The organism is Duganella sp. 1224 (genome assembly GCF_013408245.1).
Lineage (GTDB): Bacteria > Pseudomonadota > Gammaproteobacteria > Burkholderiales > Burkholderiaceae_D > Rugamonas.
On sequence record NZ_JACBYS010000012.1, the window covers coordinates 1 to 57,671 of the forward strand.

At 65.7% G+C, this 57,671-nt stretch carries 47 protein-coding genes, 2 tRNA genes and 1 pseudogene (1 of these 50 running past the window's edge); 27 read left to right on the plus strand and 23 right to left on the minus strand.

Translation table 11 applies throughout. The features are described 5' to 3' along the window. The 3 genes and pseudogenes from FHW58_RS26600 to FHW58_RS26610 form a co-directional block, all read right to left on the minus strand. A pseudogene (locus tag FHW58_RS26600) lies at positions 1-195 on the minus strand (IS110 family transposase); the annotation flags it as partial. Between the two features lie 684 nt (positions 196-879). Further along, a complete protein-coding gene (locus tag FHW58_RS26605) occupies positions 880-1,863 on the minus strand; it encodes a P63C domain-containing protein (RefSeq protein ID WP_179676211.1) in 984 nt (327 codons plus the stop codon). A 658-nt stretch (positions 1,864-2,521) separates the two neighbouring features. Then, a tRNA-Phe gene (locus FHW58_RS26610) sits at positions 2,522-2,597 on the minus strand. Positions 2,598-2,719: 122 nt separating this feature from the next. On the opposite strand from FHW58_RS26610, the gene FHW58_RS26615 reads away from it, so the two are divergent. Beyond that, positions 2,720-4,120 (plus strand): M20/M25/M40 family metallo-hydrolase, encoded by a 1,401-nt coding sequence (locus tag FHW58_RS26615; protein ID WP_179676212.1) that lies wholly within the window; start codon positions 2,720-2,722, stop codon positions 4,118-4,120. A gap of 7 nt (positions 4,121-4,127) precedes the next feature. On the opposite strand, the gene FHW58_RS26620 is transcribed toward FHW58_RS26615, so the two are convergent. The 4 genes from FHW58_RS26620 to FHW58_RS26635 all read right to left on the minus strand — a co-directional run bounded on the left by FHW58_RS26620 (position 4,128) and on the right by FHW58_RS26635 (position 10,346). Further along, the gene (locus FHW58_RS26620) at positions 4,128-5,420 is read right to left on the minus strand and encodes an alpha-amylase family glycosyl hydrolase (RefSeq protein WP_179676213.1); all 1,293 of its coding nucleotides are present in this window, start codon (positions 5,418-5,420) and stop codon (positions 4,128-4,130) included. 8 nt (positions 5,421-5,428) lie between these two features. Then, positions 5,429-7,780 carry a S9 family peptidase gene (locus FHW58_RS26625; RefSeq protein ID WP_179676214.1) on the minus strand — a complete coding sequence of 784 codons (2,352 nt, stop codon included), beginning with the start codon at positions 7,778-7,780 and terminating at the stop codon, positions 5,429-5,431. Positions 7,781-7,851: 71 nt separating this feature from the next. Continuing rightward, positions 7,852-9,273, minus strand: coding sequence for an MFS transporter (locus tag FHW58_RS26630; protein WP_179676215.1), 1,422 nt, complete (start codon positions 9,271-9,273; stop codon positions 7,852-7,854). Continuing rightward, positions 9,270-10,346 carry a GlxA family transcriptional regulator gene (locus tag FHW58_RS26635; RefSeq protein ID WP_179676216.1) on the minus strand — a complete coding sequence of 359 codons (1,077 nt, stop codon included), beginning with the start codon at positions 10,344-10,346 and terminating at the stop codon, positions 9,270-9,272. The genes FHW58_RS26630 and FHW58_RS26635 overlap by 4 nt, the downstream gene beginning before the upstream one ends. Before the next feature lie 143 nt (positions 10,347-10,489). Here FHW58_RS26635 and FHW58_RS26640 point away from each other — a divergent pair, with 143 nt between their 5' ends. From FHW58_RS26640 to FHW58_RS26650, 3 genes are all read left to right on the plus strand, one after another. Further along, the gene (locus FHW58_RS26640; protein WP_179676217.1) at positions 10,490-11,947 is read left to right on the plus strand and encodes a M20 family peptidase; all 1,458 of its coding nucleotides are present in this window, start codon (positions 10,490-10,492) and stop codon (positions 11,945-11,947) included. After that, positions 11,944-13,140, plus strand: coding sequence for a glutamate carboxypeptidase (locus tag FHW58_RS26645; protein ID WP_179676218.1), 1,197 nt, complete (start codon positions 11,944-11,946; stop codon positions 13,138-13,140). The genes FHW58_RS26640 and FHW58_RS26645 overlap by 4 nt, the downstream gene beginning before the upstream one ends. 92 nt (positions 13,141-13,232) lie before the next feature. Further along, positions 13,233-16,013 carry a TonB-dependent receptor gene (locus FHW58_RS26650; protein WP_179676219.1) on the plus strand — a complete coding sequence of 927 codons (2,781 nt, stop codon included), beginning with the start codon at positions 13,233-13,235 and terminating at the stop codon, positions 16,011-16,013. Here FHW58_RS26650 and FHW58_RS26655 read toward each other — a convergent pair. From FHW58_RS26655 to FHW58_RS26670, 4 genes are all read right to left on the minus strand, one after another. Further along, complete coding sequence (locus FHW58_RS26655; RefSeq protein WP_179676220.1) at positions 16,010-16,573, minus strand: hypothetical protein; 564 nt, start codon at positions 16,571-16,573, stop codon at positions 16,010-16,012. The two genes, FHW58_RS26650 and FHW58_RS26655, sit on opposite strands and share 4 nt — an antisense overlap. A 239-nt stretch (positions 16,574-16,812) precedes the next feature. Next, positions 16,813-16,962, minus strand: coding sequence for a hypothetical protein (locus FHW58_RS26660; protein WP_179676221.1), 150 nt, complete (start codon positions 16,960-16,962; stop codon positions 16,813-16,815). Positions 16,963-17,028: 66 nt separating this feature from the next. Beyond that, positions 17,029-17,736, minus strand: a complete 708-nt coding sequence (locus FHW58_RS26665) for an SDR family oxidoreductase (protein ID WP_179676222.1) — start codon at positions 17,734-17,736, stop codon at positions 17,029-17,031. Positions 17,737-17,806: 70 nt separating this feature from the next. Further along, positions 17,807-18,385 (minus strand): TetR/AcrR family transcriptional regulator, encoded by a 579-nt coding sequence (locus tag FHW58_RS26670; protein WP_179676223.1) that lies wholly within the window; start codon positions 18,383-18,385, stop codon positions 17,807-17,809. Positions 18,386-18,483: 98 nt separating this feature from the next. Here FHW58_RS26670 and FHW58_RS26675 point away from each other — a divergent pair, with 98 nt between their 5' ends. From FHW58_RS26675 to pepN, 3 genes are all read left to right on the plus strand, one after another. After that, positions 18,484-18,735: a hypothetical protein gene (locus FHW58_RS26675; RefSeq protein WP_179676224.1), complete on the plus strand. Its 252-nt coding sequence runs from the start codon at positions 18,484-18,486 to the stop codon at positions 18,733-18,735. 138 nt (positions 18,736-18,873) lie between these two features. Continuing rightward, positions 18,874-20,931, plus strand: a complete 2,058-nt coding sequence (locus FHW58_RS26680) for a S9 family peptidase (protein WP_179676225.1) — start codon at positions 18,874-18,876, stop codon at positions 20,929-20,931. A 51-nt stretch (positions 20,932-20,982) separates the two neighbouring features. After that, positions 20,983-23,601, plus strand: coding sequence for an aminopeptidase N (gene pepN, locus FHW58_RS26685; RefSeq protein WP_179676226.1), 2,619 nt, complete (start codon positions 20,983-20,985; stop codon positions 23,599-23,601). A 53-nt stretch (positions 23,602-23,654) separates the two neighbouring features. Here the strand turns inward: pepN and FHW58_RS26690 are convergent, their stop codons facing one another. The 4 genes from FHW58_RS26690 to FHW58_RS26705 form a co-directional block, all read right to left on the minus strand. After that, positions 23,655-24,284: a hypothetical protein gene (locus FHW58_RS26690; protein WP_179676227.1), complete on the minus strand. Its 630-nt coding sequence runs from the start codon at positions 24,282-24,284 to the stop codon at positions 23,655-23,657. 157 nt (positions 24,285-24,441) lie between these two features. After that, positions 24,442-24,858 (minus strand): hypothetical protein, encoded by a 417-nt coding sequence (locus FHW58_RS26695; RefSeq protein WP_179676228.1) that lies wholly within the window; start codon positions 24,856-24,858, stop codon positions 24,442-24,444. After that, positions 24,855-25,865, minus strand: a complete 1,011-nt coding sequence (locus FHW58_RS26700) for a hypothetical protein (protein ID WP_179676229.1) — start codon at positions 25,863-25,865, stop codon at positions 24,855-24,857. The genes FHW58_RS26695 and FHW58_RS26700 overlap by 4 nt, the downstream gene beginning before the upstream one ends. 56 nt (positions 25,866-25,921) lie before the next feature. Further along, complete coding sequence (locus FHW58_RS26705) at positions 25,922-27,085, minus strand: TIGR04552 family protein (RefSeq protein ID WP_179676230.1); 1,164 nt, start codon at positions 27,083-27,085, stop codon at positions 25,922-25,924. Positions 27,086-27,259: 174 nt separating this feature from the next. Here FHW58_RS26705 and FHW58_RS26710 point away from each other — a divergent pair, with 174 nt between their 5' ends. Further along, entirely contained in the window at positions 27,260-28,771 is a 1,512-nt protein-coding gene (locus FHW58_RS26710; protein WP_179676231.1) for a GntP family permease, read from the plus strand. Here FHW58_RS26710 and FHW58_RS26715 read toward each other — a convergent pair. Then, complete coding sequence (locus FHW58_RS26715) at positions 28,713-29,519, minus strand: DNA-formamidopyrimidine glycosylase family protein (protein WP_179676232.1); 807 nt, start codon at positions 29,517-29,519, stop codon at positions 28,713-28,715. The genes FHW58_RS26710 and FHW58_RS26715 overlap by 59 nt on opposite strands. Before the next feature lie 245 nt (positions 29,520-29,764). Between FHW58_RS26715 and FHW58_RS26720 the strand changes: the two genes are divergently transcribed. The 8 genes from FHW58_RS26720 (at position 29,765) to FHW58_RS26755 (ending at position 40,070) form a co-directional block, all read left to right on the plus strand. After that, positions 29,765-31,414, plus strand: coding sequence for a M28 family metallopeptidase (locus FHW58_RS26720; RefSeq protein WP_179676233.1), 1,650 nt, complete (start codon positions 29,765-29,767; stop codon positions 31,412-31,414). Between the two features lie 116 nt (positions 31,415-31,530). Then, complete coding sequence (locus FHW58_RS26725) at positions 31,531-34,302, plus strand: pitrilysin family protein (RefSeq protein ID WP_179676234.1); 2,772 nt, start codon at positions 31,531-31,533, stop codon at positions 34,300-34,302. Between the two features lie 127 nt (positions 34,303-34,429). After that, positions 34,430-34,879 (plus strand): MarR family winged helix-turn-helix transcriptional regulator, encoded by a 450-nt coding sequence (locus FHW58_RS26730; RefSeq protein ID WP_179676235.1) that lies wholly within the window; start codon positions 34,430-34,432, stop codon positions 34,877-34,879. Positions 34,880-34,897: 18 nt separating this feature from the next. Continuing rightward, a complete protein-coding gene (locus tag FHW58_RS26735) occupies positions 34,898-36,970 on the plus strand; it encodes an FUSC family protein (protein ID WP_179676236.1) in 2,073 nt (690 codons plus the stop codon). Further along, complete coding sequence (locus FHW58_RS26740) at positions 36,967-37,173, plus strand: DUF1656 domain-containing protein (protein WP_179676237.1); 207 nt, start codon at positions 36,967-36,969, stop codon at positions 37,171-37,173. Before FHW58_RS26735 ends, FHW58_RS26740 begins: the two co-directional genes overlap by 4 nt. Positions 37,174-37,175: 2 nt before the next feature. Then, the gene (locus tag FHW58_RS26745) at positions 37,176-38,054 is read left to right on the plus strand and encodes an HlyD family secretion protein (protein WP_179676238.1); all 879 of its coding nucleotides are present in this window, start codon (positions 37,176-37,178) and stop codon (positions 38,052-38,054) included. A 13-nt stretch (positions 38,055-38,067) separates the two neighbouring features. Next, positions 38,068-39,492: an efflux transporter outer membrane subunit gene (locus FHW58_RS26750; RefSeq protein WP_179676239.1), complete on the plus strand. Its 1,425-nt coding sequence runs from the start codon at positions 38,068-38,070 to the stop codon at positions 39,490-39,492. A gap of 41 nt (positions 39,493-39,533) precedes the next feature. Beyond that, positions 39,534-40,070, plus strand: a complete 537-nt coding sequence (locus FHW58_RS26755) for a DUF2058 domain-containing protein (RefSeq protein ID WP_218892899.1) — start codon at positions 39,534-39,536, stop codon at positions 40,068-40,070. Positions 40,071-40,074: 4 nt separating this feature from the next. Here FHW58_RS26755 and FHW58_RS26760 read toward each other — a convergent pair whose 3' ends face one another. From FHW58_RS26760 to FHW58_RS26780, 5 genes are read right to left on the minus strand one after another with little or no spacing between them, the layout of a single operon-like run. Beyond that, the gene (locus tag FHW58_RS26760; protein ID WP_229265508.1) at positions 40,075-40,935 is read right to left on the minus strand and encodes a CAP domain-containing protein; all 861 of its coding nucleotides are present in this window, start codon (positions 40,933-40,935) and stop codon (positions 40,075-40,077) included. A 31-nt stretch (positions 40,936-40,966) separates the two neighbouring features. Beyond that, positions 40,967-41,842, minus strand: coding sequence for a subclass B3 metallo-beta-lactamase (gene bla, locus FHW58_RS26765; RefSeq protein ID WP_179676241.1), 876 nt, complete (start codon positions 41,840-41,842; stop codon positions 40,967-40,969). A 13-nt stretch (positions 41,843-41,855) separates the two neighbouring features. Next, entirely contained in the window at positions 41,856-42,227 is a 372-nt protein-coding gene (locus FHW58_RS26770; RefSeq protein WP_179676242.1) for a hypothetical protein, read from the minus strand. A 60-nt stretch (positions 42,228-42,287) separates the two neighbouring features. Then, complete coding sequence (yegQ, locus tag FHW58_RS26775) at positions 42,288-43,643, minus strand: tRNA 5-hydroxyuridine modification protein YegQ (protein WP_179676243.1); 1,356 nt, start codon at positions 43,641-43,643, stop codon at positions 42,288-42,290. Positions 43,644-43,697: 54 nt separating this feature from the next. Then, positions 43,698-45,893 (minus strand): family 1 glycosylhydrolase, encoded by a 2,196-nt coding sequence (locus FHW58_RS26780; RefSeq protein ID WP_179676244.1) that lies wholly within the window; start codon positions 45,891-45,893, stop codon positions 43,698-43,700. A gap of 133 nt (positions 45,894-46,026) precedes the next feature. Between FHW58_RS26780 and FHW58_RS26785 the strand changes: the two genes are divergently transcribed. The 3 genes from FHW58_RS26785 to FHW58_RS26795 all read left to right on the plus strand — a co-directional run bounded on the left by FHW58_RS26785 (position 46,027) and on the right by FHW58_RS26795 (position 47,941). Further along, a complete protein-coding gene (locus tag FHW58_RS26785; RefSeq protein ID WP_179676245.1) occupies positions 46,027-46,944 on the plus strand; it encodes an AEC family transporter in 918 nt (305 codons plus the stop codon). An 84-nt stretch (positions 46,945-47,028) separates the two neighbouring features. Continuing rightward, complete coding sequence (locus FHW58_RS26790; protein ID WP_179676246.1) at positions 47,029-47,565, plus strand: hypothetical protein; 537 nt, start codon at positions 47,029-47,031, stop codon at positions 47,563-47,565. After that, on the plus strand, positions 47,549-47,941 hold the full coding sequence (locus FHW58_RS26795; protein WP_179676247.1) for a hypothetical protein: 393 nt from the start codon (positions 47,549-47,551) through the stop codon (positions 47,939-47,941). Before FHW58_RS26790 ends, FHW58_RS26795 begins: the two co-directional genes overlap by 17 nt. Before the next feature lie 85 nt (positions 47,942-48,026). Here FHW58_RS26795 and FHW58_RS26800 read toward each other — a convergent pair whose 3' ends face one another. Beyond that, entirely contained in the window at positions 48,027-48,416 is a 390-nt protein-coding gene (locus FHW58_RS26800; protein ID WP_179676248.1) for a helix-turn-helix domain-containing protein, read from the minus strand. A 106-nt stretch (positions 48,417-48,522) separates the two neighbouring features. Between FHW58_RS26800 and FHW58_RS26805 the strand changes: the two genes are divergently transcribed. Further along, positions 48,523-49,251, plus strand: coding sequence for an SDR family NAD(P)-dependent oxidoreductase (locus FHW58_RS26805; protein ID WP_179676249.1), 729 nt, complete (start codon positions 48,523-48,525; stop codon positions 49,249-49,251). Positions 49,252-49,346: 95 nt separating this feature from the next. On the opposite strand, the gene FHW58_RS26810 is transcribed toward FHW58_RS26805, so the two are convergent. Further along, positions 49,347-49,422 (minus strand) — tRNA-Phe (locus tag FHW58_RS26810). A gap of 77 nt (positions 49,423-49,499) precedes the next feature. Here FHW58_RS26810 and FHW58_RS26815 point away from each other — a divergent pair. The 7 genes from FHW58_RS26815 to FHW58_RS26845 all read left to right on the plus strand — a co-directional run. Continuing rightward, positions 49,500-50,720 (plus strand): FAD-dependent monooxygenase, encoded by a 1,221-nt coding sequence (locus FHW58_RS26815; RefSeq protein WP_179676250.1) that lies wholly within the window; start codon positions 49,500-49,502, stop codon positions 50,718-50,720. 21 nt (positions 50,721-50,741) lie between these two features. Further along, complete coding sequence (locus tag FHW58_RS26820; protein WP_179676251.1) at positions 50,742-51,470, plus strand: DsbC family protein; 729 nt, start codon at positions 50,742-50,744, stop codon at positions 51,468-51,470. Positions 51,471-51,507: 37 nt separating this feature from the next. Beyond that, positions 51,508-51,966 (plus strand): (2Fe-2S)-binding protein, encoded by a 459-nt coding sequence (locus tag FHW58_RS26825; protein WP_154360144.1) that lies wholly within the window; start codon positions 51,508-51,510, stop codon positions 51,964-51,966. 13 nt (positions 51,967-51,979) lie between these two features. Further along, positions 51,980-54,208 (plus strand): xanthine dehydrogenase family protein molybdopterin-binding subunit, encoded by a 2,229-nt coding sequence (locus FHW58_RS26830; RefSeq protein WP_179676252.1) that lies wholly within the window; start codon positions 51,980-51,982, stop codon positions 54,206-54,208. Positions 54,209-54,213: 5 nt separating this feature from the next. After that, positions 54,214-54,780, plus strand: a complete 567-nt coding sequence (locus FHW58_RS26835; RefSeq protein ID WP_179676253.1) for an NTP transferase domain-containing protein — start codon at positions 54,214-54,216, stop codon at positions 54,778-54,780. Continuing rightward, positions 54,780-56,600, plus strand: coding sequence for a M61 family metallopeptidase (locus FHW58_RS26840; protein WP_179676254.1), 1,821 nt, complete (start codon positions 54,780-54,782; stop codon positions 56,598-56,600). The genes FHW58_RS26835 and FHW58_RS26840 overlap by 1 nt, the downstream gene beginning before the upstream one ends. A 143-nt stretch (positions 56,601-56,743) precedes the next feature. After that, positions 56,744-57,671, plus strand: partial view of a GGDEF domain-containing protein gene (locus tag FHW58_RS26845; protein ID WP_229265509.1) — the 5' portion only. The gene runs 239 nt beyond the window's last position; 928 of the gene's 1,167 nt are visible here — the first part of the coding sequence; it begins with the start codon at positions 56,744-56,746; the stop codon falls past the right edge of the window.

A 57,671-nucleotide genomic window follows, 5' to 3' on the forward strand; every position in this document is an offset into this window, starting at 1 on the left:
TGGCGCGACATACTGCGGACTAATAAGTCGCACTTCGATGCCCATTGCCAGGAATTGCCGTCCCCAATGATGGGCTGAGCTGCAAGCTTCCATTGTGATGACACGAGGCTGCAACTTGCGCACCGCACCGAGCAACTCGGCGCGAAGCACCTTAGAGCCGTGCAATGCGTGGCCACGACGATCAGCATCATGCAGCTAGAACACTCGCTTGGCTAGATCAATCCCAAGAATAGCGATATTCATGGTAGACCTCCACACGTAAATTGGATGAAACGTTAGTTTGATCCGATTCGGTGGTGTCGGGTCCATCTCAGTAAATCAACAGAGTCCGATACGTAATCTTGCGGTAGCTAGATGAACGCATCGTATAGACGCATCGGTGATTCGGTTGGCTGAGCGCCCTAGCGAGCAGCTGGCCGGAAAAGGACCGGACACAAAGACTGCAGACCGCAAGAAACAAAAACGCCGATCTGCATGGATCGGCGTTTCGTTTGGTATGTTCTTGGTGGCCGGGGGCGGAATCGAACCACCGACACAAGGATTTTCAATCTTCGTATCGTGCCTGCTACTGCGCCACCAATTTGCCGGACCAAGGTTCTCCGCCGTCCGCCAGTTTGACATGACTCGTTGCCGATACGACCCAACGGCAAACCCGCCGACGCATTGCGTGGCGGTTCTGCCTGTCGATACCGGATTCCCTCAACAAACATGATGACCGCTCATGCCGCTCATTCCGCACGATAGACCGGTCAGGGACCGGCCAGTCTCGTTGCGTCTGGGGCCTGGGATGAGGTATCTTCTCGACGCGCGGATTCATCATCGCCCCATCCTTTACCGAGAACCACGCGGAAGACCGGCAAAAGACAATATCGGTGTCGCTTATTCATCAAGATCAAGCTGTTGCTGAGAACCGAATCTCTTTGCTACTTCTTTCTCATATATCGCGCTGGTTCTGGCATTTTGGGCGACGTCATAAATACGCCCAAGTTGAAAACGAAGTGCCTTGGCTCCTACGAGATTTAGGAATTGGAATAGCTTCGCATTCCGATCGCCCGACGAGCTTTTCGCCTCTCTCAACAAGGTCAGTAATTTTCCATCGCTTTTGGCTAAGGGATAGTACACGTGATTAAGTGTCAGATGCATATCCTTCCAAGAGCGTTGTGGGCGATGACCATAAAGGCGAGCCCACTCCATATAAAGCTCTGTTGGAAATTCACTTTCATATTTTTTTGCTTCGGCTTGCACAAATGCTTTGAAAGCCGATATGACCTCTTCTTTCGTACGGTCGTATCCGGATAATGCATAAACTAGGCCTTGAATCCCCGCCTTTGCAGAAGCGGCAACGATCACATGAGCTTGCGTTGCAAGGCTTAATTGCTGAGAATGTAATTTGCCATCGGTTTCAGCCTTGATGATTGCCTTGCAAAGATCAATCAAAATGGTAACGTCGTAACCATGCGTTTCGGATCTTGCCATAGAAGTCGCGCCGGGTATAACCCCCTGGAAAACAATGGGATTTTCAATCTTTTCAATAAGCTCCTGCCCGGCATATTCCGAGATGACTTTTCCTTTGATGAATGCAGTTAGTCGACTGCCGCTCTCGCCTTTAAACCCCAGGGCTAGGGCCATTCCACGTTTGCTGATAACGCCTGTTTTTCTTTCATCATTCAGCACGTAGCAGTCGACATCAATCCCAAATTCTTCCTTAAAGTTACCCATGTGGGTAGCTTGCAATGGTTTTTTCAAAGCATGCCGAGTATTTGCAGCTTTTCGAGCAATTTCTGAACGTTGCTCCGCAGTCAACTTCATACTACGAGCTATTCCGCCAAGCGCACGTCCAGTGACTTCTTTTTTAGTGGCCATTGCAAGCATCCTATAAAATTTAGATGCTTGCATCGTAAGCGGATTGCGAAAAAAATGCAAGCATTGGAGTTATTTTGATGCTTGCATTTAAGTGTCTGCCGTCGCAACGTGGCTGGATGGGCCCACCCCTTTTTTCGGGACGCCCTGGCGTGCTCAAACGAGCTGTTAGATATCTAGACTCATGGGATTATGTACCCATTCGTCGCTCGCCACTCTTTAAGACTCAGCACGTTTTGCGTACGCAAAATCGCCGCACGGGGCTAACAGGGCGAGTTGAGCCAGCTGCGTGCCTGCATGCGTAAACTGCGGCCAGTGCCAGTGCCATCGGCCGAGTCGGTGCGCTTCGGGACGGCGATGGGCGAGCCGCTGCGGGTCACTGGGTCGAGTTCCGCACGGGCAGCACGCCAATACACACCTTCTGCGTTACCTTGGACTTCCGGCGCGCCAGCTATGTCGAGTTCGTCAGTACCATGAAGGCCGGGGCCCTATTGCGAAGAAGAAAGGGAGAGAGTGATTGACAGTTGGACGATTCGGTCCAGACTACGCCGAACGACGCGGTTTGTTTTCGGGCACCGGACATGGACTGGACACAAGGACTGTGAATCCCAAAAACGACAACGCCCACTTGCATGAGTGGGCGTTGCGTGAGGTATGTTCTTGGTGGCCCGGGGCGGAATCGAACCACCGACACAAGGATTTTCAGTCCTCTGCTCTACCAACTGAGCTACCAGGCCAAGGGCCGCAATTATAGCGACCGGCGGCCGGGTTTGGCAAGGGTCTGCATCCATTTTATTGACAGCCCCATGACGCGGCGATAAATTTGATCATTTAGACAATCTGATCGAACAGGGGCGATATGAAGACGGCGGCTTGGTTGTTGGCGGGGTTGACGGCGGCGGGCGCCGCGCACGGGGCGGAGCTGACGCCGGTGCAGCGGCAGATGCGGGGCATCTATCAGGAGCTGGTGGAGACGAATACCACCAATTCGGTCGGCTCCTGCACCGTGGCCGCGCAGAAGATGGCCAAACGCCTGAAGGCTGGCGGCTTCAGGGGCAGCGAGCTGCAGATCATCGTGCCGCCCGGCGGTCCGCGCAAGGGCAACCTGGTGGCGCGCCTGAAGGGCGACGGCAGCAAGAAGCCGCTGCTGCTGCTGGCCCACATCGACGTGGTGGAGGCGCGGCGCGAGGATTGGGAGCGCGATCCGTTCAAGCTGGTGGAGGAGAACGGCATGTTTTACGCCCGCGGCGCCTCGGACGACAAGGCGATGGCGGCGGCCTTCGTCAACAACATGATCCTCTACAAGCAGGAGAAGCTGCCGCTGAAGCGCGACATCATCCTGGCGCTGACCTGCGACGAGGAGCTGGTGCCGTCGGCGTTTGACGGCGCCGAGTATCTGGTCAAGCATCATCGCGCGCTGATCGACGCCGAGATCGCGCTGAACGAGGGCGGCGGCGGCCTGCTGGACAAGGATGGCAAGCCGGTGCGCCATGGCATACAGGCCGGCGAAAAGATCTACCAGAGCTTCCAGCTGGAGGTGACCAATCCCGGCGGCCACAGTTCGGCGCCGTTCAGGGACAACGCGATTTATCACCTGGCCGAGGGCTTGTCGCGCCTCGGCCAGTTTTCCTTCCCGTTCAAGCTGTCGCCGGTGACGCGCGCGTACTACGAGCGCATGTCGCAGATCGAGAAGGGACAGGTGGCGGCGGACATGCAGGCGATCCTGCAGGATCCGCCGGACCAGGCGGCGCTGGATCGTTTATACGCGGTCAGCCCGGTGCACAATTCCACCGTGCGCACCACCTGCGTGGCGACCAAGGTGGAGGCCGGGCACGCCGACAACGCGCTGCCGCAGCGCGCGCGCGCCACGGTCAATTGCCGCATCCTGCCGGGCGAGCCGATCGCCGACGTGCAGGCCACGCTGCAGCGCGTGGTGGCCGATGACAAGATCAGGATCACGCGCATCGGCGATGGCGTCGATGGTCCGATGCCGCCGATGACGCCGGTGCTGATGAAGGCCGTGGAGGAGATCAGCAACGACATGTGGCCGGGCGTGCCGGTGGTGCCGACCATGTCGACCGGCGGCACCGATGGCCGCTTCCTCAACAACGCCGGCATCTGGACGTATGGCGTCAGCGGCATGTTCCATGGGCCGGAGGGCAGCGGCGCGCATGGGCTGAATGAGCATATCCGGGTGCAGTCGCTGTACGACGGCCAGGAGTACCTGTACCGTCTCGGCAAGCGGCTGGCGACGGAGTAAGCGCCGCTTAGTCGGGGACGATGATGCGCCAGCGCCAGGGCTTGATCACCGCCTGCCCCGGATCGCCGGCCAGCTTGTACTTCTGCGGCTGGCCGGTGACGTTGACGATCACGCGCACGTTGTTGGCGCCCTGCTGGCGCTTGAAGGCGAACAGCTGCTCGTTGCCCACATCCAGCAGCTGCACCGCGCCGCCGGCCGCGCCGTTCCACAGCGCCGGGTTCTGCTTCTTCAGCCCATTCAGGCCGGCGAAGAAGCCTTCCAGCTCGTAGTTCTTCCAGTCGATCGGATCCTTCTCGAAGAACTCCAGCTTCTTGTCCAGCCGCGATTCCTGGCCGTTGTAGATCAGCGGGATGCCGGGCAGCGTGTAGCTCAGCACCGCCATCGCGCCCCAGGCCGGGCCATACAGGTCCTTGTCCGCGCCTTCCCACGAGTTGATGTCGTGGTTGTTGGTGAACTGCAGGCGGTAGGCGTCGCGCGGGAAGGCTTTCGGCGGATTGGTCACGTAGTCGCGCAGTTCGGCGGCGCCGGCCTGGCCCTTGCCGATCTTTTTCATGATGCTGTTCAGCGGCCAGTCGTAGCTGGCGTCGAAGGCCTTGTCGTGCAGCGCCGGCTCGTTCCACTCGGCCAGCATGAACACCGGCTTGATCTTGTCCAGCTGCGCGCGCGCCTGGTCCCAGAACGCGGTCGGCACCAGGCCGGCGGCGTCGGCGCGGAAGCCGTCGACGCCCACGTCCTTGACCCAGAACGCCATGGCGTCGGTCATGCCCTTCCACAGGTCCTTGTTGTCGTAGTCCAGGCCGACGACGTCGGTCCATTCCTCGGTGCCGCCGGCGTCGTTCTTGAAGGTGACCGAGTAGATTTCGCCCTGGTCGTTCTTCTTGTACCAGTCCGGGTGCTGCTGCACCCACGGGTTGTCCCAGGCCGTGTGGTTGCCGACCCAGTCGAGGATGACGTGCATGCCCAGCGCGTGCGCCTGTTTGACCAGCTTGCGCAGGTCGTCGATGGTGCCGTAGTCCGGGTTGACGGCGGTGTAGTCGGCCACCGCGTAGTAGCTGCCCAGCGTACCCTTGTGGTTCTTCTGGCCGATCGGGTGGATCGGCATCAGCCAGACGATGTCCACGCCCATCTGCTTGAGGCGCGGCAGGCTGGCGGTGACGGCGTTCAGCGTGCCTTCCTTGCTGAACTGGCGCGTGTTCACTTCGTACACGTTGGCGCTGCGCGACCACGCCGGGTGTTTCGGCTCGGCGTGGGCGGCGGTGAATAACGTCGCCAGGATCAGCGAGGCGGCAAGCTTTTTCATAGGTTCCCTTATTTCAGCGTGCGTTCAAACAGTTGGTAGATGCGGCGGTATTCGTCGTACCACGATTCCGGATGGACGAAGCCGTGGCGCTCCAGCGGATACGGCGCCAGTTCCCAGTGGTCCTTTTTCAGTTCGATCAGGCGCTGGGCCATGCGCACCGAGTCCTGGAAGAAGACGTTGTCGTCGATCATGCCGTGGGCGATCAGCAGGTTGCCTTTCAGCTGGTCGGCGTATTCGATCGGCGACGAGACCTTGTACGCTTGCGGGTCCAGTTCCGGCGTGTTGAGGATGTTGGCGGTGTATTCGTGGTTGTAGGTGGTCCAGTCGGTGACGGGACGCAGCGCGGCGCCGGACTTGAACTGGTCCGGCGCGCGCAGCAGCGCCATGAAGGTCATGAAGCCGCCGTAGCTGCCGCCGTAGATGCCGACGTTGCTGGCGTCGCCCTGCTGGTTGGCCACCATCCAGTTCAGGCCATCGATGTAGTCTTCCAGTTCCGGGTGGCCCATCTGGCGGTAGATGGCGGTGCGCCAGTTGCGGCCATAGCCGAGCGAGGCGCGGTAGTCCATGTCCAGCACGATGTAGCCCTTCTGCACCAGCAGGTTGTGGAACATCTGCTCGCGGAAGTAGACCGGGTAACGGCGGGTGACGTTTTGCAGGTAGCCGGCGCCGTGCACGAACATCACGACCGGATACTTCTTGCCCGGTTCCAGCGTGGCCGGGCGGTACAGCTTGGCCCACACCGGGTCGGCGCCGTGGGTCGACGGCACCGGCACGATCTGCGGCTCGATCCATGCGCGCGCCTTGTAGTCGGCGGTGCGGGTGTCGGTCAGCTGGGTGAGCTTGCCGCCGCTGGCGCTGACGGTGCCGATCTGCGCCGGCATGTAGGCGGTGGAGTAGCGCACCAGCAGCTTGCGGCCGTCCGGCGACAGCGCAAAGCTTTCGACGCCGCCCAGCGCGGTCAGTTCCTTCAGGGCGCCGTCCTTGGTGTTGGTCGAGCAGACTTCATAGGTGCCGGGCAGCTTGGGATTGCACAGGAAGTAGACGGTCTGGCCGTCGCTGGACCAGGTGACGTTGGACTCTTCCCATTTGCCCGAGGTGAGCGCGCGCGCCTTGCCGTCGGCGCCTTGCAGGTACAGGTGCGCGTAGCCGCTTTCTTCGGATTCGTACCACAGGGTGCTGTTGTCCGGCTGCCAGCCAAAGTCGTTGCCGCGGTTGTTGACCCAGGCGGCGTCGCTCAGGCGGTGCAGCGGTTTCAGTTTGGCGGCGCCCAGGTCGACGGCGGCGATCCAGCGGTCCTTGTTGTCGATGGCCTGCGCCATGACGGCCACGCGGGCGCCGTTGGCGCTCCAGCGGATCGATTCCTCGCGGCCTTCGAAGCGCACCGCGCGGTTGCCCTTGAGCGGGTCGAGTTTCTGGGCGGCGCGCATGGCGGCCAGCGGATCGTCCTTGATGCCGGGCAGGTCGTCCAGCGACAGCTCGCTCACCTTGCGCGTGGCCACGTCCACCAGTTTCAGGCTGTGCGGCGGCGGGCCGGCGTCGCTGACGCGCTTGCGCTCGTCGTCGCTTTCCTCGTAGCCGGATTCGGTGACGTACTTTGGCATCTTGCCGACGCGGCGCTTGTCGCCGTCCTTGGCGGCGGTGACCACCAGCAGGTAGCGGCCGTCCGGCGACAGCGCGCTGGTTTCGATGGTGACCTTGTCGCCCAGGTAGATCGGCAGCGGCGCACGGGTGGCGTCGGCGGCGCGCTCGGCGTTGCGCTGGTCGCGCGTGTCGTCCTTGTCCTTTTTGACCTGCGCCAGCGTGGCGATGAGGCGCAATTGCATGTCGCGGCGGAAGTCGGCGTCCGGCACGGCGTCGGGATCCTTGGCGGTGCGCAGTAGGGCCACCGGTGCCACCAGGCGCTCGGCGCGGCTCCAGCTGAACCAGTCGCTGCCCACGCGGAACTGCACGTGGTTGCCGTCGGCGGCGTATTGCGCGTCCGACGCCGGCGTGGTGCCGCGCACGATCTGCGTCAGCGCGCCGGTTTTCAGGTCGCGCTCAAACAGGTCGCCGTTGCGCAGCAGGATGGCGCGGGTGCGTTCGCGGTTGTAGACCGGGTCGGCACTATCGAGGTTGGCTAGCTGTTTTTCGTCCACCTTCGTCGCGGCGGCGCCGTTGATCTGCCAGGTGTCGCGCACGGCGGAACCGGTGCGTTTCTGCTTGAAGTAGACCTGGCGGCTGTCCCAGCCCCACCATGCCGACTCCACCGGGTTGCCGATCCAGTCTGGATTGGCCATGGCTTGGTCGAGGGTGATGGGCGTGGGGGCTGCGGAGGCGCTGGCCGCGAGGGCGGTCGCTAAAAGAGGCAATACAAAACGCATCGATAGTGTCGCTTACAGGTTGGTGGAGGGGAGCGCCGGATCGCGGCACGTCCCCGATTCTAGCCCAACCATTAATTGCGGGCTATCTTGTCGGTTTGGCCATGGCCGGCGCTGGGGCCGCCGTGGCGCGGCGCCAGCTTCAGCGCCCACAGCAGGATGGCGCCGGCGGCGAGGTAGAGGACGATCAGGCCGGCCAGCATGGCGGCGCTGTCGCCCCAGGCCAGCATGCGTTCGCTGAGCGGCGGGCCGAAGGCGCCGCCCAGCAGGCCAAAGCTGCCCACCAGCGCGATGCCGGTGGCGGCGCGCTGGCGATTGAGCATGGCGGTGAGGATGGCCACCAGCAGCGGCGAGCCGGCGGCAATGCCGGCCGAGGCCAGCGCCAGCCCGCCCAGCGCCCACGGCAGATGGTTTTCGGCGGCGATGGCGAAGCCCAGGCCGCCGGCGGCCAGCACCATGCAGGCGATGAAGTGGCCGCGCCGCTCGCGCCGGCGGTCGGAGTCGTAGCCGATCAGGATCATGCCGATCACGCCGGCCAGGTTGGGGATCACGGCCAGCAGGCCAAGCTGCATGTGGCTGCCGGCGCCCCAGCGCTGCATCAGCGTCGGCGACCAGAACACCAGCGCGTAGCTGGCGCCCATCAGCAGCAGGTTGGCGAGCGCCAGCAGCGCGATCGACGGCTGGCGCAGCAGCGACCAGAGGGTGGCCAGGACGGAGGGCGGCTCGGCGTCGTTGGCGCGCGCCGCGTTGCCGTCGTCGCCGCTGCCGTCGCCGCCGCTGGCGTGGAGCGCCTGCTCGTCGCGCTCCAGGTCCTGCGCGATCATCTGCTGCTCGAACGACGACAGCCAGCGCGCGTCCTCCGGCTTGTCGTCCAGGTGGAACCAGGCGGCGATGCCGAGCAGCGCGGCCGGCAGCCCTTGCATCACCAGCATCCATTGCCAGCCCTGCAGGCCGCCGTACTGGTGCAGGTACTGCAGCGTGGCGCCGCACAGCGGGCCGGCCACCACGCCGGCCATCAGCGCGGCCGAGGCGAACAGCGCGATCACGCGCGCGCGCCGCGCCGCCGGGTACCAGTAAGTCAGGTAGAGGATCACGCCGGGAAAGAAGCCGGCTTCGAACACGCCGAGCAGGAAACGCACGATGTAGAACTCCACCGGCTCGCGCACGAAGGCGCCGGCGGCGGCGGTCAGGCCCCAGCACAGCATGATGCGCAGCAGCGTCTTGCGCGCGCCGATTTTTTCCAGCAGCAGGTTGCTGGGGATCTCGCACAGGCAGTAGCCGAGGAAGAAGATGCCGGCGCCCCAGGCGTACACCTGGTTGCTGAAATCGAGGTCGGCGCCCATCTGCAGCTTGGCGTAGCTGACGTTGACGCGGTCCAGATAGGCCACGCCGTAGCACAGCATCAGCAGCGGCAGCAGGCGCCAGCTGATCTTGCGGTAGATGGCATCCATGCCGGCGGCGCCGCGCAGATGCAGGATCTTGGCGCCGTGGCTCATGATGCGAGTGCCCTTTGCGATTTCTGTTCGACCTTCCAGTGCGGCCGGCGCGCGCGCAGCGTGAAGCGCTCGCGGTAGACGCTGGGGTTCATGCCGGTGGCTTGCTGGAACAGGCGGCGGAACGAGCCGGCGTCGGCGTAGCCGCAGGCGGAGGCGATGGTGTGGAAGTTGTGCAGCGAGACTTCCATCATCACCTTGGCGCGCTCCACGCGCAGCTTGTGCAGGTATTCCAGCGGCGTCATGCCGACCGCCTGGCGGAAGTGGCGCAGCAGCGTGCGTTCGCTGGTGGCGGCGGCGGCGGCCAGCGCCTGCAGGTTGTAGGGCTGTTCGAGATTGGCCTGCAGCCACTGGGTGGCGCGGTACACCGGGCTGTCCGAGGTGGGCGTGAGCCACACGCCGCTCAGTTCCGAGGTGATCTGCTGGCGGCGCTGCTGGTACTGCAGCACTTGCAGGCAGCCTTCCATCAGGTCCGGGTCGAGCAGGCGGCCCAGCAGCGCGGCGATGAATTCGGTTTGCAGGCCGGGCGCCGCGCAGGTCGACACGCGCTCGTGGAAGGACATCGGTTCGTCGGTGCTGAAGTCGCCGTCGGGGAAGTGCAACTTCATCCACGACTGGTAGGCCCATGGCGGCGCGCAGCGGGCGCCGGTCAGCAGGCCGAGACGCGCCGGGAACACCATGCCGGTGAAGCAGGCGGCGATCAGGCCGCCGCGCAGCGCGTGGTCGTGCAACAGTTGCAGCACGTCGGGATGGCGTTCGGCGATTTCGCCCAGGTGCGGGGCGTTGCGCGCGGCCAGGCCGGGGACGACCATCAGCGTGCGTTGCGCCGGCGGCGCCTGTGGCGGCAGGCGCTGCGTGCCGGGCATGGCGCCGGCGTTGATGGGCGACTCGACGCCGGGCGGGGTGATGAGGCGCCACGTCAGCGGCGGCTGGTGCTGCGGTTTGCGCAGTTGCAGTATCCCCGCCGCCACATTCAGCACGTCGATGGCGGCAAATACATTGCCCGGCATGGCTTCCGGCAGCCATAGCAGCTGCACGTCGAGCGGCGCAATGTCGGTGGCGGGATTGGTCTGCATATTGGCGATATTAGCCGCACGATATTGCTTAGGCAAGCTTTAGAATCGTTCGCAAGAACTCAAAACAACAGTGTCCAAAAAGGGCCGCGCGGCGTTGCGCCACGCACCATTCTGGCGCACTTTTTTTACATGGATTGCATTGTATGTTGAAGCGACTTTTGTATGCCGCACTGCTGGCGATCGCCATCATCGTCGCGGTGGTGGTGTGGAATACCTTGCGCCTGACGTCGCGCCAGATCGCGGTCCAACCGCTTGCGCCGCTGGCGCTGGCGCGCGACGCGGTGGCGGCGCGGCTGGCCGGCGCGCTGACCTTCCGCACGATTTCGGATGCGGCGTCGGGCGACATCAACGCCGGCGAGTTCGTGCGCATGCAGGCTTACCTGGAGCAGGCCTTCCCCCGGTTGCACGCGACGCTGAAGCGGGAGATGATCGGCCACAGCATGCTGTTCACCTGGCAGGGCAGCGATCCGCAGGCCAGGCCGGTGATGTGGCTGGCGCACCAGGACGTGGTGCCGGTGGCGCCGGGCACCGAGGCCAACTGGCAGCAGCCGCCGTTCGATGGCGTGGTAAAGGACGGCTTTGTGTGGGGCCGCGGCGCGTGGGACGACAAGGGCAGCCTGGTGGCGCAGATGGAGGCGGTGGAGACGCTGCTGGCGTCGGGCTATCAGCCGCGCGCCACCCTCTATCTCGGCTTTGGCGCGGACGAGGAGGTCGGCGGCCGGCGCGGCGCGGTGGAAATCGCCCGGCTGCTGAAGTCGCGCGGCGTGCAGCTGGATTATGTGCTGGACGAGGGCATGCTGGTCACCGAGGGCATCATGGCCGGCGTCAGCAAGCCGGTGGCGCTGATCGGCGTGGCGGAGAAGGGTTATGCCAGCGTGAATCTGGAAGTGACCACGGCGCCGGGCCATTCGTCGATGCCGCCGCAGAAGACCGCCATCGGCATGATGAGCGCCGCGCTGACGGAACTGGAGCGCCAGCAGATGCCGGCGCAGTTGAGCGGCGTGGCGCGCGATGCCTTTGACATCATCGCGCCGGAGATGCAGGGCATGAACCGCGTGGCGCTGTCCAATCTGTGGCTGTTCGGGCCGGTGGTGAAGAAGCAGCTGGAGCAGGCCGCCGGCACCAACGCGGTGCTGCGCACCACCACCGCGCTGACCGTGGTCCACGCGGGCAACAAGGACAATGTGCTGCCCGGCCGCGCGGATGCGGTGGTCAACTTCCGCATCCGCCCCGGCGACAGCATCGGCGGCGTGATGGACCACGTGCGGCAGACCGTCAACAACGACGCCGTGCACGCGCATCTGGATGCGGGAGCGTCCGAGCCTTCGCCGGTGTCGCCGATCGATTCGCCGCAGTATGCGCTGATCAACCGCACCATCCGCGAGGTGTTCAGCGACGCGGTGGTAGCGCCGGGCATCGTCATCGGCGCCACCGATGCGCGCCATTACAAGGACGTCAGCGACCATGTGTACCGCTTTTCGCCGGTGCGCGCCGGGCCGGAGGATCTGCCGCGCTTCCACGGCACCAATGAACGCATCGGCATCAACAATTATCTGGAAGCGGTCCGCTTCTATGTGCAACTGGCCAGGAACGGGAAATGAAGAAACTGATACTTGCGGTACTGTTGGGCAGCGCCTTGCATGGCGCGATGGCGGCCGATCAGGCCTTGCTGGCGGCGGCGCGCGACCAGCAAACGCCGTTGCTGGCGACGCTGAAGGAGCTGGTGCTGATCGAATCCGGCAGCAGCGACACGGCGGGCGTGGCGCGCGTGGCCGATTTGGGCGAACGCCGCCTGAAGGCGCTGGGCGCGGCGGTGGAGCGCAAGGATGGCAGCGTGACCGGCCGCTTCAGCGGCACGGGCCGCAAGCGCATCCTGCTGATCGCGCACATGGACACCGTGTACCAGCCGGGCATCCTGGCCACCCAGCCTTACCGCGTGGACGGCAACCGCGTGTACGGCCCGGGCATCGCCGACGACAAGAGCGGCATCGCGGTGATCCTGCACACCATCGAATTGCTGCATGCGCGCGGCTGGCGCGATTACGCGCAGCTGACGGTGATCTTCAATCCGGACGAGGAAGTCGGCTCGCGCCTGTCCGGCGAGTTGATCGCCAACGAGGCGGCGCGGCATGACTTCGTGTTTTCCTGCGAGCCGAATGGCGCGCAGATGGAGGGCATCCTGCTCAGCGCCAGCGGCATCGCCACCGCCACCATGACGGTGCAGGGCCGCGCCGCGCACGCCGGCGTGGCGCCGCAAAGCGGGCGCAATGCGCTGATCGAGCTGTCGCACCAGTTGCTGCAGACGCGCGACCTCAACGTGCCGGGCGCGCAGCTGAACTGGACGCGCGCCAGCGCCGGCCTGGTGACCAACCAGATTCCCGCCAGCGCCAGCGCGCAGGGCGATGTGCGCCTGAGCGCGGCCGATGGCGCGCAGCGCCTGCAGCAGGCGCTGCGCGAGAAGGTGGCGACGCCGCTGGTGGCCGATACCGTCACCAGCGTGGCGATCGAGCCGGGACGGCCGCCGTTCATTGCCACCGACGCGGCGCGCGCGTGGGCGGCCAGGGCGCAGGCGATTTATGCCGAGATCGATCGCAAGCTGGCGCTGTATCCGGGCACCGGCGGCGGCACCGACGCCGGCTACGCCAGCCGCTCCGGCAAGGCCATCGTGCTGGAGGCGTTCGGCCTGGCCGGCGATGGCGTGCATGGCAAGGATGAATACATCACCGTCGATTCCATCGTGCCGCGGCTGTATCTGCTCAGCCGCATGATGCAGGAAGCCGGCGCTTCCCAGTAACGCTTCACACATAACGGCAGCGTTGACCGGACGGCCCGCAAGCCGCCCGGCGGGGACTGTTGCACTCAAAAAAACCAACCAAGGGAGTAGGCATGATGAAGGAAACCGTATTGGCGCAGGCGTTGCGCGTGATGTTTGCCGGCGGGCTGGCGGCGCTGGTGGCGCCGGCGCTGGCGCAGGAGGACGGCGACAAGATGCATCGGGTGGAGGTGACCGGGTCGTCGGTCAAGCGCGCCGATTCGGAGACCGCGCTGCCGGTGCAGATGATCAGCAAGCAGGATATCCAGCGCATCGGCGCCACCAGCACCGAGAGCCTGCTGGCGTCGATCGCGGCGCTGTCGTCGGCGGGGGCGACGTCGAACGCGGCGGGGGCGTCCAGCGGCACCTTCGGGCTGTCGGCGATTTCGCTGCGCGGCCTGGGCGCGGAGCGCACGCTGGTGCTGGTCAATGGCCGGCGGCTGGCGGCCTTCGCCGGCGGCGGCGGCGCGGCGGTCAACGTCAATGTGATCCCGCTGGCGGCCATCGAGCGCATCGAGGTGCTGAAGGATGGCGCGTCCGGCGTCTACGGCAGCGACGCGGTGGCGGGCGTGGTCAACTTCATCCTGTCGAAGAGCTTCGAGGGGCTGGAGCTGGGCGCCGGCAGCGGTTCGCCGACCACGCATGGCGGCGCGCAGAACCACAAGGCGTCGCTCACCGGCGGCCTGGGCAACCTGGAGCGCGATGGTTACAGCGCGGTGTTGTCGGCGTCGTGGGAGAAGGAGAAGGCGCTGTTCGGGCGCGACCGCGATTACGCGCAGTCGGGCAACAACGCGCCGTATTATGTGTCCGGCGCCACCGGGCAGGGCAATATCGAGGGCGTGGTGGTCCCGGGCGCGTATCCGAACGACCGCGGCGCCGGCTTTGGCGCCTCGCCGGCCACCGGCTACGGCAATCCGCTGGCGGCGCAGGGCCAGTGCGCGGAGATCCAGATGTTCCGGAATCCGACCTTGAGCAGCAAGGGCGCGCCGTACTGCGCCTACGACAGCGCGTCGGCCACCAACCTGATCCCGGCGCGCGAGCTGGGCAACCTGACCGGCAACCTGGCGTACAAGGTCAACGACGCGCACCAGCTGTTCGCCGACGCGCTGCTGTCGCGCAGCGTGGTGACCAACACCATCCAGACCAGCCCGGTGCGGCGCAGCTTCCTGGTGGTGGACAGCGCGTTCACGCAGCAGCAGGTCGATCCGTCGCTGATCCTGTATCCGAGCAATCCGGTGTACCAGTCGCTGGTGGTGCCGTATCTGACCAGGCAGGGCTTCACGTCCATCATCGGCCAGCCGCTGGCGATCACCAGCCGCGTGTTCGACTTTGGCCCGCGCCAGTCGCGCGACGTGGCGACGCAGTCGCGCGTGGTCGGCGGCGCGCGCGGCACGGTGTGGGGCCAGGATTACGAGGTGGCGTTTACCGCCAACCGCAGCAAGGTGTCCGGCGCGCTGCCGTCCGGCTATTTCCTGCAGGTGGAGTACGCCAAGATCATCAACGACCCGGCCAACAACTGGAATCCGTGGGCGCCGGGCGGCGTGCAGACCGGCGCGCTGGCCGACAAGCTGAAGGCCGCCCAGTACACCGGCAAGACCATCGATGCCTGGTCGGACAGTGATCTGGTCGACAGCAAGCTCACCGGCGACCTGTTCACCATCGATGGCCGCGCGGTGCAGTACGCGGCGGGCGCGCAGGCGCGCCACGAGACCTACAAGGTGACGCCCAGCGCGGCGATCCTGAGCGGCGACGTCGGCGGCGCCGGCGGCGCGCTGGCGGCGGTCGATCGCAGCCGCACCATCCGCTCGGTGTTCGGCGAGATCAACGCGCCGCTGCTGTCGACGCTGGAGGCCAATGTGGCGTTGCGCAACGACCATTACAACGACGTCGGCACGTCGACCAACTACAAGGCCAGCCTGCGCTGGCAGCCGCTGCGCAGCCTGCTGCTGCGCGGCTCGGTGGGCAGCGGCTTCCGCGCGCCGACGCTGGACGACCTGTGGACGCCGCAGGTGCTGGGCACCACGGTGGCCTTCAGCGATCCGCAGACCGGCCAGAGTTCATTGCAGGTGAATGGCCTCACCGGCGGCAATCCCAAGCTGAAGCCGGAAGAGTCGCGCCAGGCGTCGCTGGGCGTGGTGTGGTCGCCGGCCAGCTGGCTGAACGCCGGCGTGGACTGGTTCCGCATCAAGGTCAGCGACATCCTGGCGACGCCGTCGGCGCAGGAGGTGGTGTCGCGCTTCCGCGCCGGCGATCCGGCGTATGCCGGCCTGGTGGTCCTGAACGGCAACGACATCGACCTGGTGAAGACGGTGCTGGCCAACACCGGCAACGCCACGGTGCAGGGCGCGGACGTGTTCATCACCGGCCGCCAGGCGTTCGGGCCCGGCAAGCTGGAGCTGGCGCTGAACGGCACCTACATGGACAAGTTCGACCAGACCAGCCCGGGCGGCGTGGTGTCGCACAAGGTGGGCACGCTGGTGGACGGCAAGGGCACGGCGGTGATCGGCGCCGACGCCGGCGGCGTGGTGCTGCGCTGGAAGCACACGCTGAGCGCGACCTGGACGCAGGGCGCGCTGGCCACCACGCTGATCCAGAACTACCGGGCGCGCTACGAGGCGGCGCACAACCTGCTCAACCAGCGGGTGTTCATGGGGGCCGAGGCGACCTATGACGCCAACCTGGCGTGGCGCGGGCTGAAGAACACCACGCTGACGCTGGGCGTGCGCAATCTGTTCGACCGCCAGCCGCAGACGTTTGTGCCGATCGCCGCGCAGTTCCAGTATGGCTATGACGTCAGCACCTACGACCCGCGCGGGCGCTTCGTCTACGTCAACGCCAGCTACGCCTTCCGCTAGGCGGTGGCGGCGCCCGGGTAGATGCGGCTGCGCACCGGCCGCAGTTCCGGGCGCGAGGCGGCGTGGTCGTCGTCCTGCGCCAGGAACTTGCTGCCGATTTCAAACCATTCTTCGCTGGAGATGACTTTCTGCGCCAGCGGCAGCAGTTCCTGCTCCTCCTTGTCGAGGCGCTTGAGCAGGTTCTGGCAATACAGGTCGACCGTCTTGCACAGGAACTTGCCGTGCGAGGCGCTGCGGCGCATGGCGCGGCGCAGGCAGCGGTAGACGGCGTTGAGCATGGCGCTGCCGCGCCGGCTCAGGCATTCGAGGTCGTTCAGCAGCGGCGTGCTGCTGGGCTCGGCCGCGCGCACCGCCGGCATCAGGCAGGCTTCCACCTTGCGCTGGTGGCGCGCCTCGGCAAAGCTGGTCAGCTGCTGGAGTTGTGATTCGAGGAACACCGGATCGATTTCCTGCGGCCGGCGCGCGCTCGCCTGCACGTATTGCAGCAGGCGCGAGATGAAGTGACGTTCTTTTTTTTGCTCGATAGACAGTGTCAACAAGACATAGGTGGCAGTAAGCATAGCGTTTCCCGTATTTCCGTATGACGTCGGCTGCGCGGAGGTCGTCGCAGAGGAGCCGACACGCCCGAGGTTCAAGCTGCTACCTTAGCGCGATCAACGGGCTCATACAACGCCGATTTACAATTGTTCACAACTGCTTGTGAGGCAATACAAAGCGAAGCATTACCGGCGGGGAAAACGAATTGCGCGCACGTCAAGCCGGCGGAGAACGCGCGCTGTGCACCTGGCTGAGTGACAAATTATGCCCGGTTTCGGCGCGCGAAAATACGCAATTTCTTGCGGGCGTCAAAAATAATTTCTATCGCTGGCGGCCAGATCCGCCCGCAAGCGCAATGCTGCAGCGCGCCATCCGGCGCCATCCGCACGCCATCCGGGGTCAGGTCCGCCATTTCTACACGGCCTCAACCGCTCTGCGGTTGAGGCCGTGTAGAAATGGCGGACCTGACCCCGGAGTTTTAGCCGCGCGGGGCGCCGAGGTAGAAGGCGCGCGGGGCGGCGAAGCTGGCGCGCACTTGTTTCGAGACCTCGTCGGCCAGCACTTCGTCGTCGCCAGCCTGCAGGCCGGCGTAGATGGCGTGGGCGATGTCGGCGGGCGCCGATTTGGGGGCGTCGACGTTGGCGGTCATGTCGGTGTCCATGTAGCCCATGTGGGCGGCCACCACCTGCGTGTTCTGGCCGGCCAGCTCGCCGCGCAGGCCATTGGTCAGCGCCCACGCGGCAGCCTTCGAGGCGCTGTAGGTGCCGGTGCTGGGGAAGCTGGCCCAGCTCAGCGCGGACAGGATGTTGATGATGGCGCCGCCGCCGTTGCGGCCCAGCACCGGGGCGAAGGCGTTGCTCAGGGCCAGCGGGCCGAAGAAGTTGGCTTCCAGCTCGGCGCGGGCGGCGTCCACCGCGTCCGGGCGGATCACGCCACCCACCACGTGGATGCCGGCGTTGTTGACCAGCAGCGTCAGGTCGGGGATGGCGCGCACCGCGGCGGCGATGTCGGCGGCGTTGGTGACGTCCAGCTTGAGCGGCGTGGCGCCGGCGATGTCCACCGTTTCCGGCTTGCGGGCGGCGGCGTAGACCTTGCGCGCGCCGGCCTGGACGGCGGCGGCGGCCAGCGCCTTGCCGAGGCCACGGTTGGCGCCGGTAACGAGCACTACTGCGTCTTTGAGGTTCATGATGTTTCCTTTCTGGAGGGTGGTTGGTCTTTAATATGACCGGTCGTCTTAAAAATGGGCGAAAAAAAATTTACGTCAGGATGCTGCGCACTACCATGCGGGTGTAACGGTCGAGCGGGGCGCGGCTTTGCTCGGCCTTGGCCCGCAGCACGGCGCCTTGCCAGGCGTCGTTGAGGAAGGCGGCCAGGTCGGCGGCCGGCAGCCGGTTGCCGATGCTGCCGTCGCGCTGGCCTTCGGCGATGACCGCTTCCAGCGCCGCGCTGGAACCGGCAAACGCCTGCCGCATGGCCTCGCGCATGGCCGGGATCTGGTTGGACAATTCGGTGCTGAAATTGCCCAGCAGGCAGCCGCAGTGGTAGTCGTTGGCGGCGTTGCCGGCGATCATGCGCTCGAAAAACTGCTGCAGCCGCGCCAGCGGCGCCAGGCTGCGGTCGTGCAGCACGGCGGCGATGTCGCCGATGGCCGCCACGTAACGCTGCAAGACTTCCATCCCCAGCGCTTCCTTGCTGGGGAAGTGGTTGTAGAACGAGCCTTTCGGCACCCCGGCAGCGTCGGTGATGTCTTGCACGCTGGTGGCGTTGAAGCCTTTGCTGTGCAGCAGGTCGACGCTGGTGGTGAGGATTTGCTCTTTGACGTTTGCTTTAGCCATGTGTGTAATATGACTGGTCGTCTCAAAAAGATCAAGCGCTTTTTTTCTATGAAACTGATAGTATATTGGCGTCTGTGACTTTTTTCGGTGGAGAAGCAATGAAAGCAGTTCTGTTGAGCGGTCTGTGTGCGGTCCTGTTGGCGGCGTGCGCGTCCCAACCCGAGGTGGCGGCTGATCCGGCCGCGCCGACCACGGCGGCAGTCAAGTGCAAGGGCAATTACGACGACGCGCCGACCGGCAGCTCGATCAAGCGCCGCGATTGCTCGTCCAATCCGGACGTGCAGAACGCCAATGCCGAGCAATTGCTGGACCAGCGCCGTTTCACCATGCCGACCGGCCAGAACCGCTAAGCGCCACCGCCACGCCAGCGTTTAAGTAGCGTAAAGTAACAATTTCCTGCCGATATGTCGCGGCGGGCGGCGCTCTTGGTATGATTCCCGATGCCCGGCCACAAGCCGGTATATTTCTTATAACATCGGAGAGTTCGAATGAGATTCCCCTTGCTGTTGCTGGGCGCCGCCATGGCCTCCAGCGCGCTGGCCGCGCCGCGCGGTTTCACGGTAGAAGACCTGGTCAAGATGGAGCGGGTCGGCAACCCGGTGCTGTCGCCGGATGCGACGCGCGTGGTGTACACCGTGCGCACCACCGATCTGGATAAGAACCGTGGCAATACCCAGCTGTACCTGCTGGACCTGCGCCATCCGCAGGCGGCGCCGGTGCGCCTGACCCAGGCCGCCGCCAGCAGTTCGGATCCGGAATGGGCGCCGAACGGCGAGGCGATTTATTTCCTGTCGGGCCGCTCCGGTTCGTCGCAGGTGTGGCGCCTGCCGCTGACCGGCGGCGAGGCCAGCAAGGTGACCGACCTGCCGCTGGACGTCGATAACTTCCGCCTGTCGCCGCAGGGCGACCGCCTGCTCTTCAGCATGGCCGTGTTCCGCGATTGCGCCGACCTGGCGTGCACCAGGAAACGCCTGGACGAGCAGGCCAAGGTCAAGGCCAGCGGCAAGGTGTACGACAAGCTGTTCGTGCGCCACTGGGACACCTGGGCCGATGGCCGCAACAATGTGCTGTACTCGGCGCCGATCGACGCCAGCGGCAAGGTCAGCGCGCAGCCGGTCAGCCTGAGCGGCATGCTGGACGGCGATGTGCCGTCCAAGCCGTTCGGCGACCATGACGAATACCACTTCAGCCCGGACGGCAAGACCGTGGCCTTCTCGGCCCGCATCGCCGGCCGCACCGAGGCGTGGTCGACCAACTTCGATGTCTACACGGTGCCGGCCGCCGGCGGCACGCCGACCAATCTGACCGCGGACAACCCGGCCTGGGACACCAAGGCGATCTACTCGCCGGACGGCAAGACGCTGGCCTACGTGGCGATGACCAAGCCGACCTTTGAGGCCGACCGCTTCCACCTGGTGCTGGTCGACGTCGCCACCGGCAAGAAACGCACCGTGGCCGACCATTGGGACCGCTCGATTGCCGACTACCGCTGGACGCCGGACAGCAAGGCCATCCTGGCCAGCGCCGACGACATCGGCCAGCACCGCCTGTTCGCGATCGACGCCGCCAGCGGCAAGGTGACGGCGCTGACCGGCAAGGGTTATGTGGCCGGCTTCGACGTGGCCCGGGACACCATCGTGATGGCGCAGGCGCACCTGACCTCGGGCGCGCAGCTGTTCAAGTTCAAGCTGGGCGGCTCGGGCGAGAAAGCCGAGCAGCTGACGCACCTGAACGAGGCCGCGCTGGCCGACGTCAAGTTTGGCGAGTACGAGCAGTTCTCGTTCACCGGCGCCAATGGCGACACGGTGTACGGCCACGTGATGAAGCCGTGGAACGCGCAGCCGGGCCAGAAATACCCGATCGCCTTCCTGGTGCACGGCGGTCCGCAGGGCAGCTTCGGCAACTCGTGGAGCTATCGCTGGAATCCGCAGGTGTACGCGGGCGCCGGCTATGCCACGGTGTTCATCGACTTCCACGGTTCGACCGGCTATGGACAGAAGTTCACCGACTCGATCAGCGGCGACTGGGGCGGCAAGCCGCTGGAGGACCTGCAGAAGGGCCTGGCGGCGGCGGTGCAGAAGTTCCCGTGGCTGGACCGCGACAACAGCTGCGCGCTGGGCGCGTCCTACGGCGGCTTCATGATGAACTGGATCCAGGGTAACTGGCCGGATGGCTTCAAGTGCATAGTCAACCACGACGGCGTGTTCGATGCGCGCGGCATGGCGTATTCGACCGAGGAAATCTGGTTCACCGAGTGGGAAAACGGCGGTCCGTACTACGACGTGCCGGAGCAGCACGAGAAGTTCAACCCGGCGCTGAAGGTGAAGAACTGGAAGACGCCGATGCTGGTGGTGCAGGGCGACCTGGACTTCCGCATTCCGACCGCGCAGGGCATCGGCGCGTTCACCGCGCTGCAGCGTCGCGGCATTCCGAGCAAGTTCCTGTTCTTCCCGGACGAGAACCACTGGGTGCTGAAGCCGGCCAACTCGGTGCTGTGGCATCACACGGTGATCGACTGGCTCGACACCTACATCAAGAAAAACTAAGACCAGTTATGCGCCCGCGCTGCGCGGGTGTTTCCACATTCGGGAGATTCAATGAAAAAGTATCTGATCGCCGCCGCCGTGGCGCTGGCTGTTGGCGGCGCCTGCGCCGCCGACGCGGCGCCGCGCGCTGAAAACGCTTACCTGTCGCAGGCCGATGCCGCCGCCCGTTCGGCGCGCGTCAGCAATGTCGATTACACGCTGGCCTTCACCCTGACCGGCAAGGAAAGCTTCAGCGGCACCACCACGCTGAGCTTCGACCTGAAAGACGCGGCGCAGCCGCTGACCATCGATCTGGACAAGGCCACCATCGCCAGCCTGACCGTCAACGGCAAGGCTGTCACGCCGCAGTACAACCAGTGGTTCATCACGCTGGCGCCGGCCGACCTGGTGGCCGGCCGCAACACCGTCACCATCGTCTACAGCCGTTTGCACAGCACCAACGGCGAGGGCCTGCACCGCATGGTGGACCCGGTCGATGGTCGCGTCTACACCTACTCGCATTTCGAGCCGGCTGCCGCGCACCAGATGTTCCCGGTGTTCGATCAGCCGGACCTGAAGGGCACCTACCAGGTGACGGTATCCACGCCGGCCGACTGGGTGGTGTCGTCCACCACGCGCGAGACCAGCGTCAAGGACGTCGACGGCGGCAAGCTGTGGACCTTCCCGCGCTCAAAGAAACTGAGCCCGTATAACTTCTCGATGCACGCCGGCCCGTACAAGGTGTGGGAGGACAACAGCGGCAAGTATCCGATGCGCCTGTTCGCGCGCCAGTCGGTGGCGTCGCAGGTGTCGCCGCAGGACTGGTTCAAGTACACCAAGGCCGGGCTGGCGTTCTTCGACCAGTACTTCGGCATCCCTTACCAGTTCGAGAAGTACGACCAGCTGCTGGTGCCGGACTTCCTGTACGGCGCGATGGAGAACGCCGCCGCCATCACCTTCGCCGAGGGCCGCTTCCTGCACAAGGAGGAGATGACCACGGCGCAGAAGGAATCGCTGGCCGGCGTCATCAACCACGAGATGGCGCACCAGTGGTTTGGCGACCTGGTGACGATGAAGTGGTGGAACGGCCTGTGGCTGAACGAGAGCTTCGCGTCCTTCATGGGCACGCTGGCGACCGCCGAGGCCACCGAGTTCGCCAACGCCTGGCAAAGCTTCTACTCGGGCGGCAAGCAGGCGGCCTATGTGCAGGACCAGCGCGTGACCACGCACGCGATCGAAACGCCGGTGCCGTCGACCGCCAACGCGTTCGACAATATCGACGCGATTACCTACTCGAAGGGCGCGTCGACGCTGAAGCAGTTGCGCCACCTGCTGGGCGAGGAGGTGTTCCGCAAGGGCGTGCATAACTACCTGGTCAAGTACCAGTACCAGAATGCGACGCTGGATAACTTCATCGGCAGCCTGGCGGAAGCGGCCAACCGCGATCTGAGCGGCTGGACCAGGGAGTGGCTGTACGAGCCGGGCGTGAACACCATCGCCGCCGAGTTCAGCTGCGCCGGCGGCAAGGTGTCGTCGTTCACGCTGCGCCAGACGGCGAGCAAGGAGCTGCCGACGCTGCGCGAGCAGCGCGTGCAGGTGGGGCTGTTCAAGCTGGGCAAGGATGGCCTGACGCTGGACAAAAACGTCGCCATCACCTACAAGGGCGCGGCCACGGTGGTGCCGGAGCTGAAGGGCGCGGCCTGCCCGGATCTGGTGTATCCGAACTACCAGGACTGGGGCTTCGCCAAGGTGCAGCTGGATAAGAAGTCGTTCGCGACGGCGCAATCGAGCCTGCGCAAGGTGGACGATCCGCTGCTGCGCTCCATGCTGTGGCAAAGCCTGTGGGATGGCGTGCGCGACGCGCAGCTGCCGCTGAACGCTTACCTGACGACGGTGCTGGCCAATGCGCCGCAGGAGCAGGATTACACGCTGCTGGGCGACATCCTGGAGAAGGTGCAGGCGTCGGTCGGCTACCTGAATCTGATGGGCGATTCGGCTTACCGGAAGCAGGTGACGGCGCAGCTGGAGCAGATGAGCTTCAAGGCGGCCAGCGCGGCCAGCGACAAGAACTTCCAGCGCCGCTGGTTCTCGACGTATGTGAGCCTGGCGTCCAGCCCGGCCGCGCTGAAGCAGCTGGCGGATATCCTGAACGGCAAGCTGGTGGTGCCGGGCCTGAATGTGTCGCAGGATGTGCGCTGGACGATTCTGCGCCGCCTGAACCGCTTTGCGTACCCGGGCACGGAGGCGCTGCTCGCTGCTGAACAGGCGCAGGACAAGTCGGACAGCGGCCAGCAGGCGGCGATCGCGGCGATGGTGATACGTCCGGATGCCAAGGTCAAGGCGGAATGGGCGGCGACGATTGCCGATCTGCAGACCAAGCTGCCGTTTTCCAAGGTGCGCACGGCGATGGGCAGCATGTATCCGCCCGAGCAGCGCGCGCTGGGCGAGCTGACGGCGCAGCAGCGCCTGGACACGCTGGGGGCGGTGGACAAGGCGGCGGGGCCGGTGTACATGCGCGCGTACGCGGCGTCGATGATCCCGGCAGCCTGCACGCCGGCCAGCGTGCAGCGCCTGGATGCGGCGATTGCCAAATTGACCGATCTGTCGACCGGTACCCGCCGCGCCTTGCTGGTCACGCGCCAGGAAGACGCGCGCTGCGTGGCCATCAAGAAGGCGATGACGGCGCATTAAGCCTTTGTTGCCGCCGCGCTTTAAAGCCAGCCCGTTTTGGGCTGGCTTTTTTTTTATTCAAATGCGACGTCTTCGATGCGGAAGCGCAGCTTGCGCCGCTCCGGCAGATCCCAGCCTTGGCCGGGCGTGGTGTCGCGTGGGCGCGGCGGCGGCTCCGGCGCGGCGGCCGGCCGGGCCAGCAACTGCGTCTGCAATGCGGTCAGCAGGGCGGCCGCGGATGTGTCGCAGAGTGCCGCCGCGGCGCCAGCCACGCCGGGCGGTTGCCGCTTTATTTCGGCGCGCAGCAGGCAGGCTTTTTTGAAGTGTTGGTCTTCAGGGCGTTTGATGCTGAGATCGGTCCAGGCGTTGCGCGTGGTGCGGGCAAATGATTGGGCGAATTGGTTGGGGGTGGTCGGCCGTCCTTTGTGGAGGATGTCGTCGCCGACAACGCGGGCGTAGTTGTGGTCGCCGTAGCTCCAGGAGCGTAGCTCGGTGCCCTCTGGCAGGAACAGCGATTTCCACTGGTAGCCGCGGATGTTTGCCGGGTCGCAGCCCTTGGCCAGCCTGGTTTGTTCGCGCAGCCAAAGCTCGATGGCGCTGTTGATGGCGGGCGACAGGTCTTGTGTACCGCCCCGCCGCTGTAGTTGGGTAATCAGGCGGAGCAGGGTGTCCGTGTCGACCTGCAGGGACATTGTGGATTTCATTCTATTTCTCCTTCTATTTTCTTCTATTTAGATCTGTAATTTTCTGCAAAGTTCGGGGCAGAAGAAAATAGAAAAAAATAGAAGGAAATAGAAGCGAAAGCAGAAGGAAATCCACACGGGGACGCGATACACGCCCCCTGTGTGTATAGAGCCGGAATTATTTTGCCGGCGGCGGGGCGACGTCTTGCGTGTTGAGGACGCAGGTGCCGGCGCGGCAGGTGGCGCCGGGATCGCTGATGGCGATGCAGGTGGACATCATGCCCTGGCTGTTGTTGTCGGCGCGGCGCGCGGCCGAATGCAGTTCGACCAGCGACTTGAGCTTGGCGCCGTTGTCGTTTTTGCTGGACCAGGCGATATAGTTTTCCGGGCCGCCACACGCCTTGGCGCCGGTGCCGATGGTGTGGCACTGGCTGTCGCTGTCGCAAGCGAGGTTGCTGTTGGCTGCCTGGATTTGCTGCCACAGGCCGGCGCTGGAATTGTCCGGCATCGGCGTGGTCTGGCGCGCGCCGGCGCAGGCGGTGAGAAGTAGCAGGCTGGCGGCGGCCAGGCGCAGGGTGTGTGACAGTGTGGTCATGGTTGGCTCTCGCTGGTTGGCATGGGTTCGCGCAGGCGGGCTTTGCGCGCCACGCCGTCCGGCCCGAACAGGATGGTGAATTCGGCCGGCTGCTCGCCGTTGCGCGCTGGTGGGTAAGTGTAACGCCAGATCTGGTAGCCGCTGTCGAAGCTGATGGTTTGCGCCGGGCCGAGGCGGGCGCGCATCTGGTCGGCGGTGCGGTAATCGTCGGCCAGCGCGGTGTCGGCGGGGCCGGGCGGGCTGTCCATGTCGTCGAAGGTCAGCAGGGTGTCGTCGGACCAGCCACGGTCCCAGATCGGCGCGTAGTAGCTGCGGTCGAGCAGTACCTGGCAATCGCAGTAGGGAAGCGTGGCCGGCGTTTGCGTGCCGCCGGCGTACAGGGCGCGCAGCGGCAGGGTGGCGCTGCGGTTGCCGTCGCGCAGGGTGATGGCGAAGACCGGGCGTTCTGCGAAGAACAGGTAGTTGCCTTCGGGGCTGTTGCACACGCGGTCGGGGCTGGTGAACAGTTCGCCCAGCCAGGCGAAAATCTGGGCGTTGTTGGAGAGCAGGCCGGCTTCGACGCCGACCAGGCATTCCAGGCGCAGGTCGCCAAGGCGGCGCGTGCCCTCGGGCACGTTGGGGCTGCGCACCTGGGCGCGCCAGGTCAGGGTGCTGGTCTTGCGGCTGGCGATCAGGGCGGCGTCCTCTTTTGCCGCCTGGGCGTTGCGCTCCAGCGTGAAGCTGTGGTCGGCGGCCACCGGCACCGGCAGCGAGACGGTGTCGCCGGCGACGCGCAGGCTGATGCCGTCCAGCTGCGTGCTGGGCAGGCGCGGCAGCAGCTGGAAGCGCAGCGTGGCTTGCGGCGCCAGCGCGTGGTGGCGCGCGAAGATGTCCATGCCGGCCAGCATTTTGCGGTAGGACTTGTCGACCGGGTCGCGGGTGGCGGCGACCGTGACGCTGGGCGCGGCGGTCTGGGCGGCGGCGGTGCCGGCCAGCAAGCAGGCGAGCAGAAAAGTCAGTGAACGCATGGGGCCAGCGTAAAGCATTGCGGCCGGCAATGTCGCACCGCTGGCGCGGCGGCGGTTCAAGCGGGCGGCGGCGCCGGCTGCGGCTGCTGTTCGATCCAGCGCAGCAGCTCGCGGCCGAAGACGCGGGTGCGGGCGGTGTCGACCTGGCGCTGCTTGTAGGCGGCGTGGCTGGCCGGGCCGCTCAGGCTGCGATGGTAGCTGTCCTCGTCCATCAACTGGATCTCGTATTCGAAGAAAAAGCCGACGTCGTAGTCCTGCTCCGGCGCCGCGTCCAGCTGCTGGACGTGGATCATCTTGCGCACCGTCACCTGCATGCTGCTGAAGCCGCTGCCGCTGTGCGGATTGTCGCAGCGCGTCTGCGGCTGCGCCAGCGCGGCCAGTTCGGCGTCCATCTGCCGCAGCAGGGCCAGCGGGTAGCCGTCGGCGTGCTCCAGCTGTGCGCGGTACTTGCTGAACACCTGCTTGGCCGCGTCCAGGTCCAGCAGCGTGTTGCGGGTGCGTCCGGCATCGACATTGGTCACCGACAGCAGGTGCGCGCGCTGCAGCGTGCGCAGGGCCAGCAGGCATTCGCAGCGGGTGGCGAACACCAACCGCACGCCCAGGTGGTCATAGATATCGGCCGCCAGGTAGGCGGCCTTTTGCAGCAGCTTGAGCAGGATGCTGTTGCGGCCCTTGTTGTCCTTGCGGTCGTAGTGCAGCAGCGGCAGGCACAGTTCGCCGTCGGTCAGGTAGTGGCGGCCGCCGTCGTGGCGGATCACCTCGTCCAGGGTGCCGAACACTTGGGCGCGAATGGCGTGGAAATGCCGCAGCTTCAGGTTGTTGTCGATGTAGAAGATGCCATGCATCACCTTCAGCACCGCGCAGGCCCACAGCCGGCGCGCGTCGGCCTGCTGGCAGTGCAGCGACGCGTACACCAGCAGTTGCAGCGGGTCGTCCGGCGTGGCCACCTCGGGCGGGATCAGCGCCGCTTGCGCAGGCGCCAGGAAGGTGGCGCGGATGAAGGCGACCGCTTCCTGGTGGGCGCGGCGGATCAGCGCCGGCGCCGCCGGCTGGTCGAGGTCGAAGCCATATTCGCGCACGAACTGGCGGGCGTCGTGCAGGTTGCGCAACGCCAGCGCCTCCAGGTCGATGGCCGACACGCCGTTGGCGATGGCGTGCAGATAGGTCCAGTTCAGCGACAACTTGGCGGCGCCCTTGAGCGAGGCCTGTAATGCGGTCATGGCGTGCGTCTCCTCACACCGGTTATTTTTAATTCTCCAGTGGAACTATCATAGCGCCTTACGGCGCCGCGCTGTGGGCTTTTGCTGACAGGCGCGCCGCTGCGCCTCGGGAAGATGCGCAAAGTTGCCAGAAGTGCTACAGTAAGCGCGATCTGTTTACGTCCCGGAGTCCGCATGTCCTTTCTGATTGTCCTTGCCGCGCTGGTGTTCCTGATGCTGGCCGCCTACCGCGGCTACAGCGTGATTTTGTTTGCGCCGGTGGCCGCGCTGGGCGCGGTGCTGCTGACCGATCCGGGCGCGGTGGCGCCGGTGTTCAGCGGCATCTTCATGGACAAGATGGTCGGCTTCATCAAGCTGTACTTCCCGGTGTTCCTGCTGGGCGCGGTGTTTGGCAAGCTGATCGAATTGTCCGGCTTTTCCGAGGCGATCGTGGTGGCGGCCATCAAGTACATCGGCCGCACGCGCGCCAACGCCGTCATCGTGCTGGTGTGCGCGCTGCTGACGTATGGCGGCGTGTCGCTGTTTGTGGTGGTGTTTGCCGTGTACCCGTTCGCGGCCGAGTTGTACCGCCAGAGCAACATCCCCAAGCGGCTGATGCCGGGGGCGATCGCGCTGGGGGCGTTCTCGTTCACCATGGACACCTTGCCGGGCACGCCGCAGATTCAGAACATCATCCCCACCACGTTCTTCAAGACCACCGGCTGGGCGGCGCCGTGGCTGGGCGTGGTCGGTTCGGTCGCCACGCTGGCCGCCGGCCTGGCCTTCCTCGAATGGCGCCGCCGCTCGGCGATGGCGACCGGCGAGGGCTATGACGGCGCGGCCGCCAGCGCGCCGGCCGCCGCCGGCGGCGTGCCCCCGGCCGGCGCTGCCCCGGCCGCCGCAGCGTCCGCCGCCGGCAGCGTGCCCCCGGCCTCCGCATCGTCCGCCGCCGCATCCTCCGCCTCGGCGGCGACCGCGCGCGCTAGCCTGCCGCATCCGCTGCTGTCGGTGGCGCCGCTGGTGCTGGTCGGCGTCGCCAACTTCGTGCTGACCAAGCTGATTCCCGGCTGGTACGGCGACCAGTACGCGCTGACCGCCGACGCCTTGCCCGGCCTGCACGCGCCGGTGACGCTGCCCATCAAGTCGGTGATCGGCATCTGGGCGGTGGAGGGCGCGCTGCTGCTGGGCATCGTGCTGACCGTCGCCACCGCCTTCGGCCGCATCCGCACCAGCTTTGCCGACGGCACCAAGGCGGCGGTGGGCGGCGCGCTGCTGGCAGCGATGAACACCGCGTCCGAATACGGCTTCGGCGGCGTGATCGCCGCGCTGCCCGGCTTCCTGTCGGTCAGCCAGGCGCTGCGCAGCGTGCCGGACCCGCTGGTCAATGCGGCGGTGTCGGTGACCGCGCTGGCCGGCATCACCGGCTCGGCCTCGGGCGGCATGAGCATCGCGCTGGCCGCCATGGCCGAGCAGTTCATCAAGGCCGCCGAGGCCGCGCACATCCCGCTGGAGGTGATGCACCGCGTGGTGGCGATGGCCAGCGGCGGCATGGACACGCTGCCGCACAACGGCGCCGTCATCACGCTGCTGGCGGTCACCGGCCTGACGCACCGCCAGTCCTACCGCGACATCTTCGGCATCACCGTGATCAAGACGCTGGCGGTGTTCTTTGTGATCGCGGTCTACTATCTGACCGGACTGGTGTAAGCGCGGCGGGCGGATACTGTTTCTGGCAGCGGGTGCAGAAAAAGCTGCGGCGCTGGGTCTTGCCCAGGTGCGCCTTGTGGAAGGGAATGTCGCAGCGCGGGCAGATGCGTTTGGTGTGCGCCTGCCAGTGCTGCTTGAGCACGAAGGCCTTCTTCCAGCGCAGGAAATCGAAGGCATAGGCGCGCATCCCGGCCACCAGCTCGCGCTGCTTGGCGGCCGACAGCGCGCCGACCTGCGACAGCGGGTGGACACGGATGCGGAACAGCACCTCGTTCTTGAAGATGTTGCCGGCGCCGGCAAAGAGGTCCTGGTCGAGGGTGGCGTCGCACACCAGCATGTCCGGCCGGGCGCGCAGGTGCTTGAGCACCAGCTTGGGGTCCCACTGGTCGGCCATCACGTCCACGCGCCAGTCGTACAGCGCGTCGAGGTCGGGCGGCAGGGTTTTGACCGAGCAGGTGTAGAAGTTGAGTTCCTCGCCGTCGTCGAAGCCGAGGCTGAGGCGCGGTTCCGAGTCGGGCTTGCGCTGGTTGATGCGGTAGCTGCCGAACATCAGCAGGTGGATGCGCAGGGCCAGGGTCGGCAGCTGGATCAGGAAGTGCTTGCCCCAGCTGCGCAGGGCGACGATGGGCTGGCCCGCCAGCGCGGCGACATCGACGCCCTGGCTGTTGCCGCTGGCGCGCGCGATGGTGCGGCCGGCGAAGCCCTCGGCGGCCTCGCGCAAGATGACGATCGATGGTCCTTCCGGCATGGCGTGCTCTCCTGGAAACGGGGTCAGTGTGCGCGCCGTCTGCGGCCGTGACGGTACGGCAGCTAACCCTCACCCCCGAACAGAAGGGTCTGACCCAGGGTCAGGACAGGGGCTTCGCCCCGCCGGGCCATGGCCCGGCCCCTGGCGCCAACGGTGTGCGGGTTGCGCTGGTGCCGTCCGCGCCGTTGTGGTCCACCGGGATTCGTGGCAGTATCTCCCCCTCATATCCCTTGAAGGAGCCCCGCTTGAAATCCACCCTGCTTGCCCTGTCGCTGCTGGCCGCGTTTGCCGCGCGTGCCGCCACCGGCCCGGAATTCGACGCCCAACGCCTGTCGCAGGACGTCAAGGTCCTGTCGTCCGACGCGTTCGAGGGCCGCGGCCCGCACACCGCCGGCGAGACCAAGACCGTCGCCTACCTGATCGAACAATTCAAGGCCGCCGGCCTCAAACCGGGCGGCGACATTGTCAAGGGCCAGCGCAGCTGGACCCAGGACGTGCCGCTGGGCCGCTTCGAACTCAAGGGCCCGGTCACGCTGTCGGTCAGCGACGGCCAGACCGTGCAGCCGCTCAGGCAGGGCGACGACCTGGCGGTGCGCGCCGCCATGAACGGCGCCAAGCTGGTCGACATCAACAACGCGCCGCTGGTGTTCGTCGGCTACGGCGTGACCGCGCCGGAGCGCCACTGGGACGACTTCAAGGGCCAGGACCTGAAGGGCAAGCTGGCGGTGGTGCTGATCAACGACCCCGACTTCGAAACCGGCCAGGGCGACTTCGGCGGCAAGGCCATGACCTACTACGGCCGCTGGACCTACAAGTACGAGGAGATGGCGCGGCGCGGCGCGCTCGGCACCCTCATCGTGCACGAAACCGCGCCGGCCTCGTACGGCTGGAACACGGTCAAGAACTCCAACACCAACGTCATGTACGACATCGTCCGCAAGAAGCCGGCCGAGGCGCATGCACCGATGGAAGCGTGGATCCAGCGCGATCTGGCAGTCGACCTGTTCCGGCGCGGCGGCCTCGATTTCGAAGCGCTGAAGAAGCAGGCGCAAACCCGCGACTTCCAGCCGGTGGCGCTGAAGAATGTCACGCTGTCGGCCCACTACGCGGTGGACGCGCAGATCATCGTGTCGAAGAACGTGGCGGCGCGCGTGGTGGGCGCCCAGCGTCCGAACGAGACCGTGCTCTACAGCGGCCACTGGGACCACCTGGGCGTTGGCCTGCCGGACGCCAAGGGCGACAAGATCTACAACGGCGCGGTCGACAACGGCACCGGCATCGCCGCGCTGCTGGAACTGGCGCGCGCTTATGGCAAGGCGCCGGCGCCGCAGCGCACGGTAGCCTTCCTGGCCGTCACCGCCGAGGAGAAGGGCCTGCTGGGCTCCGAATACTACGCGGCCAATCCGCTGTACCCGCTGGCCACCACGGTTGGCGTGATCAACATGGACGCCCTCAGCCCGCACGGCCTGACGCGCAACTTCACCATCTCCGGCAGCGCCAAGCTGGATCTGCTGGACCAGTTGATCGCCAAGGCCAAGCAATGGAACCTGGTGTACAAGCCGGACCCGAAACCGGAAGCCGGCCACTTCTTCCGCTCCGACCACTTCCCGTTCGCCAAGCGCGGCGTGCCGGCCATCTCGTATGGTTCGGGCGACGACCTGGTGGACGGCGGCGTGGCGGCCGGCGAAAAGCTGGAGGCGGACTACAACACCAACAATTACCACCAGCCGTCCGACGAGTGGCACGCCGACTGGACCTTCGCCAGCATGGCGCACGACCTCGGCCTGCTGTATGCGCTGGGCCGCGACCTGGCCGACTCCAAGGCCTGGCCGAACTGGGCGCAGGACGCCGAGTTCCGCGCCGCGCGCGACGCCAGCGCCAAGGAACGCAAATAAGCACATGCAAAAAAAGCTGGGCAGAATTATCTAAAACTTAATAGAATGGCTGGGCGCCTGCTGCGATGCAGGCGCCCTCTTTTTTGCAGGTCCACCACTACCAAGGGAGATACCGCATGTCCATGTCCTTGCGCCGCACCGTTGTCGCGGCCGCCGTCGCGCTGCTGTCCGCCAGCACCGTCTACGCCGCTGAAGCCACCCAGCCTGTCGCCAAAAACGACATCGCCATCCCCGATATCCCGTACACCAAATTCGTGCTGAAAAACGGCCTGACCCTGCTGGTGCACGAAGACCACAAGACGCCGGTGGTGGCCATCAACACCTGGTATCACGTCGGCTCCAAGAACGAAAAACCGGGCAAGACCGGCTTCGCCCACCTGTTCGAACACCTGATGTTCAGCGGCAGCGAGAACTTCAACCAGACCTACCTGAACGCGCTGGAGCGCATCGGCGCCACCGACCTGAATGGCACCACCAACGGCGACCGTACCAACTACTTCCAGAACGTGCCGACCTCGATGCTGGACTACGCGCTGTTTGCCGAGAGCGACCGCATGGGCCACCTGCTCGGCGTGCTGGACCAGAAGAAGCTGGACCTGCAGCGCGGCGTGGTGCAGAACGAGAAGCGCCAGGGCGAGAACCGGCCGTATGGCGTCACGCGCCAGCTGCTGGCGGAGAACACCTGGCCGGTCGGCCACCCGTACTCGTGGACCACGATCGGCGCGATGGCCGACCTGGAGGCGGCGTCGATGAGCGACGTGCAGGAGTGGTTCAAGACCAACTACGGCCCCAACAACGTGACGCTGGTGCTGGCCGGCGACATCACGCCGGAGCAGGCGCGTGAAAAGGTCGAGAAGTATTACGGCGACATCCCACCGGGGCCGCCGCTGGCCAAGCAGCAGGCATGGATCGCCAAGCGCAGCGGCACCCATCGCGGCACGGTGCAGGACCGGGTGCCGCAGGCGCGCCTCTACCGCGTGTGGAACGTGCCGGGCACCGCCACCGCCACCGAGCCGCTGCTGGACCTGGCGGCGCAGGTGCTGGGCGGCGGCAAGACCTCGCGCTTCTACAAGCGCCTGGTGTACCAGGACCAGCTGGCGACCGACGCCAGCGCGTTCAACGACGGATCGGAAATCGCCGGCCAGTTCTACGTGGTGCTGACCGCGCGTCCCGGCGCCGACAGCGCCAAACTCGAACGCGCAGGCGACGAGGAATTGCAGGCGCTGATCAAGTCCGGCCCCACCGCAGCGGAACTGGAACTGGCCAAGACCACCATCCTGGCGCAGTACACCCGCATCGTCGAACGCATCGGCGGCTTTGGCGGCAAGAGCGACTTGCTGGCCAGCTGCACCACCTACACCGGCAATCCGGAATGCTACAAGGACTACCTGAAGGCGATCAAGGCGGCGACGCCGGCGCAGATCAAGCAGGCCTTGCAAACCTGGCTGTCCGACGGCGACTACGTGCTCGATGTGCAACCGTATCCGACCAACCTGACCACCACCGCCAAGCTGGATCGCAGCCAGCCGCCAGCGCTGGGCAAGCCGGAGCCACTGAAGCTGCCGCCCATGCAGAAAACCACGCTGTCGAATGGCTTGAAGGTGGTCCTGGCCGAACGCCACACGGCGCCGCTGGTGAACTTCGCGCTGATCGTCGACGCCGGCTTTGCCTCCGACACGCCGCCCACCGCAGGCCTGGCCAGCCTGACCGGCCGTCTGCTGGAAGAGGGCACCACCACGCGCAGCGCGGCCGACATCAGCGCCGCTTTTGAAGCGCTGGGTGCGGAGTTCTCGGTCGGCACGGGGCTGGACAGCGCCAACGTCAACCTCAACACGCTGAAGGCGACCTTGCCGAACGCGCTGGCGGTGTATGCGGACGTGATCCAGCATCCGGCCTTCGCGCAGAAAGAAGTGGACCGCCAGAAGCAGAACCGCCTGGCCGGCATCGCCCGCGAGAAGTCGTCGCCGTCCGAGATGGGGCTGCGCGTGCTGCCGGCGCTGGTGTACGGCGCCGGCCACGCCTATGCCGGCCCGCTCAGCGGCAGCGGCAGCGAGGCGGCGGTGCGGGCGCTGACGCGCGACGATCTGGTGCGCTACCACCAGACCTGGTTCAAGCCGAATAACGCCACCTTGTTGGTGGTCGGCGACACCACGCTGGCGGAAGTGACGCCGCTGCTGGAAAAGGCGTTCGGCGGCTGGCGGGCCGGCGCCGCGCCGAAGAAGGAGATCGCCACGGTGGCGCCGCAGGCCAAGCCGCTGGTCTACCTGCTGGACAAGCCGGGGGCGCAGCAAAGCGTGATCTATGGCGTGCAGCTGGCGGCGTCCACCAACGCGCCGGACAATGTGGAACTGAATGTGGTCAACGACGTCTTTGGCGGCACCTTCAGCTCGCGCATCAATATGAACCTGCGCGAGGACAAGCACTGGTCATACGGCGTCAATGCCCGTCTGCCAGCGGCGGCCGGTCAGCGCCTGTACCTGAGCTCTTCGCCGGTGCAGACCGACAAGACCAAGGAAGCGCTGCAGGAGCTGGTGCAGGAATACGCCAACATCGCCGGCGCCAAGCCGATCACCGCAGCCGAACTGTCCGACGCGCAGACCAACCAGACCCTGAGGTTGCCGGGATCGTTCGAAACGTCGAGCCAACTGGCGGGCTATTACGGCAACATCATCCGCTACAAACTGCCGGAGGACTACTACAACACCCTGACCGCACGGGTGCTGGCGCTGACGCCGGAAAAAGCCAACGCGCTGGCCGCCCGCACCATCACGCCGGACCGCTTGGTGTGGCTGGTGGTGGGGGACGTCAGCAAGGTCGAAGCGGGGATACGATCGCTGAACATCGGCGAAGTGCGCAAGATCGACGTCGACGGCAAGCTGTTGCCGTAACTGTCATCGTGTCAATGAAACGCCGGCCGGCGCCTGTGCGCCGCGCCGGCGTTTTTTATGGTCGCCAGCAAAGATTCGCGTTTGATGCTAATATTTAGCATCCTAAGTATATTCCAGCGAGCCGGCGATGACTGCCTACGACAAAACCCTGACTTCCCTGACCCACACGCTGATCCACGTGGCGCGCGCCTACAAGAGCGCGGCCGACGCCCTGACGGCGGACTTTGAACTGTCGCACGCCAGCGCCTGGCCGGTGCTGATGATTTCGCGCCTGGGCGACGGCGTGCGTCCGGGGCAGGTGGCGGACGCCGTCGGCATCGAGCCGCCGTCGCTGGTGCGCGTGATCGACCAACTGGTGGCGGCGGGGCTGGTGCTGCGCCAGGACGATCCCAGCGACCGCCGCGCCAAGACGCTGTCGCTGACCGCCGCCGGCAAGAAAATCGCCGACCGGCTGGAGAAGGCGCTGGCGCCGTTCCGCCGCGAGCTGTTCAAAGACATGCCGCAGGCCGACGTCGAAGCCACGGTCCGCACCCTGATCAAGCTTGACCAGGTACTGGCCGGGCGCAGCATGGGCTAAGCGCGGAGAGCTGCCATCATGCACCTGCCCAAATGGAGCGAGATGCTGTTCTCGCTGAAATGCTTCATCGCCTCGATGCTGGCGCTGTACGTCGCGCTGGCGGCCGGCCTGCCACGCCCGTTCTGGGCCATGATGACCGCCTACATCGTCGCCAGCCCGTTCTCCGGCGCGGTGCGCTCCAAGGCGCTGTTCCGCGTGTGCGGTACGCTGATCGGCAGCGCCGCCACCATCGTCATGGTGCCGCGCATGGCCAATGCGCCCGAGCTGCTGTCGCTGGCGCTGGCCTGCTGGGTGGGGCTGTGCCTGTACATCTCGCTGCTGGACCGCACGCCGCGCTCCTACATCTTCATGCTGGCCGGGTACACGGCGGGCCTGATCGGCTTCCCGGCCGTGACCGAGCCGTCGGCGATCTTCGACACCGGCCTGGCGCGGGTGGAAGAAATCACCATCGGCATCCTGTCCGCCACCGTGGTGCACTCGCTGCTGCTGCCGCAGGGCGTGGGACCGGTGCTGCTGGCGCGCCTGGACCGCGCCATCGGCGACGCCCAGCGCTGGATGGGGGAAGTATTGCAGCCCAAGGCCGCAACACCGGCCGCATCGGCCGCATCGGCCGCTGCGGCGCCAGCGCCGGCGACCCATGCGCGGCTGGCGCTGGCCGGCGAAATCAGCGAGATGCGCGTGATGTCGACCCACCTGCCGTTCGACACCTCGCAACTGCGCTGGACCGCCGGCCTGGTGCACGGGCTGCACGACCGTCTGACCTTGATGGTGCCGCTGCTGCTGGCGGTGGAGGACCGCCTCGCCACGCTGCGCGAGGTCGATCCCGGCAGCCTGACGCCGTGGACCGCGCTGCTGGACGATCTGGCCGCCTGGGTGGGCGCCGGCCGCAACGCCGATCCGGCCCGCGCCGCGCAACTGCGCGCGCGGCTGGCGCAACTGCAGCCGGCGCTGGCACCGAACGCCAGCTGGAGCGAGATCCTGCGCCTCAACCTGGCGCAGCGCCTGGACGCGCTGATCGCAGCCTGCGAGGACGGCCTGGAATTGCGCAGCAACGTCGGCGCGGCTATGGCCGGCAACCCTGCCGAATACACGCCGCACGTGACGCCGGCCGTGCTGCACCGCGACCACGGCATGGCGCTGCGCTCGGCGCTGGCGGCGGTGCTGACCATCCTGCTGTGCTGCGCGTTCTGGATCCTCACCGCCTGGCCGTCCGGCGCCGCCGCGCCGATGATGGCCGGGGTGCTGTGCTGCTTCTTCGCCACCCAGGACAACCCGACGCCGGCCATCGTCGCCTTCCTGAAATGGTCGTTGATCTCGATGCCGGTGGCGGCGCTGTATATCCTGTGCGTGCTGCCGGCGGTGCACAGCTACGAGATGCTGGTGCTGGTCATCGCGCCGGTATTCCTGATCGGCGGCGCCTACATGCCGCGTCCCGCCACGGCGGGCAGCGCGCTGGCCTTCCTGATCGGCGTGGCCGGCACCTTGTCCTTGCAGGATACCGGCACATTGGATATCCCGAGCTTCCTGAACAGCACTGTGGCGCAGGTGTTCGGCTACAGCGCCGCCGCCGTCATTACGGCGCTGGTGCGCACCGTCGGCGGCGACTGGATGGCGCAGCGCATGCTGCGTACCGCGCGCCGCGAAGTAGCGCACATGGCGCAAGCCAGCGCGCGCGAACCGCTGCTGACCATTTCGGCGCGCATGGTGGACCGTATCGGCCTGCTGATGCCGCGCCTGGCCATCGCCCATCCCACGCCGGAAGCGCGGGCGCTGGCGGTGGACGGGCTGCGCGAACTGCGCGTCGGCCTGCATGTGGCGCAGCTGTGCGGGCTGCGCCAGACGCTGGAGCAGGCTGGCGTGACGCTGCAACCGCTGATGCAAAACATCGGCGGCTACTTCGGCAGCGCATCGTCCCACCATGGCCAGGCGCCGGCGGCGCTGCTGGAGCGGCTTGACGGCACCTTGCGCGCGGTCTGCGCCGCCGGCGGCAGCATCGGCGCCGCGCGCCCGCAGGCCGCCGCCGCGCTGGCCAGCATGCGGCGCGACCTGTTCCCGCGCGCGGCCGCCTACCAACCGGAGATGGCATCGTGATTGCTGAATTGAGTCTGTACGGACTATACGTCCCCACCTTGCTGCTGCTGTCCATTCTCGCGCTGATCTGCACGCGCGTCCTGGGGCGGCTGCTGATGCGCGTGGGCTTTTACCGGCTGGTATGGCATCCCGCGCTGTTTGAATTTGCGCTGTTCTTCATTCTGCTGGGCAGCTTCTCAACCATCTTAACCAATCGGGGCTGATCATGAACCTCAAGACATCCTTGCTGGCCCTGGGCCGGTTTATTGTCACCATGGCCGCCGTGGCCGTGGCCTGCGTGCTGGCATGGCGCTTGTGGCAGCACTACGAAGTGGAACCATGGACCCGCGACGGCCGCGTGAAGGCGGACGTGGTGCAGGTGGCGCCGGACGTCACCGGCCAGGTCACCCATGTGCTGGTGCGCGACAACCAGAAGGTAAAGATCGGCGACGTGCTGTTTGAAGTGGACCGCGCGCGCTTTGAGCTGGCCTTGCGCCAGGCCGAAGCGGCAGAACAGGCGCAGCGTGCCGCGCTGGATCAGGCGCTGAAGGAATCGCGCCGCAATAACGACTTGCGCGACCTGGTCTCGGCCGAAACCCGCGAACAGGGTTCGTCGCGCGTCGACCAGTTGCGCGCCGCGCTGGCGCAGGCGGTGGTGGCCCGCGATGTGGCCAAGCTGAATCTGGAACGCACCCGCGTGGTGTCGCCGGTGAACGGCACCGTCTCCAACCTCGACCTGCGCACCGGCTCCTATGTCAGCGCCGGCCGCGCCGTGATGGCGCTGATCGACAGCGACTCCTACTACGTCGAAGGCTACTTCGAAGAGACCAAGCTGCCGGCCATCCAGGTCGGCGACGCGGTGGTGGTGCTGCCGATGGGCGAATCGCTGCGCCTCAAGGGCCATGTTGAAAGCCTGGCCGGCGGCGTGGCGGACCGCGACCGCAGCACCTCGTCCAACCTGCTCTCCAGCGTCAACCCGACGTTCAACTGGGTGCGGCTGGCGCAGCGCATCCCGGTGCGCATCAAGCTGGAAGCTTTGCCGGCCGGCGCGCGCCTGGTCGCCGGCCAGACCGTGACGGTCGACGTGCAAAGCAAAAAATCGTAATACGGAGGACAGCATGAACTCCCTTAAAATTCTCAGCGGCGTGACCTTGGCTGCCACGCTGGCCGCCTGCGGCACCGTCGGTCCCAATTACAAGGTACCGGAGCAGGCGGTGATCAACCGTCCGCAAGCCGCCGCGCCTTTCCTCGGCACGGAAGAAGCGGTGTATCAATCCGCGCCGCTGCCCGCGCATTGGTGGCGCCTGTACGACGACCCGGTGCTGGACAAGCTGATCGAACAAGCCTTCGCCGCCAACGCTGACCTGCGCGTGGCGGCCGCCAACCTGGCGCGCACCCGCGCGGTGCTGGATCAGGCGGAAGAAGAACGCAAGCCGGAAGTCAGCATCAGCGCCGCGCCGGGCGTGGGCCGTTCGTCCGGTGTGCCGATCGGCTCGCCGAAAGCGCTGCCCGATAAATTCAACTACGACGCCGGTGTACGCGTCTCCTACCAGACCGACATGTTCGGCAAAATCGCCCGCGCGGTGGAAGCAGCCAACGCCGACACCCAGGCCGCGCAGGCCGGCCTGGACCTGGTGCGCGTGACCGTGGCCGCCGACACCGCGCGCGCCTACGCCGACGCCTGCGCGGCCGCGCGCCAGATCGCCGTCGCCCGGCAGGCGGTCGACCTGCAGCAGCAATTTGTGGCGCTGACCGACGAACGCACCCGCGCCGGCCGCGGCACGGCCATTGACGGTGCCCGTGCCCGCAGCCAGTTGGCGCAATTGCAGGCCGCCTTGCCGCCGCTGCAAGCCCAGCACCGCACCGCCCACTACCGCCTGGCCGCGCTGACCGGCCAGACGCCGCAGGAAATGAATATGCACCTGCTGCAGTGCCAGGCCGCGCCGCGTTTGACGTCGCCGATTCCGGTCGGCGATGGCGCCGCGCTGCTGCGCCGCCGTCCCGACATCCGCCAGGCCGAACGCACGCTGGCCGGCGCCACTGCGCGCATCGGCGTGGCGACGGCCGACCTGTACCCCAGCATCAGCCTGGGCGCCTCGGTTGGCAGCACCGGCCTGCTGGACCACTTCGGCGCCGGCAACGCCTTCCGCTGGAGCCTCGGCCCGCTGATCTCGTGGACGCTGCCGGACACCGGTTCGGCGCGCAGCCGCATCGCCCAGGCGGAAGCCGGCACCCAGGGCGCGCTGGCCAAATTCGACGGCACGGTGCTCAACGCGCTGAAGGAGACGGAAAGCGCGATGACCGTCTATGCGCGTGAACTGGACCGCAACGCCGCGCTGAAAACCGCGCGCGATGAAAGCGCGCTGGCGTCCGCGCAGTCGCACCGCCTGTACCAGTATGGCCGCACCGACTTCCTGTCCGTGCTGGACGCCGACCGCACCCTGGCCGCCACCGACGCCGCCTGGGCCGCCTCCGAAGCCGCGCTGGCGGCCGACCAGATCGCGCTGTTCCTGGCGCTGGGCGGCGGCTGGGAGCAACCGTAAGAATGGTATGCTATCGCCTTCGTTGAAAAGGAGTAAGCATCATGGGACTGGCGGACCAGTTATTAAAAGCCGGGTTGGTCGACAAGAGCAAAGTGAAAGTCGCCCATCAGAACAAGAGCAAACAGCAGAAAGACAATCGCCGCGCCGGCATCGAGACGGTCGACCAAGCCAAGCTGGCGGCGCAGGAACTGCAGCGCGCCAACGCCGAGAAGGCGCGCCTGGCCAATGCCGAACGTGACGCCGCCGCGCAGCAGAAGGCCATCGCCGCGCAGATCACGCAGATGGTGCAGCAGAATAAGCAGAGCAAGGGCCATCACGCCGACATCGCCTACAACTTCACCTTCGGCACCAAGATCGAGCGGATCTACGTGACGGCGGCGGTGCGCGAGCACCTGGTGGCCGGCCGGCTGGTGATTGTGGGCGAGGGCGGCAGCTATGAACTGGTGCCGCGCGTGATCGCCGACAAGATCGCCGAGCGCAATCCGGACATCGTGGTGCGCGTCAAACAGGCCACGACCGAGGTGGACGAGGATGATCCGTACGCCGCCTACAAGATCCCTGATGACCTGATGTGGTAAGCGCCTAGCGGTACGGCTTGCCTAACACCTGGGTCCAGTAAGTCAGGCCCTGATGCTTCTCCGGCGTGACCGCGTAGGCCGCACCCATTTCGGTAAAGCCGGCGTTCATGATGTTGGCGCAGTGACCGGGGCTGGACAGCCAGCCGGCCACGGTTTCTTGCGGCGTGTACGAGCCGAAGGCGATGTTCTCGCCGATGCGGCTCCAGTTATAGCCGGCGCGACGCGAGCGGACGCCGACATCGCTGCCGTCTTTTCCCATGTGATTGAAATAGCGTTGCGACGCCATGTCGCTGCTGTGCTCCAGCGCGGCGACGCCCAGCTGCGCGTTCCAGGCCAGCGGCCCCACCGGCGGGAAGGACTGCTCGCCGCAATTGCGCGCGGTGGCGCGGGCGGCGTTCACCTCCCGCAGTATTTCCTGTCCCGCGTCCTGCCAGTCCGGGTAGGTGGTAGACGGCAGCGGATCAGCCGCGCGCGCCAGCACCACGGTCCATTCGTTGCCATTGCGCGAGCTGCCGATGTCGGTGTAACTGGTGTTGAGCAGCGTGTGGCAGTACAGCTGCCGGATCGCGGCCATCGCGTCTTGCGGCGTAGCGGTGCCGGCGATGGAAATGGCGTCGGCCTTGGTGTTGGCGTAACCGGCGCGCTCCAGCGCGGCCGACAAGATGATGCCGGGCGTGAGCCGCACGGCCGCCAGCGCCGGTTGCGGCGTCAATGGCGGCGCCGGTTGCGCCAGCGCCCCCTGACAAGATCCGGGCGCAGCGCGGTAGGCGTTGACCAGCGCCGTCAGGTGCTCGCCATCCGCCTGCGCAGCTGCCGCGGTGCCGGCGGCAAGCACGGTGGCGAACAAGATTGGCAGTTTGAACAAGACGGCTCCCGGTATCTGGTGTGACCGTCCATCATGGCATGGCGGCGCGCTTTTTGTCGAGGGCCGCATCGTCGGCCAGTGTCTCCGCCAGGACTTCCCGCGCCTTGGCCACGTAGCTGTGGCAGGCGCCGGTGTCGATGAAGGCGGCGTCGCCGCGCGTGGCCTGTTTCGCCTTGCGTTCCCACAGCCCGCCGAATTCAGGATGGGCGGAGATCAGCACATCGCACGGCAGCGTGTCGATGCTGGCCATCGAGCGCTCGATATCCGCCCGCGCCCGCGGGTACTGCGGATTGCGGCTAAAGCTGCGGCCTTCGGCGGCGATCCCGAACAAGCTGTCGGCGAAGACCACGTTGACGCTGCGGCCGTTTTCTGTGGCTTGCCAGGTCCAGCTCATGCCGCCCTTGGTGTGGCCCGGCGTGGCGTGCGCCGTTACCGCCAGCGCTCCGAGGCGGATCGTCTCACCATCGCGCACGGCGCGCAATTTGGCGATGGGCGACATCGGCGTCAGGCCTGGATACTGCGGATCGGATGGATCTGGCTGGCCGCTCTCCAGCGCATGAATGGCAGGCGCGCCGGCCAGCACCGTGGCGCCGCTCAGCTTCTGCAAGGCGGCGATGGCGCCGGCATGGTCCGGGTGCGCGTGCGAGTTGAGGATGTAGCGGATGTCTTCCAGCCTGAAGCCCAGCTGGCGGATGTGCGCCGCCACCTGATCCGCCGCCTGCGGGCCGCCAACATCCACCAGGATGTGTCCCGCCGGGGAGGTAATCAACACGGCGCTGATGCCGCCGGTGCCGACGTAATAAGTGCTGCCGTACAGCTGGAATGGCTCTTGAGGCGCATACCAGTCGGCCGCGCTGGCGTGGAGCAGGAATGCGGACAACAGGCCGCCGAGGATTTTCTTTTTCATGGTGAGGGTAGGGTTAGCGAGTGCGGGGAATGGCCCATTTCGATGCGGCGGTGATCATGTCGGGTCGGGTGGGCGTGTAGTCGCGGCGGCGGCTATATTCCGGCGTGTCGCCGACCGCGTACGACAGGCCGACCAGGATGAAAGGCGGGATGCCGACGCCGGCGCGGATGGCGCGCGTCAGCGGAAACGCATAGTCGGCGTCGGTGACGAACACCACCGGCAGAGCCGGTCCGCTTTCCGAATAGCCGGTGGGCAGGCTGACGAAGACTTGATAATCCCGCGCCAGCGCTTGGGCGCGCAGCGGGTTGACATCTTGCTGCGCGGCGCTGGCCGCTGCCGCTACTGCGATCAACGCGGCGGCAAATAGAACACGAAAAATAGGCATGAATACATCCGCTTGCGACTGGTGTATTCAGTATGCGACAAATGTCGCCGGCGCGCAAGCCTATAGATAGCGCGCCAGCAATGCCCGGTCCAGTGCCGCATCCAGCGCGATGCGGACGATGTGGCCGCTGCCGGGCGCCACGCGGATCTCGGCGCCGTCGTCGGACAGCATGCGGGTCAGCGCGATGTCGCGGTTGCCGCGCGGATGGATGACTTCCAGCCGGTCGCCGACGGCGAAGCGGTTCTTCACCTCCACCCGCGCCCAGCCGTCCGTCACGCTCAGCACATCGCCGATGTACTGGCTGCGGTTGGCCTCGGACGCGCCGCGCAGGTAGTTCTGGTGTGCCTGCGTGTGATGGCGCTGGTAGAAACCGTCCGTGTAGCCGCGGTTGGCCAGCCCCTGTAGCTGGCCCAGCAGGCCAACGTCGAACGGGCGGCCGGCCACCGCGTCGTCGATCGCCTGGCGGTACACCTGCGCCGTGCGCGCCGCGTAGTACAACGACTTGGTGCGTCCCTCGACCTTGAGCGAATCGACGCCGATGCGGACCAGCCGCTCGATGTGCTCGACCGCGCGCAGGTCCTTGGAGTTCATGATGTAGGTGCCGTGCTCGTCTTCGATGATGGGCATCAGCTGGCCGGGCCGGCCGCTTTCCTCGATCAGGTAGGCGTGGTCGGCCAGCGGATGGCGCGGCTGCTGGTGCAGCGACGACCAGGGCTGCTGCGCGGCCGCCTGGAGCGCCTGGTTGAACTGCAGCGGAATCACCTGGGCAAAATCGCCGGTGGCGTCTTCCTGCGCATGCTGCACCTGGTAATCCCAGCGGCAGGAATTGGTGCAAGTGCCCTGGTTGGCGTCGCGGTGGTTGAAGTAGCCCGACAGCAGGCAGCGGCCCGAGTAGGCGATGCACAGCGCGCCATGCACAAACACCTCCAGTTCCATCTCCGGGCACTGCTGGCGGATCTCCTCGATCTCATCCAGCGACAGCTCGCGCGACAGGATCACCCGCGTCAGCCCCATGCGGTGCCAGAACTTGACGTCGGCCCAGTTGACGGCGTTGGCCTGCACCGACAGGTGCACCGGCATCTCCGGCCACTTGTCGCGCACCATCATGATCAGGCCGGGATCGGCCATGATCAGCGCGTCCGGCCGCATGGCGATGACCGGTTCCATGTCGCGCAGATAGGTCTTGAGCTTGGCGTTGTGCGCGAAGATATTGCTGGCGACGAAGAACTGCTTGCCGCGCGCATGGGCGCCGGCGATGCCTTCCCCCAGCGCGTGCAGGGTGGAAAAATCATTGTTGCGCACGCGCAGGCTGTAGCGCGGCTGGCCGGCGTAGACGGCGTCGGCGCCAAAGTCGAAGGCGGCGTGCATCTTGTCGAGCGAGCCGGCGGGCAGGAGGAGTTCGGGAGCGTTGAGCATGAATGGCGGGCAAAGCCGGGGATTCTAGTGACGCTGTCCAGCCGCTTCCTTGCGCTAGATCAAAAAACGCTGACTTGCGGGGACGCCATGCCGCGCGCCGGCCTCCTGCAGGTAGCGGTGCAGGGCGTCGTCCAGCGCCGGCAGCAGCTGGCCGCGTTCGCTGCCCAGCGCGCCGTGGCGCGGCGGCGTGGCGGATCGGGTGGGCGTCACGGCGCCGCTGTCGACGCCGGCCAGCGTGGCGGCGCGCCGCGCCAGCTCTGCCCAGCTAAGCGCGCTGCCGTTGGTCAGGTGCCAGAGGCCGGCGGCGCGGTCGATCAGCAGGTCCAGGCAGGCGTGCGCCAGGTCGGGCAGGTAGGTCGGTGAGACGATGACGTCATCGGCGGCGGTGAACGGTTCGCCGGCCGCCAGCGCCGCCAGCGCGCGGCCGACGAAATGGTGGCCGTCCCATGGATCGAAGAAGGCGCTGGTGCGCACCATCAGCGCGGCCGGATGGATGGCCAGCACCCGCCGCTCGGCCTCGGCCTGGTTGCGGCCGTAAGCGCACTGCGGGCTGACCGGGTCGCTTTCGACATAGGGGCCGGCCTTGGCGCCGTCGAACACGCGGTCGCTGGAAAAACTCAGCAGCGCCACCGCGTGGCGCGCGCAGGCGGCCGCCAGCACCACCGGGCCGTGGGCGTTGTCGCGCAGGCAGCGCTCGGCATTGTGCTCGGCGGCCGGCACCGGCGCGTAACCGCCGGCGTTGACGATGGCCCACGGCTGGTAGCGGCGGATGGCGGCGTCCACCGCGGCCGGATCGGCGATGTCCATCTGCTGCCGCGTCAGCACGTGGCAGGGCAGGTGGCGGGCCGCGCAGACGCGGGCGAAGGCGCGCCCCAGCGTGCCGCTGGCGCCGCTGATCAGCAGCGGCTGCGCCGGCCCGTGTGGCGGCAGGTGGGCGTCCCACGGATCGGCGCCGAGGTCCACCGGCGGGTGCAGCAGCCGCTCGGGCCGGCGCCACCAGCCGGGCCCGCGCAACACCGGGCTGGAGGGCGGCCGGCCGCTGGCCAGTTCCTGCATCAGCGTGGCCAGCGCGGTCGGGCGCGGCGCGGGGCCGCGCAGGTCGTAGGCGCCGCTTTCGTAATAGCCGCGGCAGTCGGTGACCAGGCAGTTCCAGTCGTAGGCGCCCAGCAGCGACCAGGCGGTGACGGCGCGCACGTCGACGCCGCGCTGGCGCGCCTGGCCGGCCGCGTGCCAGATTTCCGCCAGCCAGCGCAATTGGTCCTCGCGGCGGGCGTCGAGGTGGGCCTCGGTGACCGCCAGCGGCAGGCCATAGCGGTGCCAGGCTTCCTCCAGCAAGGGGCCGATGCCGGCGCGCGGCCGGGCCAGTGCGCGCGCGGCCACCACGTCGGCGAAGCCCTCGGCGCCGACCTCGTGCGGCGGATAATGCGCGGCGCGGTGGTCCAGCCAGCGCTCGCTGGTGATGTAGTAGTTGACGCCGATGATGTCCGGCGGGCAGGGATGGGCGCGGAACCAGTCCAGCTCCCCGGGGCTGGCGCCGCTGTCGGTCAGGTAGCGCCACAGCGCGTGGCCGGGGCCGACCATGCCGCACAGCAGGTCCCACGCCAGCCAGCGGCGCTGGTTGTAAAAGCGCGCCTTGGCCGCCAGCGGCGCGGTGCCGTAGGTCTTGCCGAGATCGTCCGTCTGCACCAGCCTGGCGGCCGGGTTGACCGCGCGGATCGCGCGCATCGCCAGCACCACGCCGCGGCACTGGTTGAGCACGGCGCGCACGAAGGCGCGGTCGCTGCGCGCATGCGGATACCACAGGCCGTACAGCGCGGCAAAGCGGGCGGTGGTGCAGGGCTCGTTGACCGGCGTGTAGTAGTCCAGCCACGGATAGCGGCGCGCCACCGCGCCGGCGTACGCGGCCAGCTGCGGCGCGAAGGCCGGATCGGTCAGGCTGGTGTGGCGCGGGCCGCTGCCGTGGTGCACCAGGCCGGCGATCGGCGTGATGCCCAGGCGCTGCAACGCCGCCAGGCGCTGGTCCGGCCACGACCAGTCGGCGGTGTCGAGGCCGTCCGGCGCCACCAGCTCCCACAGCACCGGGTAGCGCAGGGCGCTGATGCCCAGCGCGGCAAAGCGGTCGAGATCGGAGATGCGCTGGTCGTGGCCGCTTTGCGCCATCTGGCTGAAATAGCGGTCGCCGACGCGGTTGACGGTGGCTTCCAGGCCGCCCCACAGTTGCAGTGGGGGCGCGTCGGTCGGTCTGCTCATGGTCTGCGTTGGGCTTGTCGGACAGGCGTCCAGTATGGATAAAAACCGCCGGCGCCAGCGCAGCGTTGCCTTTCGGACAGCCTTGTTGCGCGGGCGCTGCTACACTGGCTGCTACGACAAGGGGGGAGGGCGGATGACGGTGTTGCTTACCACGCTGTGGCCGGTGTTCACGCTGATCGTGGCCGGCCACCTCATGCGGCGGCGCGGATTTCCCGGCGCCGGCTTCTGGCCCGGCGCGGAAAAGATCAATTACTTCCTGCTGTTTCCGGCGCTGCTGTTTTCCAGCCTGGCGCAGGCGCCGCTGGACAATCCGGCGCTGCCGCGGGTGCTGGGCGCCGTGCTGCTGGGGCTGGGCGTGTGCAGCGTCGGACTGGCGGCCGCGTGGTGGTGGCGGCGCTGGCCGCAGGCGCGCTTCGGCGTGCTGGTGCAAGGCGTACTGCGCTTCAATACCTACCTGGGCCTGGCGGTGATCGGCAGCCTGTTCGGCAAGGCCGGGTTGGTGCTGGCGGCGGTGATTATTGCCGTCTACGTGCCGACGGTGAACGTGCTGTCGGTGCTGGCCCTCACGGCCGGGCGTGGCGCCGGCGCGCGGGCGCTGCTGTTGCCGATAGTGCGCAATCCGCTGATCCTGTCGTGCGTGGCCGGTGTGGCCTTCAACCTGAGCGGCCTGCAGTTGCAGTGGGGCGCCGACAAGCTGCTGACGCTGCTGGCCAACACCAGTTTGCCGCTGGGCCTGCTGAACGTCGGCGCCGCGCTCAATCCGCGCGAGCTGCGCGGCGAGTGGGGCGCGCTGCTCACCAACAGCCTGAGCCGCCTGGTGCTGGCGCCGCTGATCGCATTTGGCTGCGGCTGGCTGCTGCACCTGCCGCCGCTGGAACGCGCCATCCTGGCCCTGTTCTTCGCGTTGCCCACCGCGCCCACGTCCTATGTGCTGACCCGCCAGCTCAACGGCGACAGCCACCTGATGGCCGGCATTATCACGCTGCAAACGCTGCTGTCCGCGCTGAGCCTGATGGCCGTGCTTGTGTGCATTTCCATGATCCAGTCGTAATCGAGCGGCTGCATAATTATTAGAATTGATGCATGGCAGGCATTGTCCGTGCCGTTTTTCCTTTAATCGTTTTGGACAAGCTACGTGGGCATAACCAACCATCTCGGCAACTTGGGTGAGGACCTTGTCTCCCTGTTATTTCGCCGACGAATTGATAACGCCTACAGATTTTCTACTACCTTTCTCGGGGAAAAGGCGCAACTCCTGGACTTCATGGTTAACCTGCTGGATGATAGTGGTTCGGCATATGGCCCCTTCTTCTTTCTGCAGGTAAAAGCCACAAATAAGCCTTCACCGCCTGGTCAGCTTATCCCTGCGAGATTTACCTCAGATGAGGTGAAAAGGGCGCTGGCCCGTCGTTGCCCTGTTTACCTGGTGGCCGTGGCCTGTGTTGATGACGACTCCGAGGAAGTATTCGTCATTGCGGTTGAGACTACCCTGACTGGCGGAGTGGCTGGGGTTCCCCGGCTATTTTCGCTATCTGAAACGGGCACACGTCTGCAGATTTATAAAGAGGTCCAGACCCACTTCGGGTCTAAAATGGCAAGCTTCGAATCTCTATTAACGCGAAAAGCCCACGCTCAAAAAACACAGAAGCGGTCACATGATGGACAGCCCTGAAAAATTTGCGACCTCTCTTATTTCGCTTGCCTTGGTAAGGAAGGGCTACACCACGTCAAAAGAAATCCGATACGGCAATGGGCTACGTGCCGACCTTTTCGCCGTGGGAAAAATTGGCGATGTTGAAGAGAATTTTGTTGTCGAGGTCAGGGCCATACCTGACCATCGGTCCACTCCCCCAAAGCCCGACGCGTTAAGGGCGCGCTACAAGGCCGCTTTTGGTGTCACTGTTTATCTCGCGTTTTTCGTGGACAAGGAAGATCTGCTGATAGTTGATGACCAATTGCAGAAGCGTATGCGCTTCTCTGATGAACAGATTCGCCTGGAACCAATTTCCCTACAAGCTGCGCCTCGTCTGGATTTGACAACATCATGATTGGCCGGTGCGCCCCTAGCCCGATTCGGTCCACGCGCAACGGTCTCAACTGGTAGGGCGGCACCGGCAACGCGGAGCCGCCGGTTCATGCCGCTGCGGCCATCTGAACCTTGCTGTCGTCTTCATGCGCCAACTGCGCAGCCATCAATTGCCCGCCGTGCTGCTGCGCCCACAAAATCAGCGCTGCGAACGGCTGCTGGAGCGTCAGTCCGAGGGGCGTAATCGAATATTCCACCGCCACCGGCGAGGTTGCGATCACCTTGCGGTTGACCAGGCCGTTCCTTTCGAGCCGGCGCAGCGCCTCCGTCAGGGCCTTGTGGGTGATCGGATCGAGCCGGCGCTTGATGGCGTTGAAGCGGGACGGCCGCTCGCAGACCACGGCCAGGATCAGCACCGACCATTTGTTGGTGATCTGTTCGAGCACCGGCCTGGTGCTGTTGATTTCCGCGAGCAGGGCGTCGACGTCGTTGGGCATCAGTGGTTTCCTCCTATATATCTAGGCTATATCAAGTGCGTAATTGACACTAAATATACGGAATGTATCATGGGCCGTCCACTCATTTTTGAACCAGGAGCCCAGCATGTTGAAACTTCAAGGAAAAACCGCCCTCATCACCGGCGGCAGCAGCGGTATCGGTCTGGCCATCGCGCGCCGCTTCGCGGCCGAGGGGGCCAAGGTCTTCATCACCGGCCGCAGGCAGGCCCAACTCGACACGGCGCTCGCCGAGATCGGCGGCGACGCCGAGGCGGTCCCGGGCGACGTCACCAGCACCGCCGACCTCGACCGCCTGTTCGCGACGCTGGCCGAGCGCGCCGGCCAGCTCGACATTCTGGTCACCTCGTCCGGCGTCGCCGACTACGCGCCGCTGGACGAGATCACCGAGGACCATATCGACTGCATCTTCGACCTGAACGTGCGCGCGATGGTGCTGACCGTGCAGCGCGCCACCCGTCAGATGACAGCGGGCGGGACGATCGTGCTGGTCGGCTCGATCGCCGGCACCGTCGCCAATCCCGGCTATGCGACCTATTCGGCATCGAAGGCGGCGGTGCGCTCCTACGCCCGCACCTGGACCCATGAGCTGGCGGCGCGCGGCATCCGCGTCAACACGCTGAGCCCGGGCCCGACCGATACGCCGATGTTCGACGGCGTCAGCGACGCGCTGCGCGAAACGCTGACCAGCCGGATCCCGTTCCGCCGCCTGGGCCGGCCGGAGGAAATCGCCAGCGCCGCCCTGTTCCTGGCCAGCGACGACAGCAGCTTTGTCGGCGGCGCCGACCTGCATGTCGACGGCGGCATGGTGGCTTGAGCTGGATCTAAAGGGGAGGGAAGTCCGGGCGGGAAGATTTTCTGGTCCGGAAAACAAAAACGCCGACCTGCAGGGATCGGCGTTTGACATGTTCTTGGTGGCCCGGGGCGGAATCGAACCACCGACACAAGGATTTTCAGTCCTCTGCTCTACCAACTGAGCTACCAGGCCAAGGAGCAGAATTATAGCACGTGGAAACGGGATTGCAAGTAGCAATTTCGATTTCCTACAAACGCTATAATGCCCGGATGAACAAGCCCACCACCTCCGCGGCGCTGCGCGTGACCGATAGTGATATTTGCATAGTTGGCAATGGCGCGATTGCCAAGACCGCCGCGCTGGGCCTGGCCCAGGCCGGCCTGAGCGTGACGCTGCTCGGTCCGCCGGCCCCGCCGCCGGCCCCGGCCGCTGCCGCTGCGGGGTGGGATGCGCGCGTCTACGCGCTGAATCACACCGCCCATCATTTGCTGTCCTCGCTCAAGGTGTGGGACGCGCTGGACCACGCGCGCGTGGCGCCGGTCGAGGCGATGGTCGTCCATGGCGACGGCCCGCGCGCCGGCGGCCTGGCGTTCGATGCCTATGGCGCCCACACCACTACGCTGACCTGGATTCTGGAAGACCGCAACCTGAATCAGGCGCTGGACGCGGCGCTGCGCTTCGCCCAGAACGTCAAGACGGTCACCGGCCGCGCCATCGGCCTGCTGCGCGACGACACCCGCGCCACGGTGACGCTGGACGACGGCAGCAGTCTGCGCGCCGCGCTGGTGGTGGGCGCGGACGGCGCCCAGTCGTGGGTGCGCGGCCAGTGCGACATCGGCCTCGATTACCGCAGCTACAACCAGCGCGCGGTGGTGTCCAACTTCGCCTGCGAAAAACCGCACCATGGCGCCGCCTATCAATGGTTCACCGGCGCCGAGGGCATCGTCGCCTTGCTGCCGCTGCCGGGCAACCAGGTATCGCTGGTGTGGTCGGCGCCGGAGCAACTGGCCGACACGCTGCGCGCCGAGTCGGCACAGCAGATCGCCGACCGCCTGGCGGTGTTCGCCCACGAGAAGCTCGGCGCGCTGACGCCGCTGCAGCCGGAACTGGTGCGCGACTTTCCCCTGCGCCTGATCCGTCCGCACGCCATGACCGCGCCGCGCGTGGCCCTGATCGGCGACGCCGCCCACGTGGTGCACCCGCTGGCCGGCCATGGCATGAACCTCGGTTTCGGCGACGTCGCGCAGCTGATCAAGACCCTGTCCGAACGCGAGCCGCAGCGCGGCATCGGCGACGACCGCGTGCTGGCCCGCTATGCCCGCGCGCGCAAGGAGGACGTGCTGTTGATGCAGGTGACCACCGATGGTCTGGCGCGCCTGTTCGAGACCGATATCGAGCCCCTGCGCGTGGTTCGTAATTTCGGATTAAACTTGTTGGATAAATTACCTGTGCTGAAGCGCCGCCTGATCTCTCACGCGATGGGCAAGTAATCAGTCGTTACCGGAGAAGTTATGAGAAAGAGTAAGTCCGTTTTGCTGTCGCTGTCGGTGTTGATGGCATCCTGCGTCGGCGCGCAAAACCCGCCCAGCCCCGAGGCGATCAAGAAGCTGATCGAGCCGCGCCTGGGCGTGAACGTCAAGGTCGATTCGATCACCGAAACGCCTTACAGCGGCCTGTATGAAGTCCGCATCGGTAACGACATCCTGTACACCGACAAGACGGCCACGTACCTGATCAATGGTCATATTTTCAACCTGACCACCGGCGCCGACCTGACCCGCGAGCGCATCGACGACATCAGCAAGATCAAATTCTCCGACCTGCCGCTGGACAAAGCCATCAAGACCGTCAAGGGCGACGGCTCGCGCGTGATCGCGGTGTTCGAGGATCCCAACTGCGGTTACTGCAAGCGCCTGCGCCAGACCACGCTGAAGGAAACCGACAACGTCACGATTTACACCTTCATGTACAACATCCTGTCGGATGATTCGTTCGTCAAATCGAAAAACATCTGGTGCGCGCCGGACCGTGGCAAGGCCTGGGACGACTGGATGGTAAACGGCAAGGCCGCGCCGGCCGCTGCCGCCAAGTGCGACGCGCCGAACGACGAGGTGCTGGCGCTGGGCCACAAATTGGGCATCCAGGGCACGCCGGCGATCTTCTTCGCCGACGGCTCGCGCATCCCTGGCGCGATCGACGCCAAGTCGCTCGAAGAAAAATTCAAAAAAGTTAAGCAGTAAGCAGTAACCATCGCAGTCCAAACCAGGGAGACTTTCCATGATCACTTTGAACATCAACGGCAAAGATGTGCAGGTGGACGCCGATCCGTCGACGCCCATCCTGTGGGCCTTGCGCGATAACCTCAACATGACCGGCACCAAGTTCGGTTGCGGCATGGCGCTGTGCGGCGCCTGCACCGTGCACCTGGGCGGCCAGGCCATCCGCTCGTGCGTGACGCCGATTTCGGCGGCCGAGGGCCAGAAGATCACCACCATCGAGGCCATGGAAACCGACAAGGTCGGCAAGGCCGTGCAGGACGCGTGGGTCAAGATCGACGTGCCGCAATGCGGCTACTGCCAGAGTGGCCAGATCATGAGCGCCACCGCGCTGCTGCGCACCAACAAGAATCCATCGGACGCCGAGATCGACAACGCCATGGCCGGCAATATCTGCCGCTGCGGCACGTATCAGCGCATCCGCGTCGCCATCAAAGACGCTGCCAAAGCGATTGCCTGAGGAGGAGACCATCATGCGTATCGAATGGCTTAATCAGGACAGCATCGCCGGCGCTCCCGCGGGTGCCGCCGCTTCCGGCATGTCGCGCCGCGGCTTCATGAAAGCCGGCGCGGTCGCCGGCGGCGGCCTGGTGCTGGGCTTCTTCATGCCGGGCGCGGGCCGCTGGGCCAACGCGCAGCAGGCGCCGGCCAAGGTCTACGAACCGAACGCCTTCCTGCACATCGCGCCGGATAACACGGTGACGGTGCAGGTCAACCGCCTGGAGTTCGGCCAGGGCGTGCAGACCTCGCTGCCGATGCTGATCGCGGAGGAACTGGACGCCGACTGGTCGCAGGTGCGCGGCGCGCTGGCGCCGGCCGGCGACCAGTACAAGGACCCGCTGTTCGGCATCCAGATCACCGGCGGCTCGGGCAGCATCGCCCACTCGTACACGCAGTACCGCGAAATCGGCGCCAAGGCGCGCCAGATGCTGATCGCGGCGGCGGCCGAACAATGGAAGGTGCCGGCGGCGCAGATCAAGACTGTCAAGGGCACGCTGATCGGCCCCGCCGGCCAGAAGGCCACCTACGGCGCCATGGCCGACGCGGCGATGAAGCAGCCGGTGCCGGCCACCGTGCAGTTGAAGGACCCGAAGGACTTCACGCTGATCGGCAAGCCGGTGCGCCGGCTCGACGCGCGCGCCAAGTCCACCGGCAAGCAGACCTTCGGCATGGACTTCAAGGCGCCGGACAGCAAGGTGGCCGTGGTGGCGCGTCCGCCGGTGTTCGGCGCCAAGGTCGCCAGGTTCGACGCCAGCAAGGCCAAGGCCATCAAGGGCGTGATCGACGTGCTGGAAGTGAAGACCGACCGTGGCGGCAGCGGCGTGGTGGTCATCGCCGATGGCTACTGGCCGGCCAAGACCGCCCGTGAAGCGCTGGCCATCGAGTGGGACACCAGCGGCGTCGATAAGGTCAGCAGCGCCAAACAGGTGGAAGAATACAAGGCGCTGTCGCAGAAGGCCGGCACGCCGGTGCGCACCGCCGACACCTCGAAGATCGCTGGCGCGGCGAAGAAAATCTCCGCCGTCTACGAGTTCCCGTACCTGGCGCACGCGCCGATGGAGCCGCTGAACTGCGTGGTCGACCTGCGCAAGGATGGCTGCACGGTGTGGGCCGGCTCGCAGTTCCAGACCGTCGACCAGGGCGCGATCGCCGCCACCGCCGGCCTGAAACCGGAGCAGGTGGTGCTGAACACGATGATGGCCGGCGGCGGCTTTGGCCGCCGCGCGGTGCCAACCTCCGACTACCTGGTGGAAGCGGTCAACATCGCCAAGGTGTGGCAGGCAGCCGGCCACAAGGAGCCGATCAAGGTGATCTGGAGCCGCGAGGACGACATCAAGGGCGGCTACTACCGTCCGTCGCACGTGCACCGCGCCGATATCGGCCTGGATGCCAAGGGCGAGATCGTCGGCTGGGATCACGTGATCGTCGGCCAGTCCATCACCAGCGGCACGCCGTTTGAATCGATGATGGTCAAGAATGGCGTCGACGCCACCATGATCGAAGGCATGGGCGAGCCGTACGAAGTGCCGCTGAACCTGAGCGCGCACACCGTCAAGGCCAACGTGCCGGTGCTGTGGTGGCGTTCGGTCGGCTCGACCCATACCGCGTTTGTGATGGAAACCCTGATCGACGAAGCCGCGCACGCGGCCAAGATGGATCCGGTGGCCTACCGCAAGAAGATCATGGGCGAGAAGGGCAAGCGCCACGTGGCCGCGCTGGACCTGGCGGTGGCCAAGTCCGGTTACGGCAAGAAGGCTTTGCCGAAGGGCCAGGCCTGGGGCGTGGCGGTGCACGAGTCGTTCAACACCGTGATCGCCTACGTGGTGGTGGCGTCCGTGAAGAACGGCACGCCGAAGCTGCACAAGGTCACGGCGGGCGTCCACTGCAACACGGCGGTCAACCCGATGACCATCGAGGCGCAGATCCAGGGCGCGGCGCTGATGGGCCTCGGCATGACCCTGCCGGGCGCCGCCATCACGCTGAAGGACGGCGTGGTGGAGCAGCAGAACTTCAGCGACTATACCGTGGCGCGCATGACCGACATGCCGGCGATCGACGTGCACATCGTGCCATCGAATGATCCGCCAACCGGCATGGGCGAACCAGGCCTGCCGCCGCTGGCGCCGGCCTTCGCCAACGCGCTGTTCAAGCTGACCGGCAAGCGCCTGCGCAAGCTGCCGTTCGATCTGCAAAGCGCCTGAGCGGGATGGCGGTAACCGGCATCCTGCTGGCAGCCGGACGCGGTCGGCGTTTCGACCCGTCCGGCGTACAAAACAAACTGCTGCAAACGCTGGCCGACGGCGACGTGGTCGTCGCCGCCAGCGCAAGGAATATGCTGGCCGCGCTGCCGCGCGTGCTGGCCGTCGTCCGCCCGGGCGACGACAAGGTGGCCGCGCTGCTCGGCGGGCTGGGATGCGAAGTGCGCGTGTGCGCGGAAGCGGATCTCGGCATGGCCTCCTCGCTGGTGACGGCGATCGAACATACCAAACAGGCCGAGGGCTGGGTCATCGCGCTGGGCGACATGCCTTACATAAGTCCGAAGACCATCCGTGCCCTTGCCGCTAAAATAGAACAGGGCGCGCACATCGCGGCACCTGTATTTGAAGGGCGGCGCGGCAATCCGGTCGCCTTCGGCGCATACCATTTGCCGTTGCTGCTGGCGCTGGACGGCGACCAGGGCGCGCGCGCGATTTTAAAAAGCCACCCGGTCAGCGACGTGGTGGTCGATGACGAAGGCGTCGTGCGCGACATCGACACAAGACAGGACTTATGATGAAAAAACCGAGCAAAACTCTCCCGGCGATCGCCTATACCATCGTCGGCCATGACCTGGCGGCGCACTTGTTCCACGTCTCGGTCACGGTGGCGTCGCCGGCCGAAGGCGGGCAGATTTTCGCGCTGCCGGCGTGGATCCCCGGCAGCTACATGATCCGCGAGTTCTCGCGCAATATCGTCCGCATCCGCGCCGAGTCCAAGGGCGAGGCGGTCGAGCTGACCAAGCTGGATAAGCACTCGTGGCAGGCGGCCCCGCTGGCCGACCGCGCTGCCGCGCTGACGGTGCATTACGAAGTCTACGCCTGGGACCTGTCGGTGCGCGCCGCGCACCTGGACCAGAACCACGGCTTCTTCAACGGCACCAGCGTGTTCCTGCGCGTGCTGGGACAGGAGGAAGAACCGCACGTGGTCGACATCCAGCGTCCGGCCGACGAAGCGGCCGCCACCTGGCGCGTGGCCACCTCGCTGCCGGAGTTGAAGGCGAAACGTTATGGTTTTGGCACCTACATCGCATCCAATTACGATGAGCTGATCGACCATCCGGTGGAGCAGGGCGACTTTGCGCTGGCCACCTTCAAGGCGCACGGCGTCCCGCACGACATCGTCATCACTGGCCGCGTGCCGAACCTGGACCTGGCGCGGCTGAGCGCCGACCTGAAAAAAATCTGCGAAACGCAAATCGCCTTCTTCGAGCCCAAGTCCAAGAAAGCGCCAATGGACCGCTATGTGTTCATGACCATGGCGGTGGGCGACGGCTACGGCGGCCTGGAACATCGCGCCTCGACCGCGCTGATCTGCAACCGCAACGACCTGCCGACCACCTCGGCCGCGGGCAAGGAGATCAGCGACGGCTACCTGCAATACCTCGGCCTGTGCAGCCACGAGTATTTCCACACCTGGAACGTCAAGCGCATCAAGCCGGCCGCGTTTGCGCCTTACAACCTGCAAGTCGAAAATTATTCGCCGCTGCTGTGGCTGTTTGAAGGCTTCACCAGTTATTACGATGACCTGATGCTGGTACGCGCTGGCATTATTGGCGAGCCGGCCTATTTCAAATTGCTGGGTAAAACCGTCGGCAGCGTATTGCGCGGTGCCGGCCGCTTGAAACAAAGCGTGGCCGATTCCAGTTTCGACGCCTGGGGAAAATATTATCGCCAGGATGAAAATGCGCCGAACGCCATCGTCAGTTATTATACCAAGGGCTCTTTAATCGGCCTGGCGCTGGATTTAAGTATTCGGGCCAAAACCGGCGGCAAGAAATCGCTGGATGATGTCATGCGCGCATTATGGCAGCGTTATGGCAGCGACTTTTATACCGGCGGCGGCCGTGGCGTAACGCCGGCGGAAGCCGAGGCTTTATTTGATGAAATCAGCGGCGGCCGTTTTAAACCATTCTTCGATAAATATATTCGCGGCACCGAAGATTTACCGCTGGCGAAATTGCTGGCGCCATTCGGGGTTAAATATAGCGATGAGCGTAAATCGTCCAAGCCGAGTTTCGACGCCAATCTGGGCAAAGACGGGAATGATTGCAAACTGTCGGCCGTCCATGAAAATGGCGCTGCCCACCAGGCTGGATTATCGGCTGGCGATATTCTGATGGCCGTGGGTGGCTTGCGCGTCACCGCGACCAATCTGGATAACCTGCTGTCTCGTTACGCGGTCGGCGATACGGTGGAAGTCCATGCGTTCCGCCGTGACGAATTAATGACTTTCCAGCTGACGCTGCAAGGCGATCGCGTGCCCGGCATTACCCTGGCGCTGGAAGCGGCGGGCAAGAAATCCGTCGGGCCGCTGCGCCCCAGCGCAAGCCGCTAAAACAACGTTCTCCCGGCCGCATCCACGGATGCGGCCTTTTTTTGGCCCATTTTATGCCAGTTTTTGGCATGTACTCGCCAATTTCCAGCGCAAGCCGGCCGGAATTTCCCCCGCCGATGCTTTGTGGTTTAGAATCAGCGCAGATGAATTTGCCTGATCCCTCCACCATATTGCTGATGGCGACGCTGATGGCCGGCGCCATGAGCGTTGTGCTGTACTCCGCCCACTTGAACTTCCCCAAGGAAATCCACGGCTTGCGCGAATGGGCGCTGGCGCTGGTATTGTTGGTGGGCGGCGTGGTGCTGCTCGCCGTGCGCGGCACGTCCGATAGTTTGCTCTTGTTTGCCAACATCGTAATGACTTGGGGGCTGGGATTAATGATGATCGGCACGGAGCGGTTTTATGGCATTAAACCGTCGTGGCGGCTGTTTCATTTAAGCTGGATAGGCATCGCCGTGTTGCTGGCTTACTGGTTATGGATGAAGCCGGATTTTCTGACGCGCGTCGCCGTTTCTTCCGTCGTGGTATTTACGCTGCATGCGCGTGCGATATTCATTATTCTGAAACATGGCGATCGCCATTTTTCGATGTGGTTTTTCGTTTCCTTGATGCTGGTCGAGTCCATTATGGTCGCGGTGCGCGGCATATTGGCGGTAACCAGCGACAGCGATGTGAATCTGCTTGGCAACGGGGTTTTCGCGCGCTTGTATCTGGCCAGCGCACAATTCATGACTTTGATGATGACGGTGGGGTTTATGACCGTTTGCACGCGGCGCCTGCAGATTACGCTGGAACGCCGCTCGACGCTGGATCCATTAACCCAGACGTTAAACCGCCGCGGTTTCGCCGATATTTACGCCAAAGAGCATGCATTGATGCGCCGTGAAAGCACGTACATGACCATGCTGAATATCGATATCGATTACTTTAAAAGAATTAACGATAATTTCGGCCATGCCATTGGCGATTGTGTCTTGGTCGACATGGCGCAGATGATCGCCAAGGCGCTGCGCGCCTCCGACCACGTGGCCCGTTTCGGCGGTGAGGAATTTGTTGTGCTGCTGCCCGCCA

Bases quoted from the DNA above. Each gene is read 5' to 3' on its own strand.
- FHW58_RS26605 (WP_179676211.1), bottom strand. From the start codon at position 1,863: ATGGCCACTAAAAAAGAAGTCACTGGACGTGCGCTTGGCGGAATAGCT.
- FHW58_RS26615 (WP_179676212.1), top strand. From the start codon at position 2,720: ATGAAGACGGCGGCTTGGTTGTTGGCGGGGTTGACGGCGGCGGGCGCC.
- FHW58_RS26620 (WP_179676213.1), bottom strand. From the start codon at position 5,420: ATGAAAAAGCTTGCCGCCTCGCTGATCCTGGCGACGTTATTCACCGCC.
- FHW58_RS26625 (WP_179676214.1), bottom strand. From the start codon at position 7,780: ATGCGTTTTGTATTGCCTCTTTTAGCGACCGCCCTCGCGGCCAGCGCC.
- FHW58_RS26630 (WP_179676215.1), bottom strand. From the start codon at position 9,273: ATGAGCCACGGCGCCAAGATCCTGCATCTGCGCGGCGCCGCCGGCATG.
- FHW58_RS26635 (WP_179676216.1), bottom strand. From the start codon at position 10,346: ATGCAGACCAATCCCGCCACCGACATTGCGCCGCTCGACGTGCAGCTG.
- FHW58_RS26640 (WP_179676217.1), top strand. From the start codon at position 10,490: ATGTTGAAGCGACTTTTGTATGCCGCACTGCTGGCGATCGCCATCATC.
- FHW58_RS26645 (WP_179676218.1), top strand. From the start codon at position 11,944: ATGAAGAAACTGATACTTGCGGTACTGTTGGGCAGCGCCTTGCATGGC.
- FHW58_RS26650 (WP_179676219.1), top strand. From the start codon at position 13,233: ATGATGAAGGAAACCGTATTGGCGCAGGCGTTGCGCGTGATGTTTGCC.
- FHW58_RS26655 (WP_179676220.1), bottom strand. From the start codon at position 16,573: ATGCTTACTGCCACCTATGTCTTGTTGACACTGTCTATCGAGCAAAAA.
- FHW58_RS26660 (WP_179676221.1), bottom strand. From the start codon at position 16,962: ATGGCGGACCTGACCCCGGATGGCGTGCGGATGGCGCCGGATGGCGCG.
- FHW58_RS26665 (WP_179676222.1), bottom strand. From the start codon at position 17,736: ATGAACCTCAAAGACGCAGTAGTGCTCGTTACCGGCGCCAACCGTGGC.
- FHW58_RS26670 (WP_179676223.1), bottom strand. From the start codon at position 18,385: ATGGCTAAAGCAAACGTCAAAGAGCAAATCCTCACCACCAGCGTCGAC.
- FHW58_RS26675 (WP_179676224.1), top strand. From the start codon at position 18,484: ATGAAAGCAGTTCTGTTGAGCGGTCTGTGTGCGGTCCTGTTGGCGGCG.
- FHW58_RS26680 (WP_179676225.1), top strand. From the start codon at position 18,874: ATGAGATTCCCCTTGCTGTTGCTGGGCGCCGCCATGGCCTCCAGCGCG.
- pepN (WP_179676226.1), top strand. From the start codon at position 20,983: ATGAAAAAGTATCTGATCGCCGCCGCCGTGGCGCTGGCTGTTGGCGGC.
- FHW58_RS26690 (WP_179676227.1), bottom strand. From the start codon at position 24,284: ATGAAATCCACAATGTCCCTGCAGGTCGACACGGACACCCTGCTCCGC.
- FHW58_RS26695 (WP_179676228.1), bottom strand. From the start codon at position 24,858: ATGACCACACTGTCACACACCCTGCGCCTGGCCGCCGCCAGCCTGCTA.
- FHW58_RS26700 (WP_179676229.1), bottom strand. From the start codon at position 25,865: ATGCGTTCACTGACTTTTCTGCTCGCCTGCTTGCTGGCCGGCACCGCC.
- FHW58_RS26705 (WP_179676230.1), bottom strand. From the start codon at position 27,085: ATGACCGCATTACAGGCCTCGCTCAAGGGCGCCGCCAAGTTGTCGCTG.
- FHW58_RS26710 (WP_179676231.1), top strand. From the start codon at position 27,260: ATGTCCTTTCTGATTGTCCTTGCCGCGCTGGTGTTCCTGATGCTGGCC.
- FHW58_RS26715 (WP_179676232.1), bottom strand. From the start codon at position 29,519: ATGCCGGAAGGACCATCGATCGTCATCTTGCGCGAGGCCGCCGAGGGC.
- FHW58_RS26725 (WP_179676234.1), top strand. From the start codon at position 31,531: ATGTCCATGTCCTTGCGCCGCACCGTTGTCGCGGCCGCCGTCGCGCTG.
- FHW58_RS26730 (WP_179676235.1), top strand. From the start codon at position 34,430: ATGACTGCCTACGACAAAACCCTGACTTCCCTGACCCACACGCTGATC.
- FHW58_RS26735 (WP_179676236.1), top strand. From the start codon at position 34,898: ATGCACCTGCCCAAATGGAGCGAGATGCTGTTCTCGCTGAAATGCTTC.
- FHW58_RS26745 (WP_179676238.1), top strand. From the start codon at position 37,176: ATGAACCTCAAGACATCCTTGCTGGCCCTGGGCCGGTTTATTGTCACC.
- FHW58_RS26750 (WP_179676239.1), top strand. From the start codon at position 38,068: ATGAACTCCCTTAAAATTCTCAGCGGCGTGACCTTGGCTGCCACGCTG.
- FHW58_RS26755 (WP_218892899.1), top strand. From the start codon at position 39,534: ATGGGACTGGCGGACCAGTTATTAAAAGCCGGGTTGGTCGACAAGAGC.
- bla (WP_179676241.1), bottom strand. From the start codon at position 41,842: ATGAAAAAGAAAATCCTCGGCGGCCTGTTGTCCGCATTCCTGCTCCAC.
- FHW58_RS26770 (WP_179676242.1), bottom strand. From the start codon at position 42,227: ATGCCTATTTTTCGTGTTCTATTTGCCGCCGCGTTGATCGCAGTAGCG.
- yegQ (WP_179676243.1), bottom strand. From the start codon at position 43,643: ATGCTCAACGCTCCCGAACTCCTCCTGCCCGCCGGCTCGCTCGACAAG.
- FHW58_RS26780 (WP_179676244.1), bottom strand. From the start codon at position 45,893: ATGAGCAGACCGACCGACGCGCCCCCACTGCAACTGTGGGGCGGCCTG.
- FHW58_RS26785 (WP_179676245.1), top strand. From the start codon at position 46,027: ATGACGGTGTTGCTTACCACGCTGTGGCCGGTGTTCACGCTGATCGTG.
- FHW58_RS26795 (WP_179676247.1), top strand. From the start codon at position 47,549: ATGATGGACAGCCCTGAAAAATTTGCGACCTCTCTTATTTCGCTTGCC.
- FHW58_RS26800 (WP_179676248.1), bottom strand. From the start codon at position 48,416: ATGCCCAACGACGTCGACGCCCTGCTCGCGGAAATCAACAGCACCAGG.
- FHW58_RS26805 (WP_179676249.1), top strand. From the start codon at position 48,523: ATGTTGAAACTTCAAGGAAAAACCGCCCTCATCACCGGCGGCAGCAGC.
- FHW58_RS26815 (WP_179676250.1), top strand. From the start codon at position 49,500: ATGAACAAGCCCACCACCTCCGCGGCGCTGCGCGTGACCGATAGTGAT.
- FHW58_RS26820 (WP_179676251.1), top strand. From the start codon at position 50,742: ATGAGAAAGAGTAAGTCCGTTTTGCTGTCGCTGTCGGTGTTGATGGCA.
- FHW58_RS26825 (WP_154360144.1), top strand. From the start codon at position 51,508: ATGATCACTTTGAACATCAACGGCAAAGATGTGCAGGTGGACGCCGAT.
- FHW58_RS26830 (WP_179676252.1), top strand. From the start codon at position 51,980: ATGCGTATCGAATGGCTTAATCAGGACAGCATCGCCGGCGCTCCCGCG.
- FHW58_RS26835 (WP_179676253.1), top strand. From the start codon at position 54,214: ATGGCGGTAACCGGCATCCTGCTGGCAGCCGGACGCGGTCGGCGTTTC.
- FHW58_RS26840 (WP_179676254.1), top strand. From the start codon at position 54,780: ATGAAAAAACCGAGCAAAACTCTCCCGGCGATCGCCTATACCATCGTC.